The sequence below is a fragment of the Pseudomonas sp. R4-39-08 genome, assembly GCF_003852275.1.
GTDB lineage: Bacteria > Pseudomonadota > Gammaproteobacteria > Pseudomonadales > Pseudomonadaceae > Aquipseudomonas.
In genome coordinates, this window is the sequence record NZ_CP027733.1 from 688,447 (window position 1) to 745,770 (window position 57,324).

The following is a 57,324-nucleotide window of genomic DNA, read 5'->3' on the forward strand; positions in this document are numbered from 1 at the left end:
TCGCTCCTACAGTTACAGTGAGGCGGTTGTTAGAACAGGAAATACCGCTGCGCCATCGGCAGTACTTCAGCCGGTTCACACCACAGCAATACACCATCGGCCTTGACCTGATACGTCTGCGGGTCCACCTCGATATCCGGCAGGTAATCGTTATGGATCAGGTCGCTCTTCTGCACCTCGCGACAGCCCTTGACCACCGCAATCTGCTTTTTCAAACCCAGGGCCTCGGGCAGGCCGGCCTCCTGCGCCGCCTGGCTGATAAAGGTCAGGCTGGTGGCATGCAGTGAGCTGCCGAAGCTGGCGAACATCGGCCGGTAGTGCACCGGCTGCGGTGTCGGAATCGAAGCGTTGGCATCGCCCATCAGGCTGGAGGCAATCGCGCCGCCCTTGAGGATCAGCGTGGGCTTGATCCCGAAGAACGCCGGGCGCCACAGCACCAGATCGGCCCATTTGCCGACTTCGATGGAGCCGACGATATGGCTGATGCCATGGGTGATCGCCGGGTTGATGGTGTACTTGGCGATATAGCGTTTGGCGCGAAAGTTGTCGTTGCCCGGGCCGTCACCCGGCAGGGCGCCGCGCTGTTTTTTCATCTTGTCGGCGGTCTGCCAGGTGCGGGTGATCACTTCGCCGACGCGGCCCATGGCCTGGCTGTCGGAACTGATCATCGAAAACGCACCGAGGTCGTGCAGGATATCTTCGGCGGCAATGGTCTCGCGACGGATGCGGCTTTCGGCGAAGGCCACGTCTTCGGCGATGCTCGGGTCCAGGTGATGGCAGACCATCAGCATGTCCAGGTGTTCGTCGATGGTGTTGCGGGTGAACGGCCGCGTCGGGTTGGTGGAACTGGGCAGCACATTCGGCAAGCCGCAGGCCTTGATGATGTCCGGCGCATGCCCGCCACCGGCACCTTCGGTGTGGTAGGTGTGAATGGTGCGGCCCTTGAGCGCGGCGAGGGTGGTTTCGACGAAGCCGGATTCGTTGAGGGTGTCGCTGTGGATTGCCACCTGCACATCGTATGCATCGGCGACGCTCAGGCAGTTATCGATGCTGGCGGGCGTGGTGCCCCAGTCTTCGTGCAGCTTCAAGCCAATGGCGCCGGCCTTGACCTGTTCGATCAACGGCTCGGGCAGGCTTGCGTTGCCCTTGCCGGTAAAGCCGATGTTCATCGGGAACGAATCACTGGCCTGCAGCATGCGCGCCAGGTGCCAAGGCCCTGAGGTGCAGGTGGTCGCGTTGGTGCCGGTGGCAGGTCCCGTGCCGCCGCCGATCATGGTGGTGACGCCACTGGTCAGCGCCTCTTCGATCTGCTGCGGGCAGATGAAATGCACATGGGAGTCGATACCGCCGGCGGTGAGGATCATGCCTTCGCCGGCGATCACTTCGGTGCTGGCGCCGATGGCCATGGTCACGCCGGGCTGGATGTCGGGGTTGCCGGCTTTGCCAATGGCGTGGATGCGGCCGTTCTTCAGGCCCACATCGGCCTTGACGATGCCCCAGTGGTCGATGATCAGCGCGTTGGTGATCAGGGTGTCGACCACTTCATGGGCGAGCAACTGGCTTTGGCCCTGACCGTCACGGATCACCTTGCCCCCGCCGAATTTCACTTCTTCGCCATACACGGTGAAGTCCTGCTCCACTTCGACGAACAACTCGGTGTCGGCCAGGCGGACCTTGTCGCCAACGGTGGGGCCGTACATGTCGGCGTAGGCTTGTCTGGAAATCTTCATGTGTGTGTCCTCGATCGTTCCCACGCTTTGCGTGGGAATGCATCCTGTGACGCTCTGCGTCACGATGTTAAGAGCGGACGCGGAGCGTCCATGGCGGCATTCCCACGCGGAGCGTGGGAACGATCAGTCGAGGTCGCCCATGATCCGACCGGCAAACCCAAACACCCGGCGCCCACCGCTCAAGTCCACCAGCTCGACCTCCCGACTCTGCCCCGGCTCAAACCGCACCGCCGTGCCCGCCGGAATATTCAAGCGCATGCCGCGGCTCGCGGCGCGGTCGAAGGTCAGCGCATCATTGGTCTCGAAAAAATGATAATGCGAGCCCACCTGAATCGGCCGGTCGCCACTGTTGGCCACGCTCAGGCTGATGGTGCGCCGGCCCACGTTCAGTTCGATCTCGCCAGGCTGGATCTGGAATTCGCCAGGAATCATGCAGGTTGCCCCAGGGTCTTGAAGTAAATGGCGGTCGGGCTGTAGCGCCCGTCCGGGCTTTGGCAGTAGTCGGGCAATTCGCCGACCTTGGTGTAGCGCAGCGACTGGTAGAAGGCCTCGGCGCCGGAGCCGGCTTCGGTGTCGAGGTAGAGCAAGCCGCGCTTGTGCTGGCGTGCGGCGAGTTCCAGGGCATTCATCAATTGCTGCCCCAGGCCGTGGCGCCGCGCACGGCTGTGCACCAGCAGCTTCTGCACCTCGGCACGGTTCAGGCCATTGGCTTTCTGGCACAGCGCCAACTGCACGCTGGCGACCACCTGCTCATCGCGCACCACCACCCACAGCAACAGGCTGGCGTCTTCGATGCCGGCTTGCACACCGGTCAGGTAGGCGCGGGCCTGGGTCTCATCGAAGTCGGCCATGAAGCCCACCGAGGCGCCATGTCGGACCGCGTCCAGCAACAGCTCGATCAAGCCGAGGCGGTAATGGGCAAAGCTTTCAGCATTGACTCGACGCAGTTGCGCAGCGCTCATCGATCTCACTCCTTGGGCGGTTCGGCGCCCGGGTTCAAGGCCAGTTGCATAAAGGTCAGGTCGAGCCAGCGGCCGAACTTGATACCCACGCGTGGCATCTGCCCGGTGATGACGAAACCCAGGCGTTCATGCAGGTGGATCGAGGCCAGATTGCCGCTTTCGATGGCCGCCACCATTACCTGTTTGCCGCAGCTGCGCGCGCGCTCGATCAGGGCCTGCAGCAAGCGCGGGCCGAGGCCCTTGCCGCGCTGGTCGTTGCGCACGTACACCGAGTGCTCGACGCTGTAGCGAAAGCCTTCAAAGGGCCGCCAGTCGCCGAACGAGGCGTAGCCGGTGACTTCGGCGTTTTCCACCGCCACCAGGATCGGATAGCCCTGGGCCTGGCGGGCGCTGAACCACGCCTGGCGGTTAGCCAGGTCGACCGGCTGTTCGTTCCAGATCGCCGTGGTGTTCAACACCGCGTCGTTGTAGATATCGCGGATTGCCGGCAGGTCTTGCTCGGTAGCATCACGAATCATTGCCGCGCCTCACGCAATGGGTTGATGGACAGTGACCAGCTTGGTGCCGTCCGGGAAGGTGGCTTCGACCTGGATGTCCGGGATCATTTCCGGAATGCCTTCCATCACTTGCTCACGGCTGAGCAGGGTCGTGCCGTGGTGCATCAGGTCGGCCACAGTGCGGCCATCGCGGGCGCCTTCCATCAGCGCGGCGGAAATATAGGCGATGGTTTCCGGGTAGTTGAGCTTCACCCCACGCGCCAGGCGGCGTTCGGCTACCAGGCCGGCGGTGAAGATCAGCAGCTTGTCTTTTTCCCGTGGGGTCAAATCCATGGTTCAAGGTCCTTTAAATACATTCTTAAATACAATGCAGATCAAGTGTGGGAGGGGGCTTGCCACCTCCCAAATTTTGATCTTCATGTGCTCCAGATTCTTGGTGCGACTGCTTCGCGGCCAAGCAGCGCCGGGCGCAACAGTTTCCATAATTCAATCAACCATCCCCGCGCCAGCAGCGCTTCGCTGGCCAGGCAGCGCGCAACCAGCAAACCGGGCAGTTGGGTCAAATCGCCGCGCACCGCGTGGGGCAGTGAGCGGCAGTGTCCGAGCAATTGAGCATCGATTTCACCGGTCACCAGCAACGTGGCAAACACCGGTTGCCCATCCAGCCCGATAGGCGAGTCCAGCAGCCCGTCGCCGCCCACAATGCGCTGGCGCTCATGCCAGAGCAACTGGCCGTCGCGGCGGATATCAAGGTGCGATTGAAAGTGGCCGAGGTCGAACCGCTCGCCACTGGCCGGGCGCCCGAGGGCGACCACGTCCCAGTAGAACAACCGCGCATCGCCGTGCAGGTCGATGCGCGTGCTCAGTTCGGCCTGGGCGGCGCTGAATACGATGGTTTCCTGGGGCAGCCATTCCAGGGTCGCGCCGGCCTCCACGCTCAAATTCAACTGCTGAAACGCCGGGCCGCTGGCGCGGTACCACTTGGCCGCGCCGGGGCTGGTCAACTGTGCCCAGGCGCCTTGGGCAACCTGCGCGCTGATGTCGAGGCGATCACCGCCGGCAATGCCGCCGGGCGGGTGCACGATGATGTGCTGGCACACCTCGGGGCCTTCGGCGTACAGGTGTTTTTGCACGCGCAGCGGGCCGAGGTGGCGGCGCAGCACCGGGCGTGTGGTGTCGCCGAAACGCGCATAGCCCAGTTCCAGCTCGGCGCGCCAGCTGGGGGTGAACAGGGCAGGGGTAACGGGCAGGTTCATGGTTTTGTGCTTATCGTTAGGACGCTACAGATTAGATGGTTACCAGCCCGCGTACACCTTCGCTTTGCATATTTTCCCCCCGGCCCTGCTGCACGATTTCGCCACGGGACATCACCAGGTACTGGTCGGCCAGTTCAGCGGCGAAGTCGTAGAACTGCTCCACCAAGAGAATCGCCATGTCACCGCGTGCCGCGAGTTTCTTGATCACCGCGCCGATTTCCTTGATCACCGAGGGCTGTATGCCTTCGGTGGGCTCATCGAGAATCAACAACCGCGGGCGACTCGCCAAGGCGCGGCCGATGGCCAACTGTTGCTGCTGGCCGCCGGACAAATCGCCGCCGCGCCGGTGCTTCATCTGCAGCAACACCGGGAACAGCTCGTAGATAAAGGCCGGCACTTCCTTGGCTTGGGCACCGGGGAAGCGCGAAAGGCCCATCAGCAGGTTTTCTTCCACCGTCAGCCGGCCGAAAATTTCCCGGCCTTGGGGCACGTAGGCAATGCCAGCATGTACGCGCTGATGCGGCTTGAACCCGGTGATCGGCTTGCCCTCCCAGCTCACCGCGCCTTCCTTGGCCGGCAGCAGGCCCATCAGGCACTTGAGCAGGGTGGTCTTGCCCACGCCATTACGCCCGAGCAAGCAGGTGACTTCGCCGATCTGCACGTCAAACGACAGACCGCGCAGGATATGGCTACCGCCGTAGTACTGGTGCAGCTTGTCGACTTGCAGCATTCTCAAACCTCCTGTTGAAAGGACGCGGAGCGTCCAGGGCGGCATTCCCACGCGGAGCGTGGGAACGATCAGCGACCGAGGTAGACCTCGATCACCCGCTCATTTTCCTGCACCTGCTCCAGCGACCCTTCCGCCAGCACGCTGCCCTGATGCAGCACGGTGACGTGGTCGGCGATCGAGCCGACAAAGCCCATGTCATGCTCCACCACCATCAACGAATGCTTGCCCGCCAGGCCCTTGAACAGTTCGGCGGTGAATTCGGTTTCGGCATCGGTCATGCCCGCCACCGGTTCGTCCAGCAGCAACAGTTGCGGGTCCTGCATCAGCAGCATGCCGATCTCCAGGAACTGCTTCTGCCCGTGGGACAGCAACCCGGCCGGGCGCTGTGCCGAGGCCGTGAGGCGGATGGTGTCGAGCACCTCGTCGATGCGGTCTTTTTGCTCGCCGCTCAAGCGCGCGCGCAGGCTGGCCCAGACGGACTTGTCGGTCTTCTGCGCCAGCTCGAGGTTTTCGAACACCGTGAGGGCTTCGAATACCGTGGGTTTCTGGAACTTGCGGCCGATACCCGCCTGGGCGATCTGCACTTCGCTCATGCCGGTCAGGTCCAGGGTTTCGCCGAACCAGGCCTTGCCGTGGCTGGGCCGGGTCTTACCGGTGATCACGTCCATCAGCGTGGTCTTGCCTGCGCCGTTGGGGCCGATGATGCAGCGCAGCTCGCCGACGCCGATGTAGAGGTTGAGGTCGTTCAAGGCCTTGAAGCCATCGAAGCTGACGCTGATGTCTTCCAGGGTCAGGATGGTGCCGTGGCGGGTGTTCAGGCCCTTGCCCGCAGCCTGGCCGATACCGATGGCCTCGCGGCCGCTGCCCGCGTCGAAAATAGGTTCAAGCATGACGTTCCTCATTTCTTCAGCAGGCCGATAACGCCCTTGGGCAGGTACAGGGTGACGAGAATGAACAACGCCCCGAGGAAGAACAGCCAGTATTCCGGAAAGGCCACGGTGAACCAGCTCTTCATGCCATTGACCACGCCGGCGCCGAGCAACGGGCCGATCAAGGTGCCACGCCCGCCGAGCGCCACCCACACGGCGGCTTCGATGGAGTTGGTCGGCGACATTTCGCTGGGGTTGATGATGCCCACTTGCGGCACATACAACGCCCCCGCCAAGCCGCACAACACTGCGCTCAATACCCACACGAACAGCTTGAAGCCGCGCGGGTCATAGCCGCAGAACATCAGACGGTTTTCCGCATCACGCAAGGCGGTGAGCACCCGGCCGAACTTGCTCTGGGCCAGGCGCCAACCGAGGTACAGGCTCGTCACCAGCAGCAGCACCGTGGCCACGAACAACACCGCCCGCGTGCCCGGCTCGGTGATGCCGAAGCCCAGGATGCTGCGGAAATTGGTAAAGCCGTTGTTGCCGCCGAACCCGGTCTCGTTGCGAAAGAACAGCAGCATCCCGGCAAAGGTCAGGGCCTGGGTCATGATCGAGAAATACACGCCTTTGATCCGCGAGCGGAAGGCGAAGAAGCCGAACACCAGGGCCAGCAACCCCGGCGCCAGCACCACCAGGCACAGCGCCCACCAGAAGTGTTGGGTGCCCGCCCAGTACCAGGGCAATTCGGTCCACGACAAGAAGGTCATGAACGCCGGCAACGCATCGCCGGACGCCTGGCGCATCAGGTACATGCCCATCGCATAACCGCCCAGGGCGAAGAACAAACCGTGGCCCAGGGACAACATCCCGGCGTAGCCCCACACCAGGTCGAGCGCCAGGGCGACGATGGCATAGCAGAGGATCTTGCCCACCAGCGTCAAGGTGTAGGCGGAGATATGAAAGGCGTTTTCCGCCGGCAACAGCGACAGCAACGGCAGCGCCAGCAGCACCGCGAGCAGGATCGCGCCGACGGTGATCGTCACCCTGGGGCCGGCTTTCTGTGCGGCCGTAAGCATCAATGGCTGGTTCATCAGTCGATCACCCGTCCTTTCAGTGCGAAGAGTCCTTGCGGGCGTTTCTGGATAAACAGAATGATCAGCGCGAGGATCAGGATCTTGCCGAGCACGGCGCCGATCTGCGGTTCAAGAATCTTGTTGGCGATGCCCAGGCCGAAGGCCGCCGTGACGCTGCCGGCAAGCTGGCCGACACCGCCAAGCACCACCACCAGGAACGAGTCGATGATGTAGCTCTGGCCCAGGTCCGGGCCGACGTTGCCGATCTGGCTCAGGGCGACGCCGCCCAGCCCCGCGATGCCGGACCCCAAGCCAAAGGCGAGCATGTCTACCCGCCCGGTCGGCACACCGCAGCACGCGGCCATGTTGCGGTTCTGGGTGACGGCGCGCACGTTGAGACCCAGGCGCGTCTTGTTCAGCAGCAGCCAGGTCAGCACCACCACGAACAGCGCAAAGGCAATGATCACCAGGCGGTTGTACGGCAGCACCAGGTTGGGCAATACCTGGATGCCCCCGGAGAGCCAGGCGGGGTTGGACACTTCGACGTTCTGTGCGCCGAACACCAACCGCACCAGTTGGATCAGCATCAGGCTGATGCCCCAGGTGGCGAGCAGGGTTTCCAGCGGGCGGCCATACAGGTGACGAATCACCGTACGCTCCAGCGCCATGCCGATGGCGGCGGTGACAAAAAACGCCACCGGCAGCGCGATCAGCGGGTAGAACTCGATGGCCTGGGGCACGTAGCGCTGCATCAGCAACTGCACGACGTAGGTGGAATAGGCGCCGAGCATCAGCATTTCGCCGTGGGCCATATTGATCACCCCCAGCAGGCCGAAGGTGATCGCCAGGCCCAGGGCCGCGAGCAGCAGAATCGAGCCCAGCGACATGCCGCTGAAGGCTTGGCCGAGGATCTCCCCGACCATCAATTTGCGTTTGACCTGGGCCAGGCTGGTCTCGGCGGCGGTATGCACGGTGGCATCGGTTTCGACGCCGGGCGCGAGCAACGTCTCCAGGCGCGTGCGGGCCAGCGGATCGCCCGTGCTGCCGAGCAAGCGCACGGCGGCCAGGCGCACCACCGGGTCGCTGTCGACCAATTGCAGGTTGGCCAGGGCCAGGCTGAGGGCGCTGTGCACTTGCTCATCGGGCTCGGTGGCGAGCCGTTGGTCGAGGAATTTAAGCTGGGCCGGCACCGCGCTTTTTTGCAGGGTGCGCGCCGCATCAAGGCGTACCTTGGGATCGGCCGCGAGCAGTCGCTGGCTGGCCTGTACATTATCGATCAGGCCGCGCAGGCGGTTGTTCAGGCGTACGGTCTTGGTTTCACCGTTGACGGTGAGTTGGCCTTGTTGCAGGGCGTCCACCAGTTCGATGCGCGCCGGGTCTGGCTGGGCGGCCCAGTTCTGGAGGAGCTTGGCTTGCTGCGCCGGGTTGGCGTTGATGAAGTCTTCGGCGTCGCTGGCGTGTGCGGCCAAAGGCAGCCACAGCAGCAAGGCGAGTAAATAGCGATTGAGGGCAGCGGGCATAAACAAGTGTCCTAGTCATGCACGGACAGTGTGGGAGGGAGCAAGCCCCCTCCCACATTTGGCCTGTGGTGGGGCTTTAGTTGCTCTTCACGGCGTAGTCCGGCTTTTTGTCATTGCCGGGGATATACGGGCTCCACGGTTGTGCACGGATCGGCTCGTTGGTCTGCCACACCACCGAGAACTGCCCGTCAGCCTGGATTTCGCCGATCATCACCGGCTTGTGCAAGTGGTGGTTGGTCTTGTCCATGGTCAGGGTGAAGCCGGACGGTGCGGCGAAGGTCTGGCCGGCCAGGGCTTCACGCACTTTGTCGACGTCGGTGGACTTGGCCTTTTCCGCCGCCTGCGCCCACATGTGGATGCCGACGTAGGTGGCTTCCATCGGGTCGTTGGTCACGGCCTTGTCTGCGCCTGGCAGGTTGTGTTTCTTGGCGTAGGCTTTCCAGTCGGCCACGAACTTCTGGTTCACCGGGTTCTCCACCGACTGGAAGTAGTTCCAGGCCGCGAGGTTGCCCACCAGTGGCTTGGTGTCGATGCCGCGCAGCTCTTCTTCACCCACGGAGAACGCCACCACCGGTACGTCGGTCGCCTTCAGGCCCTGGTTGGCCAGTTCCTTGTAGAACGGCACGTTGGAGTCGCCGTTCACGGTGGAAATCACTGCGGTCTTGCCGCCGGCGGAGAACTTCTTGATGTTGGCGACGATGGTCTGGTAATCGCTGTGGCCGAACGGGGTGTAGACCTCTTCGATGTCTTTGTCCGCCACGCCTTTGGAATGCAGGAACGAGCGCAGGATCTTGTTAGTGGTACGCGGGTACACATAGTCGGTGCCCAGCAGGAAGAAGCGCTTGGCGCCGCCGCCTTCTTCGCTCATCAGGTACTCCACCGCCGGGATCGCCTGCTGGTTCGGCGCCGCACCGGTGTAGAACACGTTCGGCGACATTTCTTCGCCTTCGTATTGCACCGGGTAGAACAGCAGGCCATTGAGCTCTTCGAACACCGGCAAGACCGATTTGCGCGACACCGAGGTCCAGCAGCCAAACACCACGGCGACCTTGTCCTGGGTCAGCAACTGACGGCCTTTCTCGGCGAACAGCGGCCAGTTGGACGCGGGGTCGACCACCACCGGCTCGAGCATCTTGCCGTTCACACCGCCCTTGGCGTTGATCTCGTCGATGGTCATCAGCGCCATGTCCTTGAGCGAGGTTTCGGAGATCGCCATGGTCCCGGACAACGAGTGCAGGATGCCGACCTTGATGGTCTCGGCGGCCTGGAGGGTCCAGGTCATGCCCATGGCGGCAATGGATGCCGACAAAGTGAAAGCCTTGATCAAGCTGCGACGCTTCATGGTGCGATCTCCGTAAAACCGATAGTTTTTGTTGGGCAGATACACACGACTTTGCAAGGGCTGTGCCTGCTACGCGAGGCACAGGATTACAGGCGGGTTTGGGAGGCGCCTCGGCACAGTGGCGCACCAGCATGGCGCCACATTCCGTTGCGCAGTGCACGGCAAGCTTCAAAACAGGGCGTTGCGCAATCCACTATTAAGCGGTGACGCTGACCCGTGACAGGAGCAGGCGGTCCAGCACCCACACGACGATCAGCGAAGCGCCCACCAACGGGAAAATGATTGCCAGGCCGAGCATGATCGCCATGGCGGTTTTCCATCTGGGCAAATCATGACGCAGAGGCGGCACACCCAACCCGCCCTGCGGCCGACGCTTCCACCAGATCACCACGCCACTCACCGCGCTGAGCAGGATCATCAGGCAGATCACCAGTACGATCAGCTGGTTGACCCAGCCGAACATCTTGCCTTCGTGCAGCATCACGCCGGTTTCGGTGGCGCGTGCGACGCCGTTGTAATGTGCCCAGCGCACGTCAGCGAGTACCTTGCCGGTGTACTGGTCCACATGCAGCGTGGCGTCGTTGCGTGGGTCGTCGGCGAACACCGCGACAGTGAACACGCCCGTGGCCGTGGTGGGAAAGGTGATGCTGTAGCCGGGCTCGACCTGGCGCGCCGTGGCCAGGTCGACCACCTGTTGCAGGCTGACGGTGGGCGCGGCGGGGCCTGCATGCATGGCGCCGTGATTCATGTGTTCGGCATGATCGCCGGACATCGGCATCGGCGTGTTTTCCATCGCCCAAGGCACGGTCTGCTGGCTGGCGGTATTGAGGCTGCGCGCCTGCTGGTCCGATTGCGGCACGTTGTTCCACATCGCCGCCGGGAACGTGTTCCACAGGTCGGCGTATTGCTTGCCCCAGAACCCCGTCCAGGTCATGCCGCTGAGCAGCATCACCAGCAGGAATGCCGCGCCCCAGAAACCGGCTACGGCGTGCAGGTCGCGCCAGAACAACCGCCCTCGGCTGCCCAGGCGTGGCCATAACACGCCCGCCGATGACTGACCGCGCGGCCACCACAGGTACAGGCCGGACACCACCAGCATCACGCCCCAACCGGCAGCAAGCTCAATCAGGCGGTCACCCGTGGTGCCGATCATCAGCTCGCCATGCAGGGCGCGGGCGATGGCTTGCAGGTTGTTCTTGGCGTCCTGCTCACCGAGGACGGTGCCGCGATACGGGTCGACGAATACAGTGATTTCGCGGCCTTGGTGTTGCATCACGAACTGCGCGCTGCTGGTGGCGTCGGCGGGCGGCAGGTATTTGCTGATCGCGGCCTGAGGGTAAGCGGCCTTGGCCCGTTGCAGTTGCGCGTCGGCGCTGAGTGCCTGCGCGGCGGCGGGCACTTTGAGCAGGTCGCCGTACATCAGGGGATCGAGCTGGGGTTTGAACAGGTAGATGATGCCGGTCAGGGCCAGCAGCACCATGAAGGGGGCGACGAAGAGCCCGGCGTAGAAGTGCCAGCGCCAGGCCAGGTTGTAGAAGGAGATTTTTTGAGTGGTCATCAGGGATGCTCCGCAAAAGCTTGAATTTTTGTCGTTGGTCGGCCGCCATCGGGGGCAAGCCCCCTCCCACACTTGACTGTGTTCACAAGGCTCAATCTGTGAACCCGATCCAATGTGGGAGGGGCGGTGCGACGATTCGACTTGCCCCCGATGCTTTTAGAAGCTCATATCCACCTTGGTCCAGAGGGTGCGCCCCGGCTCCTTGATGGCTTGCGGGTCGCTGGCCGGGTAACCGAACCCGGCGTTGCCGGCCAGGTTCAAATGCTCGGCATAAGCCTTGCCGAACAAATTGTCGACACCGGTACTGACCTTGAAGTTTTTATTGATGCGGTACGCCGCGTTCAGTGAGAACACCCCAAAGCCGCCGCTCTTGTCGAAGTCCTTGCCGACCACATTGCCCTTGTTCGGGTCGATACGGTTTTGCGCCGCGACCACGCGCCACAAGGCCCCGGCGCTCCAATCATCTTCGCTGTAGGTCAGGCCCAGGCGCGCATCCAGCGGCGGCATCTGTGGCAGTGCCTTGCCGTCGCTGCTGTTCTTGCCCCAGGCGTAGGCGAGGCTGGCGTCGGCTTTCCAGTGTTGCGTCAGTGTGTAGGCCGCACCCAGTTCACCGCCCATGATGCGCGCGTCGACATTGCGCGCCTGGGAGGTGGTGCCCATCATGCCGGGCCGGTAGTCGAACAGGATGAAGTCGCGCACCTGGCCGACGTAAGCCGAGGCCCAGGCTTGCAGGTCGGCGGTTTTGTATTGCGCGCCGAAATCCAGCTGGGTGGTCTTCTCGGGCTTTACGCCGTCGAAGGCATTTGCCGAGCCGAGCGCGCCGGTGTTGGGGGAAAACAGCTCCCAGTAATCCGGGAAGCGTTCGGCGTGGCCCACGCCGGCATACAGCGTGGTGGGGGTGTCCGCCAGGTCGTGCTCGTAGCGCACAAAGCCGGACGGCAAGGTATCGGCGCGGGTGTCGCCAGCGGTCGGGTTGGGGCGCGACATCATTCCCGAGCCGGTGCGTTGGCGAAAGTCCTTGGCCGAGGCGCGGTCCAGGCGTGCGCCGGTGATCAGGCGGTCACGGTCGGCGGCGTACCAGGTCAGCTCGCCAAATACGCCGTAGTTGTGGAAGTTGGCGTCCTTGTCGCGCGGCAGGTCCTTGTAGGTGTCGACGCCCATGCTGCTGCGCGCGCGGTGTTCGTTGGTCTGCGCATCCAGGCCGCCGATCAACTGCACATCGGCCCAGCGCCACGTGGCCTTGACCCTTGCGCCGAGGGTGCGGCGGTCGACGTTGGAGGCCATGGGCCCGGCCATCATGCCGGTGCCGGAAGGTACGCGCAGACTGTAGTTGTCCATCACGTGGTCGGCGTAGTTGTAGTAGACCTGGGCCTCAAGCTTATCCAGCACCTCGCCGAGGTTGGACTTCTCGAAGCGCAACCCCAGGCTTTCGCGCAGGAACTGCGACCCGTCCATGCCGCGCCCGGCGTAACGTGCCTCGCCATCGCCACGGCCGGCGGTGAGCTCGAGCAGCGTATCCGCGTCGGGGGTGAAGCCGACGGCGACATCGCCATTCCATTTGTCATAGCGCGACGCGACGGTGTCGTTGTTGCCGTCCTTGTAATCGTCGGCATGGGCCTGGTTGCCGATCACCCGCACATAGCCCAGCGGCCCGCCGGCAGCGGCATCGATGACCTTGTCGAAACGGCCGTTGGAACCGGCCAATACGCTGGCGTTGAGCCGCGTGCCCAGCTCGCCGAAGTGTTCCGGTTCACGCTCGAACAGCACGGTGCCGGCTGACGCACCGGGGCCCCACAGTACGGTTTGCGGACCCTTGATCACGGTGAGCGTGTCGTAGGTTTCCGGCGAGATGTACGAAGTGGGCGCATCCATCCGGCCGGGGCAGGCGCCGAGCATCATGCCGCCGTTGGTGAGGATATTCAGGCGCGAGCCGAACATGCCGCGCAGCACCGGGTCGCCATTGGTGCCGCCGTTGCGTACCAGGGCGAAGCCGGGGATGGTCTTGAGGTAGTCGCCTCCATCACTGGCGGGCACCGGCTGGCGTGGGTCTTTCGGGTTGGTGACAACGGTGAGTGGCGAGCTGGGGGCGATCGCGGTGATCACCGTGGGGCTCAGTTCGTGTTCGTCCGCGTGGGCCTGCGGAGCAAGCAGTGCGCCGCACAGTACGGCAACAGCAGGGGCAACCCCCAAACGGGGGTCGGCAGAAAACCTGGACATGAAAAATTCCATCAATCAATCGTAAACGACACGGCCAGCAGCCTGCGGCTGTCTGTTTAAAGTCGGCCGGTGTGAAGTAGCGCGATGTGGGGCTTACGAGGCGATGGGCGGCGCACGACTGCGGGCGCCGGGGAAGATGCTTTGCCGGGCATGGCCCAGGCGCGGGGCGGGGGGAAGGGCGTTGGCGGGCGGCGGGGCGTCGAGGGCAATGAAGGACACGCCGCCGGGCAGGGCCGGGCAACTGAAGAGCAGGCTGCAATAGCCGCACTTTTCCCAGAGTACGTGGTGCTCGTCGGGGGCCTTGGTGGGCTTGGGCTCGCCATGGCAGCTCGGCATGTCCATCGACATACCGGCGTGATGATCCATCGGCATCGCTTGGGAAATCAGCGGGCCGATAAAGATCATCAGCATGGCGAACAGGCTGATCCAACTGCCACGCATCAAGCGCGGGCGTGGAGACAACCTGGCGCGAGAGGCGCCCATCGACGTCAGCCTATTGGGCGTGCTGGTGCGCGTGGGCGGCCATAGGCGGCGTTTTCTGAACCGATACGTTCACGTCGACCTTGCCGGCCTTTTCAAAGGTCAGGGTCAGCGGGAACTGCTTGCCGTCGGCCAACAGGCTGCGGTCTTTGAGGCCCAGCAGCATGACGTGGTAAGCCATCGGCGCGAAGGTCAGCTCGCCCTTGGCCGGCACGGCGACGCTGGGCACTTGGCGCATCTTCATCAGGTCGCCTTGCATCACATGTTCGTGCAACTCGGCTTTTTCGGCGACGCTGGTTTCGACACCGAGCAGGCGATCCGGGGAAGCGCCGCTGTTATGAATCACGAAGTACGCCGCAACGGTGGGCGCATTCGGCGGTAATTCCTGGGACCAGGGATCGCTGACCAACAGGTCGCCGACCTTGTAGTTCTCGGCATTGGCGGCACTGAACACCGGCAGCAGCAACGCCGCCAGAAGCAGGGAAGATTTGAGCATGGCAGTTCTCCAGAACAGTTCTAAACGCAGTTCACTTGCGAAGAAGATCAGACCGTTGGAGAGGCTCGGGGGTTGAGGCTCGGCCATTGCTGGCGTGGCGTGGGGTTTTGCAGTGCAGGCGCCGGCAGGCTGCGCAGGGCTTCGAACCGTGTGACATACAGCTGCGGCACATGCCCCGGCAACGCCACCCACGATGCCGAACCTGAGCAACACCAGCAATGCTGCATGGTGGAATGATCGTCCTGCTGCGGCGCCGGAATCTCCAGCGTGCCCAGGGCGAGCGTCTTCAGACTGGCGCCGTTGGACGAACAGAAACTGCCCCACATCAACCGCTTGACCGGGTCATCCGCCTGCTGCATCGCACCGGCCAGCGGCATGGCAAACGCATTGAACAGCACTGCAAGGCAGGCGATCCAGGCAATTGCAAAGCGTTGACGGGCCATGGCGGATAATCCGTAGGGTTAAACGATCAGGCGGGTATTTAGCCTGATCGGGGGGATAAGTAAAAAGGGGCGGTGTGGTTTGGTGTCGCAGTGCTGGGTTTGAGGATAGACGGGGAATCGAGGGAGTGCCGATCAACAAGGCCACACAGGCTCAATGTGGGAGGGGGGTTACCCCGATAGCTGAGTGTCAGTCAGCCCATGTATGGCTGACACGTACCCATCGGGGCAAGCCCCCTCCCACATTTGGATTCGATTGTTCCCACGCTCTGCGTGGGAATGCAGCCCAGGACGCTCTGCGTCTGCTCTAGTAATTGTGACGCGGAGCGTCACGGGATGCGTTGCCACGCGGAGCGTGGGAACGATCAAGTCACGTTGGACGTTTGGTATCGCGAATTATGCAATAGGAACTCCGTGGACCTGCATATCGACACCTAAGGCTTTTCTAATCACTGCAAAAATCGCCGCGAGGTTATCCATACTAGGATTGCCACCGGCTGACAGCATCCGGTGCAGGCTTTTACTCGGTTTGGCGGTTTCTTTCGCCAGGCCTTCAAAGCCCACTGTGGCGTTGACCAAATCACGTAGAATCACGCGCGAAATTTCCGGCTCACCATTGAGAAACAGCGTAGCGGCCTCATCAAGGAGCGCTTGGGCAAATTCAGGGTCGCGCTGAGCACGTTCGGCGATGGTGTGTTTGTAGCTGCGGGTAAGCGCCATGTTGGTTACCTCTTTTGTTTCAATTTCTTGCCACGCTGATGCTCATTGATCAGCGAATTTACGACTTTGATATCGCGTTTTTGACTGGACTTGTCGCCACCACCGAACAGGATGATTAATCGGTGGCCTTCTTGTATCAGATAGATTCGCAGGCCTGGTCCCCAATCGATGCGGTATTCGCCTAGCCCATCGAACCACTTGATGTTGCTGGTGTTGCCCGTTTCAAGTCGAACCAAAGCGGTTGAAACTCGAGCTGCCGCTGGGACACTCAAAGATGAAAACCACTCATCGAACGGACTGGATTCGTTAGCGCGTCGGTATTCTTCAATCTCAATCATTAGCCGTCCTGAAGGTAACAAATAGGTTACTGATCAAGCAAGCGAGCGATCCTGACTTATCAAATGAAATTTGCCAACGAGCTGAGTGTTTCTTCAGGCGACAGGAGTTTTTTGTCTACTTGAGCCAATATCGGCCGGCGTCCGTTTCTCAAGTTGTGACGCGGAGCGTCAAGGAGTGCGTTACCACGCGGAGCGTGGGAACGATCAAGAGTGAGACCTGACCAGAAACGTCCGACAACTCTTTGAGGTTTCGATCGTTCCCACGCTCTGCGTGGGAATGCCGCCCAGGACGCTCTGCGTCTGCTCTAGAGGTTGTGACGCGGAGCGTCACGGGATGCGTTGCCACGCGGAGCGTGGGAACGATCAAACAGAAATCTCCGACAACTCTTTGAGGTTGCCGGTAGGAAACTCAATCTCTAGTCTCCGTACACCGCTGCAAACTCAGCGGTCGGGCGTCGCGGCCCGGATTTCTATGGACGCTGAGCGTCATCGTCTGCTTTCAGTTGGCGCTTTTTTATCGTCTACTGTGCAGCGCTATGGCGGCTGCGCGCGGGATACCTTCGGGTATGCCGGGTTTCCTTAGGACCGGTCCGCGAACCTGCGTACAGCTGCCACCCCATCGCGTCGCGGCGATCAATGGCAGCTCCACTTTCCTAAGGAGCTTCACAATGATCAAACCCACCCCCAATCCCCCCATCCGGCTGTTCACCGTAGCCGATGGAGTCAGCACCGAAGACCTGCTGGTCAACCTCAGCGAAACACTCGCCTCGGCCAATGCGCTGAGTTGCGACATTGCCTTTGACCTGGAAGGATCGAAAAGAGAGGAATTGCTGGGCGTCGCGCAGTTGATTGAGCTTGCGCAGTTGTTAGCCGAACGAGCTCATGATGGTGTCGGGCAGGCCATAGTGGCAGGCAACTGACAACTCGGCGTAAATGTGGGGGGGGCTTGCCCCCGATGCAGTGGATCAGCCAATAAGACATTGACTGACACGCCGCAATCGGGGGCGGGCCCCCTCCCACATTGGACCGGTGTTGTTCAGTGAGCGTGAATGGCCTCCAAGGCCGCTGCCACTGTGGTGAATTCCCGATCCACCGCCGCCAACACCGGCCGCTTCAACACCAACACCGGCACCCCCCGTTCCCGCGCCACTTCCAGCTTCGGCTCGGTGGCTGTGCTGCCACTGTTCTTGCTGATCAGCACATCAATCCCGCATCGTTCAAACAACGCGCGTTCTTCTTCGATGAGGAACGGCCCACGCGCGCCAATCACTTCACAGCGATCATTGCCGGGATACACATCCAGCGCGCGCAGCGTCCAGAATTGGTTGGCGGGGATTTCGTCGAGGTGCTGCAACGGTTCGCGACCCAAGGTGAAGAGGGGACGATTGAACGGTTTGAGTGCTTCGATCAGCTCGGCCCAATCACTGATCTCACGCCAATCGTCACCGGCCTGCGGCTGCCATGCCGGTCGGCGCAACGCCCAGCAGGGCACACCGCACAACTGCGCCGCCCGCGCCGCGTTCTGGCTGATCTGCGCCGCATATGGATGGGTCGCGTCGAGGATCAGGCTGATCCCCGCATCCCGAACAAACTGCGCCAGGCCCTCAGCGCCACCGTAACCGCCGACCCGTACCTGGCAGGTGAGATCGGTCGGCACACGTCCCACGCCCGCCAGGCTGTAGATATGCTGCGGCCCTAACGTCCGCGCGATGGCCAGCGCTTCGGTCACGCCGCCCAGCAGCAGAATCCGTTTCATAGCGGCTTGACCACTTCCAGCAAGGTGATCGGCAATGCCTGGCGCCAGGTATCGAACTCTCCCAGCGGCTGGGCCTGGGCCACATGGATGCGCGTCAGTTCGCCGCCGTGCTCGGCGCGCCAGTTCATCAGGGTCATTTCGCTTTGCAGGGTTACGGCGTTGGCGACGAGTCGACCGCCGGGGCGCAGCTGTTGCCAACAGCTGTCGAGCACGCCGTCGCGGGTGACGCCGCCGCCGATGAAGATGGCGTCGGGTGTCGGCAGGCCATGCAGGGCGTCCGGGGCGGTGCCGCGTACCAGGTGCAGGCCGGGCACGCCGAGGGCGTCGCGATTGTGTTCGATCAAGTCTTGGCGGCCTGCGTCGGCTTCAATCGCCAGTGCGCGGCAACTGGGATGAGTGCGCATCCATTCGATACCGATGGAACCGCTGCCCGCGCCCACATCCCACAGCAGCTCGCCAGGCATGGGGGCCAGGCGCGCGAGGGTCATGGCGCGCACATCGCGCTTGGTCAGTTGGCCGTCGTGCTTAAAGGCGCTATCCGGCAGGCCTGCCAGGCGCGACAGGCGTGGCGTGTCGGGCGAGGCCAGGCACTCGATGGCGACCAGGTTCAGATCGGCGGCCGAGTGGTGCTGCCAATCCTCGGCCAGGCCGTCGATACGTCGCTCATTCGCCCCGCCCAAGTGTTCAAACACGCTCAATCGGCTCGGCCCGAACCCGGCCTCGGTCAACACAGCCGCGATCAACGCAGGGCTGCCACCGTCATTACTCAGCACTAACAAGCGCACACCGCTGGCCAGATGCGCGTTGATTGCCGCGACGGGCCGCGCCACCACGGATAACGTCACCACGTCCTGTAACGGCCAGCCCAAACGCGCGGCTGCAAGGGATACCGACGACGGCGCGGGCACAATCAGCAACTCTTGCGCCGCAATCTGTCGCGCCAGACTTGCGCCCACGCCATAGAACATCGGATCGCCACTGGCCAATACGCACACCGGTTCACCGCGCCGCGCCAGTACCGGTTCCAGGGAGAACGGGCTCGGCCACAACTCGCGCTCACCGCGAATGCACACCGGCAACAGGTCCAACTGGCGCTGCGCCCCTATAATCCGCGTGGCGCGCAACAAGGCGTGCCGGGCGTTTCTGCCCAGGCCCTTGAAGCCGTCTTCACCGATGCCTACTACCGTCAGCCAGGGCGACATATCAATTCCTTGAACGACATCCGACGGGCAGGCTTTTCATGCCGTCGGACAAAGCAGGCATAATACCGCGCCTTTACCCGTCAACCGGAAGCCCCGTGAAGCCAACGCCCGCTCTGAATACCTTGCGCCCCTCGGCTTGTCCGGGGTTGTTGCGCATCGTCCAGGCGCTGGACGGCGGTATTTGTCGGATCAAACTGGCCGGTGGCTCGATCACCGCGGCCCAGGCCAACGCCGTGGCGGACGCTGCCCAGGCGTACGCGGGCGGGGTGATCGAGGCGACCAACCGCGCCAACCTGCAGATTCGCGGGATCGGCGCCGAGCCGGAGGCCTTGATCGCGATGTTGCTGGCGGCAGGCCTCGGCCCGAGCAATGCGGGCGGTGATGACGTGCGCAACCTGATGCTCAGCCCCAGCGCCGGCATCGACCCGCAGATGCTGCTCGACACGCGCCCACTGGCCGGGCAGATCCTCGCCACCCTGGAAAACCATCCACGCTTTCATGAGCTGTCGGCCAAATTCGCCGTGCAGCTGGATGGCTTCGAGGCCTTGGCGATGCTCGAACATCATCACGATCTGTGGCTGTCGGCCTTCGAACAGGCGGGTGAAACCCTGCTCGCGTTCGGCCTGGCCGGCTGTCCTGGCCTGAATGCACCGTTGGCCGCTGTGCGCTTGGACCAGGGCCATGCGCTGGTGGTGGCCGTGCTCGACGCCTTTCTCGACCTGGCCACGCCGGAACAAACGCGCATGCGCCAGTTGGTTGTGGATAACTTACTGAGCCGCCTGAGCCTGCCGCTACTGCCTGCGGATGGCTTCAACCGCCCGGCCAGCGGCGCTTCAGGCCATCCGGGCAGTTATCCACAGCGCCAGCAAGGCCGGTTCTATGTCACCGCCGCCGCGCCATTGGGCCGCCTGGATTCGGCGATGCTCAAGGGCGCTGCACAGCTGACCTGCGCGTATGGCGACGGCACCTTGCGGTTCACTCCTTGGCAGGGCGTGCTGCTGCCTAACCTCACACAGCCAGGCGTGGTGACCGAGCAGTTGGCGCAACTGGGCTTTCTCTGCGCAGCCGACCAACCCCTGGCGCGCATGATCGCCTGCACCGGTTCCAGCGGCTGCGGCAAAGGCTTGTCGGATACCAAGGCCGACGCCGTGCAATTGGCCGCCCTGCAACCGGGTCACGACGTTCACCTGTCCGGCTGCCCGCGCTCCTGCGCCGCCGCACACACCGCGCCGGTCACCTTGCTGGCGGTGAGCCCCGGCCACTACGACCTCTATTTTCGCGACGCTGCTCATCCAGGTTTTGGCCGGCTGCACGCGCGCACTCTTTCTATTGACGCGGCGGGCGCCTTGCTGCGCGCTCGCCCACGGAGCAACACCGATGATTGATTACATCCGCGACGGTCAGGAGATCTATCGCAACTCCTTCGCCATTATTCGCGCGGAGGCCAACCTGGCGCGTATCCCGGCGGACCTGGAGAAACTCGCGGTGCGGGTGATTCATGCATGCGGCATGGTCGAGGCCATCGACGGCCTGCAATTTTCCGACGGCGCAGGCAAGGCCGGGCGCGACGCGCTCGCGGCGGGCGCACCGATTTTATGCGATGCGCGGATGGTCTCCGAAGGCGTGACCCGTGCGCGCCTGCCGGCCAACAACAAGGTGATCTGCACCCTGCGTGACGACAGCGTGCCAGAGCTGGCGCGCGAGCTTGGCAACACACGCTCCGCCGCTGCCCTGGAACTCTGGCGCCCGCATTTGGCCGGCAGCGTGGTGGTGATCGGCAACGCGCCGACCGCCTTGTTCTACCTGTTGGAAATGCTCGACGCCGGCGCGCCGAAACCGGCGTTGATCCTGGGTTTTCCGGTGGGTTTTGTTGGTGCCGCCGAATCCAAGGCGATGCTCGCCGCCGATAGCCGTGGCGTGCCGTTCGTGATCATGCAGGGCCGCCTGGGTGGCAGCGCCATGGCCGCCGCCGCCGTCAATGCGCTCGCCACGGAGGTTGAATAATGCCTGCACGCGGACGTCTGATCGGCCTGGGCGTAGGGCCCGGTGACCCGGAACTGATCACCCTCAAGGCGCTGCGCCTGCTGCGCGAATCGCCGGTGGTGGCGTACTTCGTGGCCAAGGGCAAGAAGGGCAATGCCTTCGGCATCATCGAAGACCACCTGGTGCCCCAGCAAACCCTGATGCCGCTGGTGTACCCGGTGACCACCGAGGCGCTGCCGGCGCCGCTGTCCTATGAGCAAGTGATCAGCGATTTCTACGACACGGCCAGTGTCGCTGTGGCCGCGCACCTGGATGCCGGCCGCGATGTGGCGGTGATCTGCGAAGGCGACCCGTTCTTCTACGGCTCTTATATGTACCTGCACGACCGCCTCGCCGAACGCTATGAGGCGCAGGTCATCCCGGGCGTGTGTTCGATGCTGGGCGGTGCTTCGGTATTGGGCGCGCCGCTGGTGTATCGCAATCAGAGCCTGTCGGTGCTCTCTGGCGTGTTGCCCCACGATGACCTCAAGCGCCGACTGGCGGACGCGGATGCGGCGGTGATCATGAAGCTGGGGCGCAACTTTCCCAAGGTGCGCCAGGTATTGGAAGAACTCGGTCTGGCCGCGCGCGCGCTGTATGTGGAGCGAGCCACCATGGCCAATCAGAAAATCGTGCCGCTGGATCAGGTGGAGCCGATGTCGTCGCCGTATTTCTCGTTGATCATCGTACCCGGTGAACGGTGGCAAGGTTGATGAGCCCGGCGATTGTCATTCTGGGCCAGGGCAGCCTGGCGACCGCGCGCAGGATCCAGCAGCTTTACCCGGCTGCGCTGATCCATGGCCTGGACGGTCGGGTTGAGGGTGCAGACCAACGCTACAGCGAATTCGGCGCCACCCTGCGCCAGCTCTACCAGCAGGGCACGCCGCTGATTGCGCTGTGCGCCGCCGGCATCGTGATCCGCACCCTCGCGCCACTCTTGCTCGAAAAAGGCGAGGAGCCGGCCGTGCTGGCCGTCGCCGAAGACGGCAGCGCCGTGGTGCCGCTGCTGGGCGGCCTGGGCGGCGTGAATGTGATGGCGCGGGAGATTGCCGCCGCATTGGGCGTGGCAGCGGCGATCACCACCAGCGGCGAATTGCGGTTCGGCACCTGCCTGCTCAACCCGCCAACGGGCTATGCGTTGGCGGACCTGGAGCTGGGCAAGCGCTTTGTCTCGGACCTGCTGGCCGGTGAAAGCGTGCGCATCGAAGGCGCGGCGCCCTGGCTGGAGCAGGCCAATTTGCCGCAGGACCCGAGGGCACGCCTGGCGATTCATGTGGGCAGTGCCGAGCGTACGCCTGCCGCCAACGAATTGCTGATCTACCCGAAGACGGTCTGCGTCACCTGCAAGCCGGGTGCGCACCTGGCGGCACGTGTGCGCACGGCCTTGCATGAGGCGGGCGTTGCCGTGCAAGCGTTGGCGTGCCTGCTGGCGAGCGACACGCAGATGGCCGAAGCCTCGTTGCATGAGGCGGCGTTGGAGTTGGGTGTGCCGCTGCGCTTTGCCAAGCTTGAGCCGCACGCGGACATCACCCTCAGCGTGGCCGAGCAGCCGGTGGATGTGTCACAGGTAGGCCGCCCGCGTGGCCGTCTCGCCGTGATCGGCCTTGGCCCTGGCGCCGCTGACTTGATGGTGCCGGCCGTCAAGGCCGAGTTGGCGCGCTGCACCGATGTGCTGGGCTACGAAACCTACGTGCGCATGGCCGGGCCGTTCCGTGACGACCAGGTGCAGCACTGCACGGACAACCGCGAAGAAATGCAGCGCGCACGTCACGCCTTCGAGCTGGCCGCCCAAGGGCGCTCGGTGGTGGTGGTGTCGTCCGGCGACCCCGGTGTATTCGCCATGGCCGCTGCGGTGATCGAGGCGTTGCATGAGTCCAGCGACCCCGCCTGGCATCAGGTCGAGCTGCAAATCCTGCCTGGTGTCTCGGCTTCCCTGGCCACCGCTGCCCAGGCGGGCGCGCCGCTGGGGCATGATTTCTGTGTGATGTCGCTGTCGGATAACCTCAAGCCCTGGTCGATCATCGAAAAGCGTCTGGACCTCGCGTCCCAGGCCGACCTGGCGCTGGCGTTCTACAACCCGATTTCCCGTGCGCGTCCGTGGCAACTGGGGCGCGCGCTGGAGATCGTCGCGCAGCACCGCACGCCTGAAACACCGGTGGTACTGGGCCGTGATATCGGTCGCCCCGGCCAGACGCTGCGCGTCACCACGTTGGGCCAGCTCACCCCGGACGAAGTGGATATGCGCACCATGGTGCTGGTCGGCTCGTCCACCACCTGCACCTTTGCGCGTGCCGGCGGCGGGGAATGGGTGTACACACCGCGCTGGTACGGCGGTAAACCCGCCTCCTGAAAACACCTCGGCGGTGGTCCGAAAGCTCCGAATGACTCGAGGATTTTCCTGTAGTCGTCCGGGGCTTTTTCTTTTTTTCACGACGAAACCATGAAGCCCTTCGTGCATGCCGCGCTATTGCTGGACGGCGCGCTTGGCCGAGCCGCGCCAAGGGATGTTTGTCGTCTGGAAAGCCCGCCGGTCAGTGGACTAGTGTGGTTACAAGCCCCGAGTCGGGGTGTACGTGGAGAATTGGAAATGGAGCGACATCACAGAAGGATCAACAGTACCAAAAGGCGCAAGTTGATTGCCGCCTACAAATTGCCGGGTGCGCCAGCTACGCACGCGGCTTCACCGCTGGACACCGAAGATGACTGCAATGCGGCGGTGGTCAACAACGGCGTGATTTCTTTCGCCGAGGGGTTGTCCGGGCTTAACCGCGAGTACATTCGCAAAAGCTACCTGTTGGCCAGCAGCTATGTGAGCGATGTATTGAAGGTTCATCGGGGCACCGAGGCCTGGTACGACGAATTTATCAAGGTCATGGTCAGCCTCGGCTGGTTACCGTTGCGCAGCAGTTTTGAGCGAGTCTCACGGGTCGGCGAGGGGCTGACGGTGCAACTGGCCGCACTGAATATCATCGGCGCGATGCTCGCTTCGATGTCGTTGTCGGGGCCGCTGCTCAGCCTGCTGCCGAAACTGGCCGCGGATGCGCTGGAAGCCTTGAAGCAACAGCCGGCGTCGTTCGATTTGTTCAAGCGCAACTGCAGCGTGCACCAGGGCGGTGACTTTGGCGTGGCGTCCTGCGCGCAAACCAATGGCGAAGTGATGATGGTGCTGGTGACCTACAGCAGCCATGGCGTGAGTAAACAGGTGGGTTTGCCGTTCCTTGAATGGGACAGCTCATCGTTCGAGGCCTTCAGCGGGCAGACCTGCCTGGTGCTGAATACCTCGGTGGTCAACGAAAAGACCCTTCAATTGATGCGTGACAGCGCGGGCGACAAGGTGCAGTCGGCCATTGCCAAATACCGGATCTAGGTCACCAGATAACCGCGCACCCCGGTAAAGATAATTTGCGCGGCCAGGGCACACACGAACAACCCCATCAACCGGCTGACAATCTGCAAGCCCTGGTCGCCGAGAATTCGTTCGATCCGATTGGACAGGTACAGCACCACGCCCACGGTAAGGCTGGCCAGGGCGATGCTGAGGATGGCGGTGAGCTTGTCGTCCCAGTGGGGCTGGCTTACCCCCATCACCAGCAGCGCGCCGATGGTGCCGGGGCCGACCGTCAGCGGGATGGTCAGCGGTACGATGGTCACGTCCTGCTGCACGTTATCGGTCTGCACCGCCGACTTGCCCTGGGCCATGCCCAGGGCGGAGATAAACAGCACGCTGCCGGCACCGATGCGGAAGGCATCCACAGTGATACCGAACACACTGAAAATCACCCGGCCGAACAGGTACAGCAGCACGCTCGATACCAGCGTCGCCAGCGCGACTTTCCACGCCAGGCGCCGCCGCTCCTTGCTGGAATAACCACGGGTCAGGCTGATAAAGCAGGACAGCACAAAGAACGGGCTATAGAGCACCAGCATCTTCAGGTAAACGCTGAACAACACATGGAGCATGAGGGGCGGCTCGCGGGTGGTGGAAGTGTGGAGGAGTCTATCAGGCGCCAGAGATCAAATGTGGGAGGGGGCTGATCGTTCCCACGCGCTGATCGTTCCCACGCTCCGCGTGGGAATGCATCCGGTGACGCTCCGCGTCACGCCAGGCGCAAGACGCGGAGCGTCCCAGGCGGCGTTTCCACGCGGAGCGTGGGAACGATCAGTCAACGATCAGTCAGGAGGGGGCGTGCTCTGGCCGTTGTTGGCGCTGCGCCACCCAGAATTCCACCAGCTCGCGCAACTGCGACAGTTCCACCGGCTTGGCCATATGCCCATCCATCCCGGCCTGGCGCGCACGTTCCTTGTGTTCCGAAAGAATGTGCGCGGTCAGCGCCACCACCGGCGTGCGTACACGTTGGTGGCTGACTTCCCACGCGCGCAGTTGCTGGGTGGCGGAGAAACCATCGAGGATCGGCATTTCACAGTCCATCAATACCAGGTCATAACGCTGGGCTTTCATCGCCTCCAGCGCTTCTTCGCCGTTGCTGGCGGTGTCCGGGTTGAGGTTGAGCTTGCCGAGCATGCCGCGGATCACTTTGGTAGAGATGCTGTTGTCTTCGGCCACCAGGATGCGGAAGTCGCTGGGCACCGTAATCACTGCCGGGGCGGCTGGAGCGGGGCGAGGGTGGGTCACGCCTTTGCTGCGTTGGGCCAGTTCGTCGGCCAGGGTGGTCTTGAGCGTATAGCCGGCCACCGGTTTGGCCAGGATGCGCTTGATCCCGCAGTTGCGCGCGATGATCTTGCTCGGTGCGTTGCTGATGCCCGTGAGCATGATCAGCAGGATATCGTGGTTCAGGCTCGGGTCTTCCTTGATCTTCGCCGCCAGCTGCATGCCGGTCATGCCGGGCATGTTCTGGTCCAGCAGCACCACGTCGAAGTAATCGCGCAGGTGCGCCTTGGTACGCAGCAGGGCCAGGGCCTCTTTGCCGGAAGCCACGGCGCTGACGTTCAGGCCCCAGGCCGAGCATTGCTGCAACAGCACCTTGCGGCAGGTGTCGTTGTCGTCCACCACCAGTACGCGTGCGTCCTTGAGCGGGCCGTCGAGATCGGAGGTCGGATGCTCGAGGCGTTCCGGGTCCAGCGGCAGGGTCAGCCACAGCGTGCTGCCTTGGTGACTGCCGCTCTTGATACCGAACTCGCCGTTCATCAACAGGATCAACTGACGTGCGATAACCAGGCCCAGGTGGCCGCTCAAGCGTGTCGCCGAGAGGAAGTTCTTGCTGTGCAGTTCGCTGTGCAGCAGGGCGTCGCGTTCGGCGGCTTCCATCGGCACGCCGCTGTCTTGTACCGCGATGCGCAGGCGTGGCTGGGTGCTGCGTTCGTCGAGGGCCACGACGATCAGCACTTCGCCCTCGTCGGTTTTGTGCAGGGCGTTTTCCAGCAGGCTCAGCAACGCCTGGCGCAGGCGTGTCGGATCACCGCTGATCACGCGCGGCACCTGGGGCTGGATGAAACTGATCAGCTCGACATTCTGCTGCTCGGCCTTGGCGCGGAAGATGCTCAGGCAGTCGTCGATCAGCGCGTTGAGGTCGAACTGCACATCATCGAGTTCGATCTGTCCCGACTCGAGCTTGGAGATGTCGAGGATTTCGTTGATCAGCGTGAGCAACTCGTTGCCGGCGCTGTGGATGGTCTGCACATAGTCGCGTTGTTTCACCGACAACGGCGTGCCCAGCAGCAACTCAGTCATGCCCAGCACGCCGTTCATGGGGGTGCGGATTTCGTGGCTGATCTTCGCCAGGAATTCGGCCTTGGCGGCAATTTCGGCGTTGCTGGCGGCCAGGTCGCGGCTGAGGCTGAAGCGGGTTTCGACAATGGCGCGCTGGCGCTCGCCGAGGGCCAGGCTCATCAACAGGCCGCTGAGGCAGATAAACGTGAGCAGGGTCACGATCAGGCCTTGCGGCGCCACCAGCGTGAGGCCGAGCAGGGCGGGCAGAATGATCAGCGTGCCGATGTTGAACACCACCATGCCGGCCACGAACAGGCGCGCCGGGCGATAGCCTCTTTGCCAGTGATAGGCCGAGACAAACAGCATGCTCAGGCCGGCCAGCGCGACCAGGGCGTAGGTGATGATATTCAGCGGCAGGGTGTTGACGAACAACAGCAGCAGGCCACACAGCACGATCAACAAGATGTCGGCCATCAACAGTTTGTTCAGCGGGTGTGGGCCCAGGGGCATGAAGAAACGATAGGCAAACATCAGCCCGCAGGGCGCGGTCAGCAGCAGCGCGAGGTAGGCGCCTGGGGTCTGGATCGCATGCCAGTTCGGCAGCCATGGCCCCACCACGTTGAGCAACAGCGCCAGGCTGAGCATCAGCAGCACTTCGCAGGCCGCCAGCCACAGGCTGCTGCGCGAGCGGTGGTAGGCGAAGCGTGTGAGGTTATGCAGGATCAGCATCAGCAGCACGCCGAACAACAGGCCATAGAGCAGCGTCTGGTTCTGGTTGGCGGCGGCCAGTACGGCGGGTTCCAGCGTGATGTAAGGGCGTAGCTCGTGCTCCGACACCAGGCGCAGGTACACCTCGAGCGGGCGCTGGCTCTGCGGCATCGGGAGCATGAAGTCACTGCTCGGCAGCGGGCGCTCGGCCTGGGGCTGGCGCGTGCCGGTGGTCTGCTGTTCCACCAGGGTATCGCCGTCCAACACATACAGGCTCAGGTGCGACAGGTCCGGCGCGAACACCCGCAGCACTTGTTCATGCTTGCCGGGTTGCAGCTTGAAGCGTACCCACAACGCACCGTCTGGCTGCGCGGCGGTAATCCGGTCCAGTTCGATGGGGCTGAATTGATTGGTGTAGCGGGCGGAGCGGATATCGCTCAGTTGCAGGTCGGCCTGCTCATCGAGCAATACTGCCCAACCACTGCCTTGCGCAGCGGCTTGAGCCGGGGCCAGGCAGAGCAAGGTCAGCAGGCTGACTGTAAAAGCTAAGGCGATCCTGAGCCAGCGCAAGGCGAAGTCCCTTCGTAGGTGAATGCACGGGTTAACTATGCGCGGGGGGCATGAGTACGGCAAGGGCCAGAGGCCCTTACCTACCCGAACGGATAGCTACTCAGTTGCTCTCGCCACGTTCACGGGCAATGGCGCGGTAACCGATGTCGGTGCGATAGAAGCAGCCTTTCCAGTCGATTTTCGCGGCCAGTTTGTACGCCTGTTGCTGCGCGGCGTCGACACTGGCGCCCATGGCGGTGGCGCACAGCACGCGGCCACCGGCGGTGACGACCTGGCCGTCCTTCAGCGCAGTGCCAGCATGGAACACCTTGCCTTCCAGAGCTGCCGCCGCCTCCAGGCCCTCGATCACATCGCCCTTGGCGTAATCGGCAGGGTAGCCACCGGCCGCCAGCACGATACCGACGCTCGGGCGTGGGTCCCACTGGGCTTCGACCTTGTCCAGGGCCTGGGCCAGCGCGGCTTCCACCAGCAACACCAGGCTCGACTGCAGGCGCAGCATCACCGGCTGGGTTTCCGGGTCGCCAAAGCGGCAGTTGAACTCGATGACTTTCGGGTTACCGGCTTTGTCGATCATCAGGCCGGCATAGAGGAAGCCGGTGTAGACGTTGCCTTCGTCGGCCATGCCGCGCACGGTCGGCCAGATCACCAGGTCCATGACGCGCTGGTGCACGTCGGCGGTGACCACCGGCGCCGGGGAGTAAGCCCCCATGCCTCCGGTGTTCGGGCCGCTGTCGCCGTTGCCGACGCGCTTGTGGTCCTGGCTGGTGGCCATTGGCAGTACGTTCTTGCCGTCGACCATCACGATGAAGCTGGCTTCTTCGCCGTCGAGGAATTCTTCGATTACCACGCGCGAACCGGCGTCACCAAAGGCATTGCCGGCGAGCATGTCGCGCACGGCGTCCTCGGCTTCCTGCAGGGTCATGGCGACGATCACGCCTTTACCCGCAGCGAGGCCGTCGGCCTTGATCACGATCGGCGCGCCTTTTTCACGCAGGTAAGCCAGGGCCGGCTCGATCTCGGTGAAGTTCTGGTAGTCGGCAGTCGGGATCTTGTGGCGCGCCAGGAAATCCTTGGTGAAAGCTTTCGAACCTTCCAGTTGAGCGGCGCCGGCGGTCGGCCCGAAGCAATCCAGGCCACGGCTGCGAAACAGGTCGACGACGCCGGCCACCAGCGGCACTTCCGGGCCGACGATGGTCAGGGAGACATTGTGCTCGGCGAAATCTGCCAGTTGCTCAAGGGCCAGCACGTCGATAGCGACGTTCTCGCACTTGGCTTCAATGGCGGTACCGGCGTTACCCGGTGCAACGAAAACTTTCTGGACGCGTGGGTCCTGGGCAACTTTCCAGGCCAGGGCGTGTTCACGGCCACCGCTGCCAATGATCAAAACATTCATTTCAAAAACCTCGTTAGCATGATCGTTCCCACGCTCTGCGTGGGAATGCAACACGGGACGCTCCGCGTCCCAAAGCGTGACGCAGAGCGCCACAAGAGGCATTCCCACGCAGAGCGTGGGAACGATCGATCAGTGGCGGAAGTGGCGCATGCCGGTGAACACCATCGCAATGCCAGCTTCGTCGGCAGCAGCGATGACTTCAGCATCACGCATCGAACCGCCCGGTTGGATCACGGCGGTCACACCGGCTTTCGCGGCATTGTCCAGACCATCACGGAACGGGAAGAACGCATCGGAAGCCATCACCGAGCCGGCTACCTGCAAACCGGCGTGTTCGGCCTTGATCGCAGCAATACGTGCCGAGTTCACGCGGCTCATCTGGCCGGCGCCGACACCGATGGTCTGGCGATTCTTGGCGTAGACGATGGCGTTGGACTTAACGTACTTGGCGACTTTCCAGGCGAAGATCAGGTCGTTGATCTCCTGCTCGGTCGGCGCGCGTTTGGTCACGACTTTAAGGTCCTGGCTGCCGATCATACCGATGTCGCGGCTCTGCACCAGCAAACCGCCATTGACACGCTTGTAGTCCCAGGCAGCGGCGCGGTCAGCCGACCATTCGCCGCAGGCCAGCAGACGCACGTTGGCCTTGGCGGCGACGATGGCTCGGGCTTCTTCACTGACGCTTGGCGCAATGATCACTTCGACGAACTGACGCTCGACGATGGCCTTGGCCGTCTCGGCATCCAGTTCACGGTTGAAGGCAATGATGCCGCCGAACGCCGATTCGGTGTCGGTGGCGTAGGCCAGTTCGTACGCCTGGCGGATCCCGCCTTCAGCGTCCGGGCTCACGGCCACGCCGCACGGGTTGGCGTGCTTGACGATCACGCAGGCCGGTTTGACGAAGCTTTTCACGCATTCCAGCGCGGCGTCGGTATCGGCCACGTTGTTGTAGGACAGTTCTTTGCCTTGCAACTGGGTGGCGGTGGCGATGCCCACTTCGGCCGGCTTGGCTTCCACGTAGAACGCCGCGCTCTGGTGCGGGTTCTCGCCGTAGCGCATTTCCTGGGCCTTGATGAACTGGCTGTTGAAGGTGCGTGGGAACTGGCTGCGGCCTTCGGTGCTCAGGACGTCGGCGGCCTGGTTCACGGTGCCCATGTAGTTGGCGATCATGCCGTCGTAGGCGGCGGTGTGTTCGAACGCCTTGAGCATCAGGTCGAAACGCTGGGCGTAGGTCAGGCCACCGGCTTTGAGGCTGTCGAGCACTTGGGTGTAGTCGCTGGCGTTGACCACGATGGCCACGTCTTTGTGGTTCTTGGCGGCCGAGCGAACCATGGTCGGGCCGCCGATATCGATGTTTTCGATGGCGGTCGGCAGGTCGCAGCCTGGCTTGTTGATGGTGGCTTCGAACGGGTAGAGGTTAACCGCCACCAGGTCGATCGGCTTGATGCCGTGCTCGTTCATGATGGCATCGTCGATACCGCGGCGGCCAAGGATGCCGCCGTGGATTTTCGGGTGCAGGGTCTTGACCCGACCGTCCATCATTTCCGCGAAACCGGTGTAGTCCGCGACTTCTACTGCGGCCACGCCGTTGTCCTGCAGCAGTTTGAAGGTCCCGCCCGTGGAGAGGATTTCCACGCCAAGGAGCTGCAAGCTCCGGGCAAATTCGAGGATCCCGGTCTTGTCGGAAACACTGATCAAGGCGCGGCGGATCGGCAGGCGGGTAGTCTGGTCGGTCATCTCAATTTCCATCAAAAGCAAAGGAGTCAGCAAAAAAGGCGACCGTTTTTACGCGGGCGCCTTTCTGGTTTGATTGAATGCTTACAGCAAATCGTATTGCTTGAGCTTTTTGCGCAACGTGCCCCGGTTGAGGCCCAGCAGCTCACTGGCTTTGGTCTGGTTGCCCTTGACGTAGTTCATCACGCTTTCGAGCAGGGGCGCCTCGACTTCGGAGAGCACCAGGTTGTACACGTCCGTGACGGAAGCGCCCTCGAGGTGGGCGAAATAATTGTGCAGCGCCTTCTCGACACTCCCGCGAAGGGTCTGGCCTTCTTCGCTCGGCGTGTTGAGGTGCTGTTTCAAATTGACGTTGTCGCTCACGGGTGCTGTTCCACTCACTAAAGTCTCGGTCATCATCGTCATGCGGCCACCCCTTCTCCATCCCCTGTTCCCAGGCTCTTGTCACGTTCGGCGAAGAACTCACGAACGGTGGCGACCTGTGCCTGCGTTTCATCCAAACGGTTGAACTGAGCGCGAAATTCCCTGGCGCCCGGCAAGGTGGCGAGGTACCAGCCGACATGCTTGCGAGCAATGCGTACGCCCATCACATCCCCATAGAAGGTGTGCAGGGCGGCCAGATGCTCTAGCAGAATACGTTCCACCTCGGTCAGTCCCGGTGCCGGCAACACGTCGCCGGTACGCAGGAAGTGCTCGATCTCGCGGAAAATCCATGGCCGCCCCTGGGCGGCCCGGCCGATCAACACGCCGTCGGCACCGGTTGCGTGCAGCACGCGCCGGGCTTTCTCGGCTGAATCGATATCGCCATTGGCAAATACCGGCATCGACACCGCCTGCTTGATCGCGGCGATGGTGTCGTACTCGGCTTCCCCGGTGTAAAGGTCGGCGCGGGTGCGGCCATGCACCGCCAGCGCTGCAATACCTGCCTGTTCGGCGATCTTCGCCACCGTCAGGCCATTCTTGTTGTCCCGGTCCCAGCCGGTGCGAATCTTCAGGGTCACCGGCACATCGACTGCGGCGACAACGGCCTGCAGGATCTCGGCAACCAACTGCTCATCTTTCAGCAGGGCGGAACCTGCGGCCTTGTTGCAGACCTTCTTGGCCGGGCAGCCCATGTTGATATCAATGATCTGCGCACCCAGCTCCACATTGGCCCGGGCCGCCTCCGCCAGCATCTGCGCATCACCCCCGGCGATCTGCACCGAGCGTGGCTCGGGATCACCTTCGTGGATCATGCGCATCCGCGACTTGCGGGTGTTCCACAAACTCATGTCGCTGGTGACCATTTCAGAGACTACTAGACCCGCGCCCAAACGTTTGCAGAGCTGACGAAAGGGCTGGTCCGTGACGCCCGCCATTGGGGCGAGGATCAAGCCGTTGTGCAATGTATATGGGCCGATGCGTACCGCCGACATAGGACTTCCCTGTTGTGGGGCCGGATCATTAGAGTTCGAAAAAGGGTTGGCATGATACCCGCTCTCGATGACTGGATAAAGGCTGAATTGGATAAAATCTGAACAGTTATTTTTTTATCGCCAGCGGTTTGGTTGACGTCGGCGCAGTCAATAAACCGCCGTCAAACCTCGGTACTGGCGCAGCTTCACTCGGGCGAATGGAAGCTCAGGCTGTAGTTCACCGCTTTGCTGCCGGGGTCAAGGATGTCCAGGGAAATGTGGATCGGTGTCTGCGACGGCATTTCACTGACCCCGGCCAACTCGCCGCTGAGGTACTCGGCGGGCTTGAAGCGCCGACTGGCGATCAGGCCGCCGTTCAAGTCGGCAAAGCGCAGCTCCAGCTGCGGAAAGGGCTGGGAGAAGGTCGCGCGGTTGTAGATGATCGCATCCACCACCAGCGCCCCGGCGAACTCCGGATGGCTGCGCACCACCAGGTTGCTGCTCTTGATGTGGGCGATGTCGACCCGTGATGGCACAGTGCAGCCCAATTTCGGGCACAGTTGCTGGAACCACGGACGGTAGGCGTCCTGGCGGGCCAGTTCGTCGAATTGATAGGCGATGTACTGGCCCGCCAGGCCCGCGGCGGCGAGCAGTACCAGCACGATCCAGGTCAGGCGGCGGCCCAGGCCTGACGGACGCTTCTGCGCATACAGGTGCAGCGGGTCGTCCTCCAGGTCCTGGAACACCTCGTCGACATTGGCCTCGGCACGCGCGCGCTTGCGCCGGGCGTGGGGGCGGTCGTCGGTGGCTTGCGCCGCTGGCGTCAGGGGCGTGAAGGGTGGATCGGGATCGTCGTCCGGGGTCGAGCGCAGTGGCGGTTCGTCGTCGTCGAGATCGTCGCGGTGAAACGACAGGGACGGCTCGGTGCGCTCGCTCGGCTCCGGCTCGGCTTCGGCGGGCAGGACGCGCTCTTGCGGCGGCTCGCTGAACAGGCTGGCGGCCCACTTTTCTTCCTCGGCCTTGACTGTATTGCGGCTGGCGCTGAGGGCATCTTCCTTGTGCCGACGCTCGGCACCGGGCTGGCGGCGGTCCGCGCCGACGGGCTGGGTGTGCTGAATTTCGCGGCGCTCGAGCTTGGCCAGTTCCTCGTCCAGGTCCAGGTTGTCCAGGTCCAGCTCTTGGGCTGTCCACTGTTTCTGGCTGATTGCGCGCGGCGGCTCAGGCGTGGGTTCATCAGCGCCGGACTGTTCAGGTTGCGCTGCCGGCACCTGGGCGCGCTGCTCCAGTAACTGGCGCGCGGCGTTGAACACCTGCAGGCAGGAGCCGCAGCGCACCACGCCACGGGCCACGCTCAATTGAGCGTGGTTGACGCGAAAGCGTGCTTGGCAATGCGGGCACTGGGTGACGAAACTGTCGCTCATGCGGCCATCCGATTCAGACAAGCGCTCATTCTAGCGCCGACGACCGCTGATGCGTACCCAGCCGTCACGGTTGGCGATGGGGTCCAGCTCGAAATCCCTGGCGTAGGCGGCGGCGACCTCTTCACCTTGCTCGGCGAGAATGCCCGACAGTGCCAGGCGCCCGCCAGGCTTGACCAGGCTCGACAACTGCGGCGCCAGCGACACCAACGGCCCGGCGAGGATGTTGGCGACCAGCACATCGGCCTGTACCTGGGGCAAATCCTCAGGCAGATAGAGTGGGAACTTGCCTTCGGGAATGTGGTTGCGCCCGGCGTTATCGCGGGAAGCTTCCAGGGCCTGCACGTCGATATCGGTGCCCACGGCCTGCTTGGCGCCCAGCAGCAGGGCGGCAATGGCCAGGATCCCCGAGCCGCAGCCGAAGTCGAGCACGTTGCAGTCGCTCAGGTCCTGGCCGTCCAGCCATTCCAGGCACAGCGCGGTGGTGGGGTGAGTGCCGGTGCCGAACGCCAGGCCCGGGTCCAGCAGCAGGTTGACGGCATCCGGCTCGGGGGCGGCGTGCCAGCTGGGTACGATCCACAGGCGCTGGCCGAAACGCATGGGCTGGAAGTTGTCCATCCAGCTGCGTTCCCAATCCTGGTCTTCGATCACTTCGCTGTGATGCTCCGGCAGCGGGGTGCCGGTGAGCAATTCCAGATGGGCCAGCACGCTGGCGGCCTCGGTACCGTCTTCGAACAGGGCCAGCAAGTGGGTGTGGGACCACAGCGGGGTGGTGTTGAGTTCCGGTTCGAAGATCGGCTGGTCTTCAGCGTCCATGAAGGTCACCGACACGGCGCCGACTTCGAGGAAAGCGTCTTCGTAGGTTTCGGCTTGTTCTGGGCTGATGGCGAGACGGACTTGCAGCCAAGGCATGGCGGGCACCTTTGAAAAAATGAGTGTGCAGCGGGGATGGGGCTGCGAAAGCGCGCAAGTTTACGCGAGCGAACAGCAGAAGACGACATTACTGACTGAACGCCGACCAAATGTGACGATCGTTCCCACGCTCAGCGTGGGAATGCTGCTCTGGACGCTCCGCGTCCGTGACGCGGAGCGTCACAAGAGGCGTTCCCACGCCGAGCGTGGGAACGATCAATCGGAGTTCCAGAAACAACAAAGCCGCCCGAAGGCGGCTATGTTGGGTGGAGCACTTACTGGTTGGCCAGCTTGTGTTCCAGGTAGTGAATGTTCACACCACCTTCGCAGAAGCCTTCATCACGCACCAGGTCCCGATGCAGCGGGATATTGGTCTTGATGCCGTCGACCACGATTTCGTCCAGGGCGTTGCGCATGCGGGCCATGGCCTCATCGCGGGTAGCGCCCCAGGTGATCAGCTTGCCGATCAGCGAGTCGTAGTTGGACGGAACCTTGTAGCCGCTGTACAGGTGCGAATCCACACGTACGCCGTTGCCGCCGGGCGCGTGGAAATGCTTGACCAGGCCTGGGCTCGGCATAAAGGTTTGCGGGTCTTCGGCGTTGATCCGGCATTCCAGGGAGTGGCCGTGGATCTTCACGTCGTCCTGGGTGAAGGACAGCACGTTGCCGGCGGCGATGCTGAGCATCTCCTTGACGATGTCGATACCGGTGACCATCTCCGACACCGGGTGCTCTACCTGCACGCGAGTGTTCATCTCGATGAAGTAGAAACGGCCGTTCTCGTAGAGGAACTCGAAAGTACCGGCGCCACGGTAGTTGATGTCGATGCACGCCTTGACGCAGCGCGCCAGGACTTCCTGGCGGGCTTTCTCGTCCAGGCCCGGTGCCGGGGCTTCTTCCAGTACCTTCTGGTGACGACGCTGCAGCGAGCAATCGCGGTCGCCCAGGTGGATCGCATGGCCCTGGCCGTCGGACAGTACCTGCACTTCCACGTGACGTGGGTTGGTCAGGTACTTCTCCAGGTAGACCATCGGGTTGCCGAACCAGGCAGCCGCTTCGGAGCGGGTCTGCTTGGCGGCTTCGATCAGTTCTTCTTCCTTGTGCACCACGCGCATGCCGCGACCACCACCGCCACCGGCGGCCTTGATGATCACCGGGTAGCCGACTTCACGGCCAATGCGCAGAGCGGTTTCCTCATCTTCCGGCAGCGGGCCGTCGGAGCCGGGAACGGTAGGCACGCCGGCCGCGATCATGGCGTCCTTGGCCGAGACCTTGTCGCCCATCAGGCGAATGGTTTCGGCTTTCGGGCCGATGAAGGCAAACCCGGATTTTTCCACCTGTTCGGCGAAATCGGCGTTTTCCGCGAGGAAACCGTAGCCTGGGTGAATGCCATCGGCGCCGGTCACTTCGGCGGCAGCGATGATGTTCGAGACTTTCAGGTACGAGTTGGTCGCCAGGGGCGGGCCGATGCAGATGCTCTCGTCCGCCAGTTTCACGTGCATCAATTCGGTATCGGCCGTCGAGTAAACAGCGACGGTCTTGATGCCCTCTTCCTTACAGGCGCGCAGGATACGCAGCGCGATCTCGCCGCGGTTGGCGATCAGGACTTTTTGCAGTTTCTTCGCAGGTTTCAACATCGAAGGCGCTCCGCGGTTCAAACGATGGTGAACAGCGGCTGGTCGTACTCAACCGGCTGACCGTTTTCTACCAGGATGGATTCGATGACGCCGGCTTTTTCAGCCGTGATGTGGTTCATCATCTTCATCGCTTCAACGATGCAGATGGTGTCGCCCACTTTCACGGTCTTGCCCACTTCAACGAAGGCTGGCGAGGTCGGTGCCGGGGTGCGGTAGAAAGTACCGACCATTGGCGACTTGACCACGAAACCGTTCAGCGCAGGGGCTGCTGGCGCCGCAGGCGCGGCGGCGGCTGGAGCGGCTGCAGGTGCGGCAGCGGCCGGAGCCGGCGCTTGCATCTGTGGCGCGTAGAACTGTTGAGCCGGGGTCTTGCTGTGGCGGCTGATCCGTACGGACTCTTCGCCTTCCTTGATTTCCAGCTCGTCGATACCGGATTCTTCCAGCAGTTCGATCAGTTTCTTAACTTTACGGATATCCATGAATCATCAACTCCCAAGGGTCGGTCAGGGGCGTTTAGCCTGTTCTTCAACGTGTTCCAGGGCGGCCTCCAGGGCCAGTCGGTAACCGCTGGCGCCAAGGCCGCAGATCACTCCTACCGCTACATCGGAGAAGTAAGAGTGATGGCGGAAAGCTTCGCGTTTGTGCACGTTCGATAAATGCACTTCGATGAATGGGATGCTCACCGCCAGCAGCGCGTCACGTAATGCAACGCTTGTGTGCGTAAAAGCGGCGGGATTGATCAGAATGAAATCCACGCCTTCGCCACGCGCGGCATGGATGCGATCAATCAATTCATACTCGGCATTGCTTTGCAGGTAGAGCAAATGGTGGCCGGCGACACGGGCCCGCTGTTCCAGATCGAGGTTGATCTGATCCAGGGTCACTGCCCCGTAGACGCCCGGTTCACGGGTGCCGAGCAGGTTCAGGTTGGGTCCGTGAAGAACCAGTAAGGTCGCCATCGGCTGTTCCTTGTTATTGGTGGGGTACGGCAGAACCCGGCGACTATGCCGCAAAGCCTTTGTGACTGTCCAGTTCTATGCAGTAGCCAGCACGATTAGCGAGGATTGCGCGAAATTTGTGACTGTGGCTCAAGATCTGGTCATTGGCAACACTGTTATGAATTCAATGGGGATCCACTGTGGGAGGGGGCTTGCTCCCGATTGCGGTGTGTCAGTTATAAATGCTTCGACTGACCCGCCGCTATCGGGAGCAAGCCCCCTCCCACATTTTGATCTTCACTGGGCGCAAGGTCGGGTCAGACCCGAAAGGCTTTTACAGCCGTATTGAGCTGTCCGCCCAGCACCAGCAGATGCTCGCCCTGGCTGCGTCCCTGGCCGATACGCCGCAGGTTGTCTTCACCCAGTTGGTGAATTCTTTCGCTGTTGTCGCGAATCTCACTCACGGCCCCGCTTTGCTGCGCCGTCACGTCAGCGATGCGTACGGCGGTCGCGGAGATGGTCTGGATCGCCCCGACGATTTCATCCAGCGCGCCATCGGCGGCCTGGGCTTGCTCGGCGGTGGCTTCGGCGTGTTCGACCTGGGCCCGCATGCCTTGTACCGATTGGTGGGCGGCGGTTTGCAGGCCGGCGATCAGGCCCTGGATTTCGGCGGTGGCGCCGGCGGTACGTTGGGCCAGGGAGCGCACTTCATCGGCGACCACGGCAAAACCGCGCCCGGCCTCACCGGCGCGGGCCGCTTCGATCGCCGCGTTGAGCGCCAGCAGGTTGGTCTGCTCGGCGATCGAGCGGATCACCGTGAGTACGCCGCCGATGGTGGCGGACTCTGCGGCGAGTTTCTCGATCATCTGCGCATTTTGCTGCACTTCACCCACCAGGGCATGCAACCCGGCCAGGCTCAAGCCGATTACCCGCTGACCTTGTTCCACGGCGACACCGGCACTGCGACTGGCGCCCGCAGCCTGGCTGGCATCACCCGCCACTTGCTGGATGGTCGCCTCCAGTTCGCCCAGGGAGTCACGAATCTGCGCGGTGTCCCCGGCCTGGCGTTCGGCGCCGTCGTGCAAACCGCTGCTCAGTTCGGCCAGGGTGCGGCTGCTGCCAGCGACTTCTTCGGCATTGCCGCGGATCGTGCCGACGAGGTCCACCAGATAAGCGCGCAGGCGATTCAGCGAGGCTTCGATGTCGCGCAGTTCGCGGTTGGTCCTGCCCAAGGCGATCGGCTGGCTGAAGTTGCCTTCGGCCCAGGTGGACAGCGCCGGGGCGAGGTGGGTCAGCACCCGCGCCAGGCGGCGTTGCAGGGTATCGATCAACAGTGCGATCAGCAGGATCAGGCCAATCATCAGCCCCTGCATCAGGCGCACTTCGCCCTGGATGTTGGCGTGCTGCGCGCGCACCACCGGCTCCAGGCCGGCGATGGCTTGTCGCACGCGGGTGATCTCGATGTGTGTGGCGGCGGCGAGGTCGGTGCGTTGCTGGATCTGTTCGCGGGTGCGCTTGAGTTCGGCGGGGTAGCGGGTCAACAGGCTGTTGAGTTCACGCTTGAGGTCGACGCCGGTGTCCTGGGCTTCGGTTTTTTCAGCGTTTTCCAGGCCCATCAACGCGGAAAAATCGTCGCTGCTGGATTCGGCGCTGGCCTTCACCCCGAGCAAAGGCAGCTGGGCCAACAGGTCGGCCTGGGTACGAATGTTGGCGATTTCACGCTCGACATCATCGGCCAATTCGGCGCGACCGCTGCTCACCAGTTTGTCCCGGGCCAGGGACAGCTTGCCCAGGTGTTGCGAGGCGGCCAGCAGTGGCGGCAGATAGCGCGCCGCGTCCGGGGCATTCACGGCGCTGGCGTACTGGCTCAGTTGCTCCAGGTTCGCCCCCAGCTCGCGTTCGGCCTGCAATAACAGCGCTTGCGGGTCACCGGCCAGTTTACCGGCGGCGAGCAGGTCGGTTTTGCTGAAGGCGTCTAGCTCCGTGAGGCTGGGGCGCAGGTTCTGGGCCAACTCGGGCGGCAGTGAATCGAGCTGCTGCAGCAGGCTTTCCAGGCTCTGGCCGGCGCTGCTCAAGCGCAGGGCATCGCCGCTGGCCAGGTAGTCGTCGATATTGCGTGCGGCCTGGTTCTCGAAGGCCTGGGACAGCCCCAGATAGCGCTCCATCAACAGGTACGGGCGCTCCAGTGCTCGTTGCGACCACCACAGCGTCGCCCCGAGCGCCAGGCACACGGCCACCAATAAAAGGGTATTGAGATTGGTCAGCAGCTTCAGGCGCATGCGTGGTTTCAACCGACAGCAAAAGATAAGTGCCTGAAGTTATTGCGTTTACATTACAAAGTTATGACCGAATCAGTGGATTCCGGTGAAAAGATGGCACTTTGCTTTGATGTGCGAGCGGCTTGCACGCGGTTACGTCCGGCATGCTTGGCGCGGTACAGCGCCTCATCGGCCTGGGCGGCCATCGTCAGGCTGTCGGAACCGTCGCACAGCTCCACCAGCCCGGCGCTGAAGGTGCACCATAAATCCTGGGGTTGGGCCGGGTAGTGGATTTCCGCAAAACGCCCACGAATCTCGTCCAGCACTTTGCAGGCCGAATCGAGGTCGGTGTCGGGCATCACAATGGCGAATTCCTCACCGCCATAGCGGCCGATATAGTCGCTTTTGCGCAAACGCTGCTTGAGAAACAACGCCAGGCTTTTGATCACGCGGTCGCCCATGGGGTGACCGTGGCTGTCGTTGACCCGCTTGAAGTGGTCGATATCGAGCATGGCAAAGCTCAGCGGCTTGTTCTCGCGGCGGGCGCGGAAGCTGCAGTCTTCGAGCAGTTGCAGGATATGCGTGTGGTTGTACAGCCCGGTCAGGCTGTCGCGCACCATCCGCGCTTTCAAATTGCGCGCACGCGCCGCGCGGTTGCGCACGGTGGTGATCAGGTGGCGCGGCTTGATCGGCTTGGTCAGGAAATCGTCACCGCCTTCGCTCATCGCATCCAGCTGTTTGTCCAGATCGTCTTCGGCCGATAGGTAGATGATCGGTACGCTGACATAACGGTCGTTGTGACGAATCACCTTGGCCAGCTCGGTGCCGGTGCAGGCGGGCATGTACATGTCGAGGATGATCAGGTCGGGCTGGAAGTCGGCCAGTTCGGCCATGGCCCGGATCGGCTCGATCAACGTGCGGGTGACGATGCCGGCGCTGTTGAGCAGGCGCTCGGTATGCAACGCCTGGGCGCGGGAGTCGTCAATGATCAGCACTTTATACGGCTCATATTGAGCCACGCAGGTCAGCACTTCGATCTTTTCCAGCAGGCTCGAGGCCTCCAGCGTGCCGGTCAGGAATTCTTCACCGCCGGCGCGCACGGCGGCCAGGCGGGTCGGGGTGTCGGTTTCATGCAGGCTGAAAAACAGCAGCGGCAGCTTTTGCTCCAGGCCTTCCTGGGCTTCGGCAGCCAGTTTCAGGCCCAGGCCGGTGCCGCAGAAATCCACGTCCATCACGATGGCCGACGGCAGGCGCTCGGCCATGGCGGCGCGAAAGGCTGCGACGCTGTCCAGGGACTGGGCGCTCATGCCGAAGAATTCCAACTGCTTGGCCAGGCGCTCGGCGCGGTTATGGTCGGCCAGCATCACGTAGATCGGCTTGCGCATCGGCGGCAGCAGGGTTTGTTCCAGCTGATCGCCCTGGCGCAACCCGGTGCGCGATAAGCGCTGCATCAAGCGATTGAGCTCGGTGATCAATTGGCTGCTCAAGCGCCCGCGGTTTTCATCCACCGCCTTGAGGGACTCGCCAATGTGCTGGGCCAGTTGGCGGTGTTCGGGCTGTTCGAAGCGCTCGGCAAAGCGCTGCAGGCGCAGATTGGCTTCATTGAGCTCGGAGAAATCCGCGTTGGACCATTCGCTACGCTGCAGGCGCTGCCAGATCTCAAGGATTTGACGTGCCTGATGAATTACCCGCTGGGCAAAGTGCTGCTTGAGACGCTCGCGGCTGGGGTCTTCTGACTCGGTCATATCCTGACTACTGTGCGGGTGCATGCTGAGGTCGACTGATGGCTCTATGCTAGCATCTCTTTTCTGACGAATGAGTGTCATACGTCAATTAAGTAGGTGTCTGCGGTATTCATTTTTTGACCTCGTGGTCGCGCTGTGTAAAAAGTGTGCATCCTTTATAGTCCAACCTTCGGTATGCGCCAATTTGGTTTAAAAGCCCGCACCGATGGGCACGATGGGGTAGGGTTGTGGTCGGAATGTTTGACCGCACCCGGACAATTGATGTGCATGAACTCAAGTGATTGAAAGGATATCGCCATGCTGGACTGGAAAAACCGCGAAGGCAGTGCCAAAGGCCCCGCCCCTGAGCCCAAGTCGGCCAATCGCAGCTACGTTCGCAACCTGCTGATGAGCCGCGCCTTGCTCAGCGTGATCTGCTTGTACTTGCTGGTCACCGGTGGCCTGGGTTGGTATTGGAGTCAGGAACCCGCGTTGTTCCCGGTCCAGCAAAACGCCCAGCTGGCCGCCGAGAAGGAAGGCAAGCAGATGGTGATCGGCTATACCACCGTCGAGACCCTGAAAAGTGTGGTCGGCACCCTGCTGAACAAGCCAGGTGGCTACATTTCCAACGACCGTTTCCCGCCAGGCCTGTGGATGGACAACATGCCCAGCTGGGAGTACGGCGTGCTGGTGCAGGTGCGTGACCTGACCCGTGCCCTGCGCAAGGACTTCGCCCGTTCCCAGTCGCAGTCGGCTGAAGACGCTGACCTGGCCAAGGCCGAGCCGCGTTTCAACTTCGACAACAAGAGCTGGGTGCTGCCGTCCAGCGAGTCGGAATACCAGGAAGGCATCAACTCCCTGAACCGCTATGAAGCACGCCTGTCCGACCCGAACCAGAAGGGCGCGCTGTTCTATTCCCGCGCCGACAACCTGAACAACTGGCTGGGCGATGTCGCCACCCGCCTGGGTTCGCTGTCGCAACGCCTGTCGGCCAGCGTGGGCCGGGTCAAGCTGAACACCGCGCTGAAAACCGAAGCGCTGGCGCCGGGTGAAGTGCCGCAGGTCGATGAGGAAGTGGTGGAAACCCCCTGGATGCAGATCGACAACGTGTTCTACGAGGCCCGTGGCCAGGCGTGGGCACTTTCCCACCTGCTGCGCGCCATTGAAGTCGATTTTGCCGACGTGCTGGCCAAGAAAAACGCCACCGTCAGCGTGCGCCAGATCATTCGTGAGCTGGAGGCCTCGCAGGAACCGGTGTGGAGTCCGATGATTCTCAATGGCAGTGGTTTCGGGGTACTGGCGAACCATTCGCTGGTAATGGCCAACTACATTTCCCGGGCCAACGCTGCAGTGATCGACTTGCGTCAGCTCCTCAACCAGGGTTGATGATGGACGCTACTCAAAGGGAGGCCGCCCACCGCGAGGCCTCCGACGCTGAATTGATCTGCTGGGTCGACGAGCAGGACAACCTGCTCGGCCACCTGGTCAGGTCCGACCTTCGCCGGCGTGGCTTGATCGGCCGTTGCACCTTCATATTCCTGTTCAATACCAAGGGTGAGTTGTGCGTCCATCGGCGCACCCTGAGCAAAGCACTGTACCCCGGGTTCTGGGACACGGCTGCGGGCGGGATGGTCGCGGCAGGGGAAACCTATGCCGATTCGGCGGCCCGTGAGCTTGCAGAAGAACTCGGCGTCAGCGGCGTGGAATTGGCCGAACATGACCATTTCTATTTCGAAGACGGCGACAGCAGGCTTTGGTGCACCTCCTACTCTGCGGTATGGGACGGGCCACTGTGCCTGCAGCCCGAAGAAGTCATGGAAGCGCGCTTCCTGCCGATTGAAACGGTGTTGAGCGAGGCGAAACACAAGTCTTACTGCCCGGACGCTCAAGAGGGCCTGCGGCGCTATATGGCGTTGCGTCGCTAAAGTTGCATGAAATGGCGCCATTTGGCCCTTAGCAACTTGGCTTTTTGCCGTTACACTGCGCCACTTTTCATCCCCTAGAGGATTGCCGGTGGCCAAGAAAGCCGCATCCTTCGCCGCCCTGGGTGGCCTGGTATTTTCCACCGACGCAGGTCGACACTGCCCGGACTGTCGTCAGCCCGTGGACTCGTGCACCTGCAAACACACCCTGATTCCCGAAGGCGACGGCATTGCCCGCGTACGCCGCGAGAGCAAAGGCCGTGGCGGCAAGACGGTGACCACCATCACCGGCGTGCCGCTGGCCGAAGAGGCGCTCAAGGAGCTTGCCACCGCGCTGAAAAAGCGCTGCGGCACCGGTGGCGCGTTGAAAGACGGGGTCATCGAAATCCAGGGCGATCACGTCGAACTGCTGTTGGCCGAGTTGATCAAGCTCGGTTACAAGGCCAAGAAGTCCGGCGGCTGAAAGCCTCTTCCCAACCTGTGTCTAAACTCTGTCCTGCAAGCGAGGTCTACCTCCCTCACAGGCAAATCGTCATTTTCATTCTTTAGACTGCGCCAGCCTCCGCTTGAGGTGGCGCCTTCGCCTTCATTTATAGGGGACTTCGATGTCCGTACGACGCACACGCAAAGACGATGGCAGCCAATGGACAGTTGCGGACAGCCGTAGCGTTTATGGGATTCGCCATTGGGGGGCCGGTTATTTCGCGATCAATGAAGCCGGTCGCGTAGAAGTCCGTCCGAACGGTCCGAACAGCACGCCCGTCGATCTGTACGAGCAAGTCGACGCGTTGCGCAAAAGCGGCCTGTCGTTGCCGCTGCTGGTGCGCTTCCCCGATATCCTGCAAGACCGTGTCCGCCAGCTCACCGGTGCCTTCGATTCGAACATTGAGCGCCTGGAATACCAGAGCCAATACACCGCGCTGTATCCGATCAAGGTGAACCAGCAGGAAGCGGTGATCGAGAACATCATCGCCACCCAGAACGTCTCCATCGGCCTGGAAGCCGGCTCCAAGCCTGAGCTGCTGGCCGTATTGGCCCTGGCGCCGAAGGGCGGCACCATCGTCTGCAACGGTTACAAGGACCGTGAGTTCATCCGCCTGGCGCTGATGGGCCAGAAACTCGGCCACAACGTGTTTATCGTGATCGAGAAAGAATCCGAAGTGGGGCTGGTGATCGAAGAGGCTGCCAGCCTCAAGGTCAAGCCGCAGGTTGGTTTGCGTGTGCGCCTGTCGTCGCTGGCTTCGAGCAAGTGGGCTGACACCGGCGGTGAAAAGTCCAAGTTCGGGTTGTCGGCGGCGCAACTGCTGTCGGTGGTCGAGCGTTTCCGCGCGGCCGGCCTTGACCAGGGCATCCGCCTGCTGCACTTCCACATGGGCTCGCAGATTGCCAACCTGGCCGACTACCAGCACGGGTTCAAGGAAGCCATTCGTTACTACGGCGAACTGCGCAACCTCGGCCTGCCGGTGGACCACATCGACGTCGGCGGTGGCCTGGGCGTGGACTACGACGGTACCCACTCGCGTAACGCCAGTTCGATCAACTACGACATGGACGACTACGCCGGCGTGGTGGTGGGCATGCTCAAGGAATTCTGCGACGCGCAGAGCCTGCCGCACCCGCACATCTTCTCCGAAAGCGGCCGTTCCCTGACCGCCCACCACGCCATGCTGGTGGTGCAGGTGACCGACGTCGAGAAACACAACGACGAAATCCCGACCATCGAGAACAAGGAAAGCCTGCCGGAAACCGTGCAATGGCTGGTGGACCTGCTCGGCCCGACCGATATCGAGATGGTCACCGAAACCTACTGGCGCGCCACCCACTACATGAGCGACGTGGCCACCCAGTATGCCGACGGCAAACTGACCCTGGCCGAGAAAGCCCTGGCCGAACAGTGCTACTTCGCCGTGTGCCGCCGCCTGCACAACTCGCTCAAGGCGCGCCAGCGCTCGCACCGCCAGGTGCTGGACGAACTCAACGACAAGTTGGCCGACAAGTACATCTGCAACTTCTCGGTGTTCCAGAGCCTGCCGGACACCTGGGCCATCGGCCAGGTATTGCCGATCCTGCCGCTGCATCGCCTGGACGAAGAGCCGCTGCGCCGCGCCGTGCTGCAAGACCTGACCTGCGACTCCGACGGCAAGATCAAGCAGTACGTCGACGAGCAGAGCATCGAGACCAGCCTGCCGGTGCATGCCCTGAACGAGGGCGAAGACTACCTGCTGGGTATTTTCCTGGTGGGGGCTTACCAGGAAATCCTCGGTGACATGCACAACCTGTTCGGCGACACCGACTCGGTGAACATCTACCAGCGTGAAGACGGTTCGGTGTACAGCGCCGGTATCGAGACCCACGACACCATCGAAGACATGCTGCGCTATGTGCACTTGTCGCCGGAAGAGTTGATGACGCATTACCGTGACAAATGCGCGAGCGCGAAGATCTCCGCGTCGGAGCGCACCCAGTTCCTGGATGCGCTGCGCCTGGGCCTGACCCGTTCTTCGTACCTGTCCTCGTAATAGCAACTGATACAGCTCTAAAAATGTGGGAGGGGGCTTGCCCCCGATAGCAGTGGATCAGTCAGAACATTAGTGGCTGACACACCGCAATCGGGAGCAAGCCCCCTCCCACATTTGGATCGGGTTTCTTCAGCTGGCGCCCAGCCACAGGCCCTGCCGATTCAACCGCCACGCAATCGCCCACAGGGTTAGACTGCGCACCGCCATGAACACCAGGAAGGTTATCCACAACCCGTGGTTGCCCAGCCCCTGCAGTGCCCAGGCGACCGGCAGCACCAAGAGCACCGTCAGCAACATCCCATTGCGCATTTCCCGCGCCCGCGTTGCGCCGATAAACAGCCCATCCAGTAAATAACTCCACACCGCAATCAACGGCAATACCGCGAGGTAGGGCAGGTATATATCGGCGGTTTCGCGCACGCTGGGGATATCGGTCTGCATGGCGATAAACACATGGCCGCCGAAGGTAAAGAGCAATGCGAAGCCCAGGCTGGCGATCAATGACCAGCCACAGGCCACCACCAATGAACGTCTCAACGCCTGGCGATCATGCGCACCGATGGCGTGGCCGCACAGGGCTTCCACCGCGTGGGCCAGGCCGTCCAAAGCGTGAGCGGTCAGCAGCAGGCCGTTGAGCAACAGCGCATTGGCCGCCACGGTGGCATCGCCCAGGCGCGCGCCTTGTACCGTGATCATGAAAAACACCGACTGCAACGCCAGGCTGCGGATAAAGATGTCGCGGTTCACCGCCAGCAGCGGGCGCCAGCTTTCCCACAGTTTCAATGCGCCCCAGGCGATATGCCCGGGGTAGGCGCGCAGGGCTTTTTGCGTGAGGGCCAGGCCGAGCAGGGCGCCGGTCCACTCGGCGATCACCGAGGCGCGGGCCGAACCGACCACGCCCCAGTCCAGGCCGAGTACGAACCACAGGTTCAGCGCGATATTGACCAGGTTGGTGGTCAGCAGAATCGCCAGCGGCGCACGGGCGTTCTGGGTGCCGAGGAACCAGCCGACCAGCGCATAAGTGGCCAGTGCCGCAGGCAAACCGAACAGGCGCGTATGGAAGAATTCACGGGTCAGTTGGTTCAGTTCGGCGGAGGGCTGCATCCACTCCAGGGCCAGGTGGCTCAGCGGAATGCCGACGGTTCCCAGCAACATCGCCAACCCCAGCGCCAGCAACAAACCCTGCAGCAGGATCTGGCGCAAGGCCGCGCCGTCATTACGCCCGGCGGCCTGGGCGGCGAAGCCGGTGGAGCCCATGCGCAGGAAACCCATGGCCCAGGCGAGGAAGGTATACAGGCTGGCCCCGACGGCCACGGCGCCCAGTTGGTGAGCGTGGGGCAGGTGGCCGATGACCATGCTGTCGACCAGGGCTACCAGCGGCACGGAGATATTCGACAGGATCATCGGCGCGGCCAGGGCCCAGACACGGCGATGGGTGGGGCGGTGGCGCCAGTCGGCGAGCAGGGTGGTCATGAAGGCTCCTTCGAAGGTGGCGCATTGTAACCGTCCACCCGCCACACCGCAGAACCAATGTGGGAGGGGGCTTGCTCCCGATGGCGGTGTGTCAGTGGTTGACTCCAGTTCTGACCCACCGCTATCGGGAGCAAGCCCCCTCCCACATTTCGATCCCCGATGGCTGTGGCATCGGGCTTGGATTCAGGCCCGCTCACCCCTCTGTCGGTCAATGTGATCGCCGCCACAGCGGCCTGGCTTGCGCTGATATATAGTTCACCCCCGGTTTCCTCTGACGACGAGTGCCCCATGCTTAACAAAGGATTGTTCCTGGCCTGCGCGCTGGCCCTGCTGAGCGCCTGCGATTCTTCCGATAAACCGTCTGCGCCCTCCGCCCCGGCGGCGAGCGTGGCGCCCAAGCCGGCCAAGGCGGCGGTGGATGTGGCGGCGTTGAAGCAGCGCTACGCCGGGCGCGAGTTGAGCGTGGTGGACGTATCCGAGGTGCAGTTGGATGGGGCCAGCACCTTGTCGGTGAGTTTCTCCATTCCCCTGGACCCGGATCAGAAGTTCGCCGACAAAGTCCATCTGGTGGACAGCAAGTCAGGCAAGGTCGATGGCGCCTGGGAACTCTCGGACAACCTGATGGAATTGCGCCTGCGTCACCTGGAGCCGCAGCGCAAGCTGGTGCTTACGGTGGATCCGGGTATCAAAGCGGTGAATAACAACCTGCTGCCCGCCGAGTACAGCGCCCGCCTGGAAACCCGTGACCTGCAGGCCACCGTCGGCTTTGCCAGCCGCGGCACGTTGTTGCCCACGCGCCTGGCCGAAGGCTTGCCGGTAATCGCGCTGAACGTCGACAAGATTGACGTCGAATTCTTCCGCATCAAGCCCGAGTCCCTGCCGTCGTTCCTGGCGCAGTGGGGGCGCAATACCAGCCTGCAAAGTTACGAGTCGCGCGAATTGCTGCCGATGGCCGATCTGGTCTACGGCGGGCGTTTCGACTTGAACCCGGCGCGCAATACCCGGGAAACCCTGTTGCTGCCGATCGCCGGCCTCAAGCAATTGCAGCAGCCCGGAGTGTACCTGGCGGTGATGCGCGCCTCAGGCACCTACAACTATTCGCAACCGGCCACGTTGTTCACCTTGAGCGATATCGGCCTGTCGGTGCACCGCTACGCCAATCGCCTGGATGTGTTTACCCAGGCGCTGGAAGGTGGCAAGGCGCTGAACGGCGTCGAGCTGGAAATTCTCGATGCCGAAGGCCGTGTGCTCGGCCAGGGCAAGACCGAAGACGGTGGCCACGCCGAGTTGCCGCTGCCGAAAAAAGCCCAGGTGCTGCTGGCCAAACAAGGCGAACAGACCAGCTTATTGCGCCTCGACAGCGCGGCGCTGGACCTGGCCGAGTTCGATATTGCTGGCCAGCCGTCCCATCCGCTGCAGTTTTTTGTGTTCGGTCCGCGTGATTTGTACCGTCCCGGTGAAACCGTGCTGCTCAACGCGCTGTTGCGTGACAAGGACGGCAACGCCGTCAAGCCGCAACCGGTAAGCGTCGAAGTGCGTCGCCCGGATGAGCAGGTCAGCCGCAAGTTCGTGTGGGACGCCGACGCTTCCGGCCTCTATCAATACGCGCTGCAACTGGCCGGCGAAGCGCCGACCGGGCGGTGGCAGTTGGTGTTCGACCTGGGCGATGGCAAACCGCAGTTGTATGAATTCCTCGTCGAAGACTTCCTGCCCGAGCGCCTGGCGCTGGAACTCAAGGGCAGCGACACCGCGCTGAGCCCGGCGGATGACCCGGTCATCCAGGTCAACGGCCGTTATCTGTACGGCGCGCCGGCTTCGGGCAACCGGGTCAGCGGGCAGGTTTATGTGCGCCCGTTGCGTGAGGCGGTCAAAGCCCTGCCGGGCTTCCAGTTCGGTTCGGTCACCGAAGAAGAGCTGAGCCAGGATTTCGAACTGGACGAAAGCACGCTCGACGCCAAGGGCCAGGAAGAACTGACCCTGGAAAGCAAATGGGCCGAGGCCAAGTCGCCGCTGCAACTGATCGTGCAAGCCAGCCTGCAAGAGTCGGGCGGCCGGCCGATCACCCGGCGCCTGGTACAGCCGATCTGGCCGGCCGAGCAGTTGCCGGGCCTGCGCGGGCTGTTTGACGGCACTGAAACCAACGGCGACGGCCCGGCGGAATTTGAAGTCGTGGTGGCTAACCAGGACGGGCAGAAACTCGCCGCGCAGAACCTCAAGGTGCGTCTGGTGCGTGAGCGCCGCGACTACTACTGGAACTACTCCGACAACGATGGCTGGAGCTATCACTACAACGAGAAATTCCTCAACCTCGACGAACAGACCCTCGACATCAAGGCTGGAGATACCGCGAAGGTCAGCTTCCAGGTGGAGTGGGGCCCTTACCGCGTCGAGGTCGAAGACCCGCAGACCGGCTTGATCAGCAGCCTGCGCTTCTGGGCCGGCTATCAGGCCCAGGACAACACCGAAGGCGGCGCCGTGCGCCCCGACCAGGTCAAACTGGCGCTGGATAAACCCGCCTATGGCGATGGCGACACCGCCAATGTCACCGTCACCCCGCCGGCTGCCGGCAAAGGCTACCTGTTGGTGGAGTCTGCCGAGGGGCCGCTGTGGTGGCAGGAAATCGACGTGCCGGCCGAAGGCAAGAGCTTCGCCGTGAAGCTCGACCCGAAATGGTCGCGGCATGATCTGTACGTGAGCGCACTGGTGATCCGCCCTGGCGAGCGCAAAGCCAATATCACCCCCAAACGCGCGGTGGGCCTGCTGCACCTGCCGTTGGATCGTACCCAGCGCAAGCTGGGCCTCACGCTGACCGCGCCGGAAAAAATGCGCCCCAAACAGCCGCTGACGGTGAAGATCGCCGCCAGGAATGCCGACGGCAGTGTGCCCAAGCAGGTGCATGTGCTGGTGGCCGCGGTGGACGTGGGCATTCTCAATATCACCGAATACCCCACACCCGATCCGTACGCCAGCCTGTTCGGCCGCAAGGCCTACGGCGTGGACCAGTTCGACATCTACGGCCAGTTGATCGAAGCCGGGCAGGGCCGCCTGGCCAGCCTGGCGTTCGGTGGCGATGCGGCACTGGCCAAGGGTGGCAAGCGCCCGGACACCAGCGTGACCATCGTCGCCCTGCAAAGCGCGCCGGTCACCCTCAACGAAAAGGGCGAGGGTGAAGTCAGCGTCAATATTCCGGATTTCAACGGTGAACTGCGCCTGATGGCCCAGGCCTGGAGCGATGATCGCTATGGCATGGCCGAAGCCAAGACGGTCATCGCCGCGCCGCTGATCGCCGAGCTGTCGGCGCCGCGCTTCCTGGCCGGGGGTGACCAGACCACCCTGGCGCTGGACCTGTCCAACCTCTCGGGCAAGGCGCAGAAGCTTGACGTGCAACTGAGTGCCGAAGGGCAGTTGGAGTTGGTCAACACTGGCGCGCAAACCGTCGAACTCAAGCAAGGCCAGCGCACCACCCTGCGTATCCCGGTAAAAGCCTGGGGCGGTCTGGGGCAAGGCAAAGTTAAGGTCACGGTCAATGGCCTGGACCTGCCCGGTGAAACCCTGCCGCCGTTCAGCCGTGAATGGACCCTGGGCGTGCGCCCTGCTTACCCGGCGTTGCTCAAGCATTACCGCGCAGTGCTCAAGGACCAGCCGTGGAGCTTGCCGGCAGGCACCCTGGAGCAGTTCGACAGCTCTGGACGCGAGGCGTTGTTGAGCCTGTCCAGCCGGCCGCCGTTGAACCTCGGCGCGCAGATCAGTGCGCTCAAGGCTTACCCCTACGGCTGCCTGGAACAAACCGCCAGCGGTCTGTACCCCTCGCTCTATGCCGACGACGCGCTGCTCAAACGCCTGAGTATCAAGGGCGAGCCGGATGCCGAGCGTAAACGCAAGATCGAGCTGGGCATCGAACGCCTGTTGGGCATGCAGCGCTACAACGGCAGCTTCGGTTTGTGGGGCGCGGACGGCGAGGAAGAATATTGGCTGACCGCCTACGTCACCGACTTCCTGCTGCGCGCCCGCGACCAGGGTTTTGCCGTACCGGCCGAGGCGCTGAAGAAAGCCAGTGAGCGTCTGCTGCGCTACGTGCAGGAGCGCAACCTGATCGAAGTCGACTACAGCGACAACGCCGACCACACCCGTTTCGCCGTGCAGGCCTACGCCGGCATGGTCCTGGCGCGCAGTCAGCAGGCGCCGCTGGGGGCCTTGCGCAGCATCTTCGAACGCCGCAGTGATGCGCGTTCCGGCTTGCCGCTGGTGCAGCTGGCCATCGCCCTGCAGAAAATGGGCGACCAGCCGCGTGCGGACCAGGCGTTGCTCGCGGGCCTGGCGGCGCAGCGCAGCGCCAAGGAATGGTTGGCCGACTACGGCAGCCCATTGCGCGACCAGGCGATGATCCTGGCCTTGCTGGAAGAAAATGACCTGGCCAAGGGCAAGCGCGAGGAACGTTTGTTTACCCTGGCGGACCAGTTGGCGGCCAGCCCGTATCTGTCGACCCAGGAGCGTAACTCACTGTTCCTCGCTGGGCGCCTTGGGCTCGCCCAGCCAGAGGCGAGCTGGCAGGTGTCGCTGACCGGCAGTGGCGCGGTGCGCGAACTGAACAATCAGCAATCGACGCTGCAACTGGATGACAAGCTGCTGTCCAGCGACTTGACCCTGAGTAACCAGGGCGAAACGCCGGTGTATCAGCAACTGACCCTTTCCGGTTATCCACAAGTGCCACCGGCAGCGGGCGGCGAGAATCTGAGCATCCGTCGCGAATACCTGGGCATGAACGGCCAGCCGCTGAACCTGCACAGCCTCAACAGCGGTGATTTGGTGTTGGTGCACTTGGCGGTCAGCGCCAAACAACGGGTGCCGGACGCCCTGGTGGTCGACCTGCTGCCCGCCGGCCTGGAACTGGAAAACCAGAACCTGGCGCAGAGCGCGGCCAGCCTGGAGAACGCCAGCAGTCAGGTGAAGGAGTGGCGCGAATCGATGCAGAACGCCTCGCTCAAGCATCAGGAGTTTCGTGATGACCGTTATGTGGCGGCGATGAACCTGGATGGCTATGGGACGACGCACTTGCTCTATCTGGCGCGGGCTGTAACGCCGGGCACCTACCGCGTGCCGCCGCCGCAGGTGGAGTCGATGTACCGGCCGAACTGGCAGGCGGTGGGCGAAACCCCGGCAGATATGGTGATCAAGGGACGCTGATCGCTGAAGTTGAAATGGGGACTATTGTGGGAGGGGGCTTGCTCCCGATAGCGGTGTTTCAGTCAATGTATCCGGCAACTGACCCACCGCTATCGGGAGCAAGCCCCCTCCCACATGGGATCGGGGACATTCTCGGGCTTAGTGCACAACCCAACTGAGCAGCCACAACCCCAGGATCAACCAGATAATCCCCATGATGATCGACGCACGCATGAACGCCCGCACGGCCGAGTACAGCAGCAACAGCCCGACGATCAGGGTAAGGATGCTGATGATCGAGGTGTCCATGCCCAGGGTGCGTGACAAGCCATCGATAAAGTTGCCGCCGGCGTGGGTCAGGGCTCCGAACAAGCCGCTCAGACCGTCGACGATAAAGCGGATGACGGAGCCGAGCGCCTGGCCCAACCACTCGAAAAAGCTTTCTACCTGCATGTGCGTGTCCTGATAAGAAGGTGGGCGTAACTGTGCCTTTGGTCGTTGTAGCGACAGGCGAGTTCCCTACAAGCATAGAGGTTTGCCCGCTTGAATTTGCGTTTTGTTGCCCGCTGGACACTGGTGAGCCTGTTGTTGGCGATTGCCCTGCTATGGCTGGCCGACCGTATCTGGCCCTTGCCGTTGCCCCAGGACGACCTGGCGCGGGTGGTGTTGGCCGAGGATGGCACGCCGTTGTGGCGCTTTGCCGATGCTAATGGCGTGTGGCGCTATCCAGTGCAAACCAGCGAAGTCTCACCGTATTACCTGGACGCGTTGCTGACCTACGAAGATCGGTGGTTCTATCGGCACCCCGGAGTAAATCCGTTGGCATTGGCGCGGGCGACGTGGCAGAACCTGACCGGCGCACGGGTGGTGTCGGGCGGCAGTACGTTATCGATGCAAGTGGCGCGTTTGCTCGATCCGCATTCGCGCACCTTCCTCGGCAAGTTGCGTCAGCTGTGGCGTACCGCGCAGTTGGAGTGGCACCTGTCCAAGGAGCAGATCCTCAACCTGTACTTGAACCGCGCGCCGTTCGGCGGCACGTTGCAGGGCGTGGCGGCGGCCAGCTGGGCTTATCTGGGTAAATCCCCGGCGCAATTGACCCACGCCGAAGCGGCCCTGCTCGCGGTATTGCCCCAGGCACCGAGCCGCTTGCGCCCGGACCGTCACCCGCAGCGCGCCCAGCAGGCCCGCGATAAAGTGCTGCGCCGGCTCGCCGAGTTCCAGGTATGGCCGCAATCGGCGGTGGATGAGGCGCTGGAAGAACCGCTGCTGCTCGCGCCGCGCCTGGAACCGAGCCTGGCGCCGTTGCTCGCGCGGCGCCTGAACCGTCCCGACAGCCCGCCGCTGATCCGCACCACGGTGGATGCCACGTTGCAGCGCCGTCTGGAAGACCTGCTGTTGGGCTGGCGCGCGCGTTTGCCCGAACACACCTCCGCCGCGATCCTGGTGGTCGAGGAGGAGACCATGGCCGTGCGTGCCTACCTCGGCTCGGTGGATATCAATGACGCCAAGCGCTATGGGCATGTGGACATGATCAGCGCGCTGCGCTCGCCCGGTTCCACCTTGAAGCCCTTCCTCTATGGCATGGCCCTGGACGATGGCTTGATTCATTCCGAGTCCCTGCTGCAGGACGTGCCGCGACGTTACGGCGATTACCGGCCGGGCAATTTCTCCATGGGCTTTACCGGGGCGGTGCCGGCGAGTACGGCGCTGTCCAGTTCGCTGAACCTGCCGGCGGTGCAATTGCTGGAAGCCTACGGGCCGAAACGCTTTGCCGCGCAGATGCGCATCGGCGGCATGCCGTTGGCGTTGCCGGCATTGGCCGAACCGAACCTGGCGTTGATCCTGGGCGGCGCGGGCAGCCGCCTGGAAGACTTGGTCAGCGGCTACAGTGCGTTCGCCCGCGACGGCAAGAGCGCCACCCTGCGCTTGCAGCCGGATGACGCGCTGAGGGAGCGGCCATTATTGTCGCCGGGAGCGGCCTGGATCGTGCGGCGTATCCTCAGCGGCCAGGCGCGCCCCGACCGCGACCCACGGGCCGAACTGGTGCAACGCCCGACGCTGGCCTGGAAAACCGGCACCAGCTATGGCTTTCGCGATGCCTGGGCGATTGGTGTCGGCCCGCGTTACCTGATCGGCGTCTGGATCGGTCGACCAGACGGCACGCCTGTGCCAGGGCAGTTTGGCCTGGCGTCGGCGGCGCCATTGATGTTGCAGGTGCATGACGTGCTGGCCAACCGCGACAGCCAGCGCGGCATCAGCGCACCCGTCAAGCCGGTGCCGGCCAATGTCGGCGTGGCGGCCATCTGTTGGCCGCTGGGCCAGCCGATGAGTCGCAGCGATCCCAATTGCCGTCGCCAGCGCTTTGCCTGGACCCTGGACAACACCACGCCGCCGACCTTGCAGGCGCTGGACCAACCCCTGAGCGTGGGGTTGATGGAAAACCTTTGGGTCAACGCCAAGGGGTTACGCGTGGATGCCCATTGCCCCGGCGCCGAAGCGAAAAATATCGCCCTGTGGCCGGCGCCGCTGGAGCCTTGGTTGCCCAGGGCGGAGCGCCGCGAAGCGCGCATCCCGGCAGCCGATCCGCAGTGCCCGCCGCCGGCACTGGCCGCCGCTTCGCCGTTGTCCATTGTGGGCGTGCGCGAGGGCGATCAACTGCGTCTGCCCGCTGCCAGTCAACAGGCGCTACGCCTGAAAATCTCCGCCCTGGGCGGGAGCGGGCGGCGGTGGTGGTTTCTTAACGGGGCGCCTTTGGGTGACAGTGCCAACCAGGATTTCATCAATGCCAGTTTCGAGCGATTGGGCCGTTATCAACTGAGTGTTCTGGATGAGGCGGGGCAAACTGCCAGGCTTGAGTTCAGTGTGGTTGATTAGGGCCTCATCGGGGGCAAGCCCCCTCCCACACTGGACCGTGTTCACAAAACAAATGTGGGAGGGGGCTTGCCCCCGATAGCGTCCTCAAGCCCACCACCGCTATTCACTTGCCTTCAATCTCCATCCCCCTGAAGCTATACCCATTCAGGAGCCCCCAATGAACCTCGAACACCTCACCGAACGCCTGCACCGCATCCGCGATACCAACGATTGGAAGCAGTTCCACAACCCGAAAAACCTGGCCATGGCCGCCAGTGTGGAAATGGCCGAACTGGTGGAGATCTTCCAATGGCTGAGCGAAGACCAGTCGCGCCAATTGCCCGCCGATAAGCTGGCTCACGCCGGTCAGGAAGTCGGCGACATCGTGCTGTACTTGCTGTTGCTGTGCAGTGAGCTGGGCCTGGACATGAACGAGGTGGTGCGCGCCAAACTGGCCGACAGCGAGCGGCGGTTTGCCCATGAGTGATCGGCATTTCGACCAGTTGGCCACGCGTTTTGCCGAGAAGATCTATGGCGGCGCCAAGGGCGCGATTCGCCTGGCGGTGTTGCAGGCCGATCTTACCGAAGCCTTGCCGGACCGCCCGTTGCGCGTACTGGATATCGGCGCGGGGTTGGGGCATATGTCGCTGTGGTTGGCCGAACGCGGCCATCAGGTGACCCTGGCCGAGCCCGCCGAGCCTATGCTCGAAGGCGCACGCCAGCGCTTCGCCGAGGCCGGGCAGAACGCCACGTTCATCCACGCGCCCTGGCAAGACTTGCTCGGCCAACTCACCGAGCCCTACGACCTGGTGCTGTGCCATGCGGTGCTCGAATGGCTGGCCGAACCCCATGCGATCCTGCCGGTGCTGCACCAGTTGACGCTGCCCGGCGGCTGGCTGTCCCTGGCGTTTTACAACCGCGACGCGCTGATCTACCGCAACCTGCTCAAGGGCCACTTTCGCAAGATGCGCAAGAACGATATGGCCGGCGAAAAGCAGAGCCTCACACCGCAGCAGCCGCTGGACCCGCGGGAATTGGCGGCGCAACTCGAAGGGCTCTGGCAGGTCGAAAGCCAAAGTGGCGTGCGCGTGTTCCACGACTATATGCCGGTGGAATTCCAGGCGCGTGCCGATCTGCAGGATTTGCTGGAGATGGAGCTCGCTCACCGTCGTCACCCAAGCTTTGCCGGACTTGGGCGTTATTTGCACTGGGTGTGCCGTCCGGTTTAAGCGGCCCAGTCTGCGGAGGTCCAAATGCGTCGTCTCGGTTTGCTCCTGTTGTCTCTCGGGTTAGGCGCCTGTTCCAGCCCTAACCCTTATGTGGCCGCTTCGGCGCCGATCCCGCCGGCCCCGGCGCAAGCGGCCACGACCTTCGATGCCAGTGCCTACCCGGCGCCGGTGCGCGACTATGGTGCCTACCGCAATTGGGCCTGGCGTAACGGCCAGTTGCCGGCCGGCACCGCGTGGGCGGATTCAGCCCAGGTGGCCGAAGCGGTCAGCGGCGCACTGGACCAGCGCGGCCTGCGCCCGTTGCACGACAATCGCGCGCCCGACCTGTTGGTCAGCGCCGATGTGCGCCTGGAGAAACGCCTGCGGCAAGTCCAGGATGACTATGGCTACGGCTATGGCGGCTACAACCGCTATGGCAATGGTTACGGCATGTACAACTCGGTGCCGATGGTGCGTACCTATGAAGTGCAGGTCGTGGTGGTGCGGGTCAACCTGTTCGATGCCCGCAGCGGCCAGCCGGTGTGGAGCGCCAGTGCGGAAACGGGCAGCCAGGGCAGCCTGAGCGAGCGTGCGGATGCGCTGCGCCAGGCGGTGCAG

50 protein-coding genes (1 of these 50 only partly in view) are annotated in these 57,324 nt (G+C 62.9%); 15 read left to right on the forward strand and 35 right to left on the reverse strand.

Annotated features, from left to right (window positions below; translation table 11 throughout):
* Positions 1-29: 29 nt before the first annotated feature.
* The 18 genes from ureC to C4J88_RS02965 all read right to left on the reverse strand — a co-directional run bounded on the left by ureC (position 30) and on the right by C4J88_RS02965 (position 16,234).
* Positions 30-1,730: an urease subunit alpha gene (gene ureC, locus C4J88_RS02880; RefSeq protein WP_124365659.1), complete on the reverse strand. Its 1,701-nt coding sequence runs from the start codon at positions 1,728-1,730 to the stop codon at positions 30-32.
* 123 nt (positions 1,731-1,853) lie between these two features.
* Positions 1,854-2,162, reverse strand: coding sequence for an urease subunit beta (locus tag C4J88_RS02885; RefSeq protein ID WP_124361066.1), 309 nt, complete (start codon positions 2,160-2,162; stop codon positions 1,854-1,856).
* The gene (locus tag C4J88_RS02890; RefSeq protein WP_124365660.1) at positions 2,159-2,692 is read right to left on the reverse strand and encodes a GNAT family N-acetyltransferase; all 534 of its coding nucleotides are present in this window, start codon (positions 2,690-2,692) and stop codon (positions 2,159-2,161) included. Before C4J88_RS02890 ends, C4J88_RS02885 begins: the two co-directional genes overlap by 4 nt.
* 5 nt (positions 2,693-2,697) lie before the next feature.
* Positions 2,698-3,210, reverse strand: a complete 513-nt coding sequence (locus C4J88_RS02895; protein ID WP_124365661.1) for a GNAT family N-acetyltransferase — start codon at positions 3,208-3,210, stop codon at positions 2,698-2,700.
* A 9-nt stretch (positions 3,211-3,219) separates the two neighbouring features.
* Complete coding sequence (locus C4J88_RS02900) at positions 3,220-3,522, reverse strand: urease subunit gamma (RefSeq protein ID WP_124406169.1); 303 nt, start codon at positions 3,520-3,522, stop codon at positions 3,220-3,222.
* An 83-nt stretch (positions 3,523-3,605) separates the two neighbouring features.
* Positions 3,606-4,445, reverse strand: coding sequence for an urease accessory protein UreD (locus tag C4J88_RS02905; RefSeq protein ID WP_124406170.1), 840 nt, complete (start codon positions 4,443-4,445; stop codon positions 3,606-3,608).
* A gap of 31 nt (positions 4,446-4,476) precedes the next feature.
* Positions 4,477-5,175: an urea ABC transporter ATP-binding subunit UrtE gene (urtE, locus tag C4J88_RS02910; RefSeq protein WP_124365663.1), complete on the reverse strand. Its 699-nt coding sequence runs from the start codon at positions 5,173-5,175 to the stop codon at positions 4,477-4,479.
* 68 nt (positions 5,176-5,243) lie between these two features.
* Positions 5,244-6,077, reverse strand: coding sequence for an urea ABC transporter ATP-binding protein UrtD (urtD, locus tag C4J88_RS02915; RefSeq protein WP_164484508.1), 834 nt, complete (start codon positions 6,075-6,077; stop codon positions 5,244-5,246).
* Complete coding sequence (urtC, locus tag C4J88_RS02920) at positions 6,074-7,141, reverse strand: urea ABC transporter permease subunit UrtC (RefSeq protein WP_124406171.1); 1,068 nt, start codon at positions 7,139-7,141, stop codon at positions 6,074-6,076. The genes urtD and urtC overlap by 4 nt, the downstream gene beginning before the upstream one ends.
* On the reverse strand, positions 7,141-8,643 hold the full coding sequence (gene urtB / locus C4J88_RS02925) for an urea ABC transporter permease subunit UrtB (protein ID WP_124406172.1): 1,503 nt from the start codon (positions 8,641-8,643) through the stop codon (positions 7,141-7,143). Before urtB ends, urtC begins: the two co-directional genes overlap by 1 nt.
* 76 nt (positions 8,644-8,719) lie before the next feature.
* A complete protein-coding gene (gene urtA, locus C4J88_RS02930; protein ID WP_124365666.1) occupies positions 8,720-9,985 on the reverse strand; it encodes an urea ABC transporter substrate-binding protein in 1,266 nt (421 codons plus the stop codon).
* A 196-nt stretch (positions 9,986-10,181) separates the two neighbouring features.
* Positions 10,182-11,543: a PepSY domain-containing protein gene (locus C4J88_RS02935; RefSeq protein WP_124406173.1), complete on the reverse strand. Its 1,362-nt coding sequence runs from the start codon at positions 11,541-11,543 to the stop codon at positions 10,182-10,184.
* A 156-nt stretch (positions 11,544-11,699) separates the two neighbouring features.
* Complete coding sequence (locus tag C4J88_RS02940) at positions 11,700-13,760, reverse strand: TonB-dependent copper receptor (RefSeq protein ID WP_124406174.1); 2,061 nt, start codon at positions 13,758-13,760, stop codon at positions 11,700-11,702.
* 93 nt (positions 13,761-13,853) lie between these two features.
* Positions 13,854-14,243: a DUF2946 domain-containing protein gene (locus C4J88_RS02945; protein WP_124406175.1), complete on the reverse strand. Its 390-nt coding sequence runs from the start codon at positions 14,241-14,243 to the stop codon at positions 13,854-13,856.
* Between the two features lie 10 nt (positions 14,244-14,253).
* On the reverse strand, positions 14,254-14,736 hold the full coding sequence (locus tag C4J88_RS02950) for a copper chaperone PCu(A)C (RefSeq protein ID WP_124406176.1): 483 nt from the start codon (positions 14,734-14,736) through the stop codon (positions 14,254-14,256).
* Positions 14,737-14,783: 47 nt separating this feature from the next.
* Positions 14,784-15,179 carry a DUF2946 domain-containing protein gene (locus C4J88_RS02955; RefSeq protein WP_124406177.1) on the reverse strand — a complete coding sequence of 132 codons (396 nt, stop codon included), beginning with the start codon at positions 15,177-15,179 and terminating at the stop codon, positions 14,784-14,786.
* A gap of 393 nt (positions 15,180-15,572) precedes the next feature.
* A complete protein-coding gene (locus C4J88_RS02960; RefSeq protein ID WP_124365671.1) occupies positions 15,573-15,896 on the reverse strand; it encodes a DNA-binding protein in 324 nt (107 codons plus the stop codon).
* A gap of 5 nt (positions 15,897-15,901) precedes the next feature.
* Entirely contained in the window at positions 15,902-16,234 is a 333-nt protein-coding gene (locus C4J88_RS02965) for a type II toxin-antitoxin system RelE/ParE family toxin (protein ID WP_124406178.1), read from the reverse strand.
* 668 nt (positions 16,235-16,902) lie between these two features.
* On the opposite strand from C4J88_RS02965, the gene C4J88_RS02980 reads away from it, so the two are divergent.
* Positions 16,903-17,154, forward strand: coding sequence for a DUF6124 family protein (locus tag C4J88_RS02980; RefSeq protein ID WP_124365673.1), 252 nt, complete (start codon positions 16,903-16,905; stop codon positions 17,152-17,154).
* Positions 17,155-17,270: 116 nt separating this feature from the next.
* Here the strand turns inward: C4J88_RS02980 and C4J88_RS02985 are convergent, their stop codons facing one another.
* Together C4J88_RS02985 and cbiE are read right to left on the reverse strand one after the other, a co-directional pair.
* Positions 17,271-17,990, reverse strand: a complete 720-nt coding sequence (locus C4J88_RS02985) for a cobalt-precorrin-6A reductase (RefSeq protein WP_124406179.1) — start codon at positions 17,988-17,990, stop codon at positions 17,271-17,273.
* Positions 17,987-19,192: a precorrin-6y C5,15-methyltransferase (decarboxylating) subunit CbiE gene (cbiE, locus tag C4J88_RS02990; RefSeq protein WP_124406180.1), complete on the reverse strand. Its 1,206-nt coding sequence runs from the start codon at positions 19,190-19,192 to the stop codon at positions 17,987-17,989. The genes C4J88_RS02985 and cbiE overlap by 4 nt, the downstream gene beginning before the upstream one ends.
* 38 nt (positions 19,193-19,230) lie before the next feature.
* Between cbiE and cobG the strand changes: the two genes are divergently transcribed.
* The 5 genes from cobG (at position 19,231) to C4J88_RS03015 (ending at position 24,581) form a co-directional block, all read left to right on the forward strand.
* Positions 19,231-20,577 carry a precorrin-3B synthase gene (gene cobG / locus C4J88_RS02995; protein ID WP_124406181.1) on the forward strand — a complete coding sequence of 449 codons (1,347 nt, stop codon included), beginning with the start codon at positions 19,231-19,233 and terminating at the stop codon, positions 20,575-20,577.
* Positions 20,570-21,196 carry a precorrin-8X methylmutase gene (locus tag C4J88_RS03000; protein WP_124361086.1) on the forward strand — a complete coding sequence of 209 codons (627 nt, stop codon included), beginning with the start codon at positions 20,570-20,572 and terminating at the stop codon, positions 21,194-21,196. Before cobG ends, C4J88_RS03000 begins: the two co-directional genes overlap by 8 nt.
* Positions 21,196-21,927, forward strand: a complete 732-nt coding sequence (locus C4J88_RS03005) for a precorrin-2 C(20)-methyltransferase (protein ID WP_124406182.1) — start codon at positions 21,196-21,198, stop codon at positions 21,925-21,927. The genes C4J88_RS03000 and C4J88_RS03005 overlap by 1 nt, the downstream gene beginning before the upstream one ends.
* A complete protein-coding gene (cobJ, locus tag C4J88_RS03010) occupies positions 21,927-23,564 on the forward strand; it encodes a precorrin-3B C(17)-methyltransferase (RefSeq protein WP_124406183.1) in 1,638 nt (545 codons plus the stop codon). Before C4J88_RS03005 ends, cobJ begins: the two co-directional genes overlap by 1 nt.
* A 237-nt stretch (positions 23,565-23,801) precedes the next feature.
* Complete coding sequence (locus C4J88_RS03015; RefSeq protein WP_124365679.1) at positions 23,802-24,581, forward strand: hypothetical protein; 780 nt, start codon at positions 23,802-23,804, stop codon at positions 24,579-24,581.
* Here the strand turns inward: C4J88_RS03015 and C4J88_RS03020 are convergent.
* From C4J88_RS03020 to C4J88_RS03090, 13 genes are all read right to left on the reverse strand, one after another.
* The gene (locus C4J88_RS03020) at positions 24,578-25,174 is read right to left on the reverse strand and encodes a MarC family protein (RefSeq protein WP_065883442.1); all 597 of its coding nucleotides are present in this window, start codon (positions 25,172-25,174) and stop codon (positions 24,578-24,580) included. The two genes, C4J88_RS03015 and C4J88_RS03020, sit on opposite strands and share 4 nt — an antisense overlap.
* A gap of 214 nt (positions 25,175-25,388) precedes the next feature.
* Positions 25,389-28,160 carry a hybrid sensor histidine kinase/response regulator gene (locus C4J88_RS03025; RefSeq protein WP_124369433.1) on the reverse strand — a complete coding sequence of 924 codons (2,772 nt, stop codon included), beginning with the start codon at positions 28,158-28,160 and terminating at the stop codon, positions 25,389-25,391.
* A 100-nt stretch (positions 28,161-28,260) separates the two neighbouring features.
* Entirely contained in the window at positions 28,261-29,553 is a 1,293-nt protein-coding gene (purD, locus tag C4J88_RS03030) for a phosphoribosylamine--glycine ligase (RefSeq protein ID WP_124406184.1), read from the reverse strand.
* A gap of 129 nt (positions 29,554-29,682) precedes the next feature.
* Entirely contained in the window at positions 29,683-31,290 is a 1,608-nt protein-coding gene (purH, locus tag C4J88_RS03035) for a bifunctional phosphoribosylaminoimidazolecarboxamide formyltransferase/IMP cyclohydrolase (protein ID WP_124406185.1), read from the reverse strand.
* A gap of 81 nt (positions 31,291-31,371) precedes the next feature.
* On the reverse strand, positions 31,372-31,692 hold the full coding sequence (gene fis / locus C4J88_RS03040; protein ID WP_003221275.1) for a DNA-binding transcriptional regulator Fis: 321 nt from the start codon (positions 31,690-31,692) through the stop codon (positions 31,372-31,374).
* The gene (gene dusB, locus C4J88_RS03045; protein ID WP_124406186.1) at positions 31,689-32,702 is read right to left on the reverse strand and encodes a tRNA dihydrouridine synthase DusB; all 1,014 of its coding nucleotides are present in this window, start codon (positions 32,700-32,702) and stop codon (positions 31,689-31,691) included. The genes fis and dusB overlap by 4 nt, the downstream gene beginning before the upstream one ends.
* A gap of 185 nt (positions 32,703-32,887) precedes the next feature.
* Complete coding sequence (locus C4J88_RS03055) at positions 32,888-34,102, reverse strand: DUF3426 domain-containing protein (protein WP_124406187.1); 1,215 nt, start codon at positions 34,100-34,102, stop codon at positions 32,888-32,890.
* A gap of 30 nt (positions 34,103-34,132) precedes the next feature.
* Positions 34,133-35,011, reverse strand: a complete 879-nt coding sequence (gene prmA, locus C4J88_RS03060; protein ID WP_124406188.1) for a 50S ribosomal protein L11 methyltransferase — start codon at positions 35,009-35,011, stop codon at positions 34,133-34,135.
* A gap of 275 nt (positions 35,012-35,286) precedes the next feature.
* Positions 35,287-36,648: an acetyl-CoA carboxylase biotin carboxylase subunit gene (gene accC / locus C4J88_RS03070; protein ID WP_124365687.1), complete on the reverse strand. Its 1,362-nt coding sequence runs from the start codon at positions 36,646-36,648 to the stop codon at positions 35,287-35,289.
* A gap of 17 nt (positions 36,649-36,665) precedes the next feature.
* Positions 36,666-37,127, reverse strand: coding sequence for an acetyl-CoA carboxylase biotin carboxyl carrier protein (gene accB / locus C4J88_RS03075; RefSeq protein WP_012721998.1), 462 nt, complete (start codon positions 37,125-37,127; stop codon positions 36,666-36,668).
* 24 nt (positions 37,128-37,151) lie between these two features.
* Complete coding sequence (gene aroQ / locus C4J88_RS03080; RefSeq protein WP_065951442.1) at positions 37,152-37,607, reverse strand: type II 3-dehydroquinate dehydratase; 456 nt, start codon at positions 37,605-37,607, stop codon at positions 37,152-37,154.
* A gap of 296 nt (positions 37,608-37,903) precedes the next feature.
* Positions 37,904-39,865 (reverse strand): methyl-accepting chemotaxis protein, encoded by a 1,962-nt coding sequence (locus tag C4J88_RS03085; protein WP_124406190.1) that lies wholly within the window; start codon positions 39,863-39,865, stop codon positions 37,904-37,906.
* Positions 39,866-39,918: 53 nt separating this feature from the next.
* Complete coding sequence (locus C4J88_RS03090) at positions 39,919-41,589, reverse strand: PleD family two-component system response regulator (protein ID WP_124406191.1); 1,671 nt, start codon at positions 41,587-41,589, stop codon at positions 39,919-39,921.
* A gap of 297 nt (positions 41,590-41,886) precedes the next feature.
* On the opposite strand from C4J88_RS03090, the gene C4J88_RS03095 reads away from it, so the two are divergent.
* The 4 genes from C4J88_RS03095 to speA all read left to right on the forward strand — a co-directional run bounded on the left by C4J88_RS03095 (position 41,887) and on the right by speA (position 46,009).
* Positions 41,887-42,954: a DUF2333 family protein gene (locus tag C4J88_RS03095; protein WP_124402953.1), complete on the forward strand. Its 1,068-nt coding sequence runs from the start codon at positions 41,887-41,889 to the stop codon at positions 42,952-42,954.
* Positions 42,955-42,956: 2 nt separating this feature from the next.
* Complete coding sequence (locus C4J88_RS03100) at positions 42,957-43,493, forward strand: NUDIX hydrolase (protein WP_124406192.1); 537 nt, start codon at positions 42,957-42,959, stop codon at positions 43,491-43,493.
* 88 nt (positions 43,494-43,581) lie between these two features.
* Positions 43,582-43,953: a translation initiation factor Sui1 gene (locus C4J88_RS03105; RefSeq protein WP_124365690.1), complete on the forward strand. Its 372-nt coding sequence runs from the start codon at positions 43,582-43,584 to the stop codon at positions 43,951-43,953.
* A gap of 142 nt (positions 43,954-44,095) precedes the next feature.
* Positions 44,096-46,009: an arginine decarboxylase gene (speA, locus tag C4J88_RS03110; protein ID WP_124361102.1), complete on the forward strand. Its 1,914-nt coding sequence runs from the start codon at positions 44,096-44,098 to the stop codon at positions 46,007-46,009.
* 129 nt (positions 46,010-46,138) lie between these two features.
* Here speA and C4J88_RS03115 read toward each other — a convergent pair whose 3' ends face one another.
* Positions 46,139-47,482, reverse strand: coding sequence for an MATE family efflux transporter (locus tag C4J88_RS03115; RefSeq protein ID WP_124406193.1), 1,344 nt, complete (start codon positions 47,480-47,482; stop codon positions 46,139-46,141).
* 288 nt (positions 47,483-47,770) lie between these two features.
* Here C4J88_RS03115 and C4J88_RS03120 point away from each other — a divergent pair, with 288 nt between their 5' ends.
* Positions 47,771-52,666: an alpha-2-macroglobulin gene (locus C4J88_RS03120; RefSeq protein ID WP_124406194.1), complete on the forward strand. Its 4,896-nt coding sequence runs from the start codon at positions 47,771-47,773 to the stop codon at positions 52,664-52,666.
* 138 nt (positions 52,667-52,804) lie between these two features.
* Here the strand turns inward: C4J88_RS03120 and C4J88_RS03125 are convergent, their stop codons facing one another.
* Positions 52,805-53,098, reverse strand: coding sequence for a hypothetical protein (locus C4J88_RS03125; protein WP_124365693.1), 294 nt, complete (start codon positions 53,096-53,098; stop codon positions 52,805-52,807).
* 90 nt (positions 53,099-53,188) lie between these two features.
* On the opposite strand from C4J88_RS03125, the gene pbpC reads away from it, so the two are divergent.
* The 4 genes from pbpC to C4J88_RS03145 all read left to right on the forward strand — a co-directional run.
* Complete coding sequence (pbpC, locus tag C4J88_RS03130; protein ID WP_124406195.1) at positions 53,189-55,519, forward strand: peptidoglycan glycosyltransferase PbpC; 2,331 nt, start codon at positions 53,189-53,191, stop codon at positions 55,517-55,519.
* Between the two features lie 157 nt (positions 55,520-55,676).
* Positions 55,677-55,985: a MazG-like family protein gene (locus tag C4J88_RS03135; RefSeq protein WP_124406196.1), complete on the forward strand. Its 309-nt coding sequence runs from the start codon at positions 55,677-55,679 to the stop codon at positions 55,983-55,985.
* Positions 55,978-56,727, forward strand: coding sequence for a methyltransferase (locus C4J88_RS03140; protein WP_124365695.1), 750 nt, complete (start codon positions 55,978-55,980; stop codon positions 56,725-56,727). The genes C4J88_RS03135 and C4J88_RS03140 overlap by 8 nt, the downstream gene beginning before the upstream one ends.
* 24 nt (positions 56,728-56,751) lie before the next feature.
* Positions 56,752-57,324, forward strand: partial view of a DUF4136 domain-containing protein gene (locus C4J88_RS03145; RefSeq protein ID WP_124361108.1) — the 5' portion only. It continues 30 nt past the right edge of the window; 573 of the gene's 603 nt are visible here — the first part of the coding sequence; its start codon is at positions 56,752-56,754; its stop codon lies beyond the right edge, outside the window.

Bases quoted from the DNA above. Each gene is read 5' to 3' on its own strand.
- ureC (WP_124365659.1), bottom strand. From the start codon at position 1,730: ATGAAGATTTCCAGACAAGCCTACGCCGACATGTACGGCCCCACCGTT.
- C4J88_RS02885 (WP_124361066.1), bottom strand. From the start codon at position 2,162: ATGATTCCTGGCGAATTCCAGATCCAGCCTGGCGAGATCGAACTGAAC.
- C4J88_RS02890 (WP_124365660.1), bottom strand. From the start codon at position 2,692: ATGAGCGCTGCGCAACTGCGTCGAGTCAATGCTGAAAGCTTTGCCCAT.
- C4J88_RS02895 (WP_124365661.1), bottom strand. From the start codon at position 3,210: ATGATTCGTGATGCTACCGAGCAAGACCTGCCGGCAATCCGCGATATC.
- C4J88_RS02900 (WP_124406169.1), bottom strand. From the start codon at position 3,522: ATGGATTTGACCCCACGGGAAAAAGACAAGCTGCTGATCTTCACCGCC.
- C4J88_RS02905 (WP_124406170.1), bottom strand. From the start codon at position 4,445: ATGAACCTGCCCGTTACCCCTGCCCTGTTCACCCCCAGCTGGCGCGCC.
- urtE (WP_124365663.1), bottom strand. From the start codon at position 5,175: ATGCTGCAAGTCGACAAGCTGCACCAGTACTACGGCGGTAGCCATATC.
- urtD (WP_164484508.1), bottom strand. From the start codon at position 6,077: ATGAGGAACGTCATGCTTGAACCTATTTTCGACGCGGGCAGCGGCCGC.
- urtC (WP_124406171.1), bottom strand. From the start codon at position 7,141: ATGAACCAGCCATTGATGCTTACGGCCGCACAGAAAGCCGGCCCCAGG.
- urtB (WP_124406172.1), bottom strand. From the start codon at position 8,643: ATGCCCGCTGCCCTCAATCGCTATTTACTCGCCTTGCTGCTGTGGCTG.
- urtA (WP_124365666.1), bottom strand. From the start codon at position 9,985: ATGAAGCGTCGCAGCTTGATCAAGGCTTTCACTTTGTCGGCATCCATT.
- C4J88_RS02935 (WP_124406173.1), bottom strand. From the start codon at position 11,543: ATGACCACTCAAAAAATCTCCTTCTACAACCTGGCCTGGCGCTGGCAC.
- C4J88_RS02940 (WP_124406174.1), bottom strand. From the start codon at position 13,760: ATGTCCAGGTTTTCTGCCGACCCCCGTTTGGGGGTTGCCCCTGCTGTT.
- C4J88_RS02945 (WP_124406175.1), bottom strand. From the start codon at position 14,243: ATGGGCGCCTCTCGCGCCAGGTTGTCTCCACGCCCGCGCTTGATGCGT.
- C4J88_RS02950 (WP_124406176.1), bottom strand. From the start codon at position 14,736: ATGCTCAAATCTTCCCTGCTTCTGGCGGCGTTGCTGCTGCCGGTGTTC.
- C4J88_RS02955 (WP_124406177.1), bottom strand. From the start codon at position 15,179: ATGGCCCGTCAACGCTTTGCAATTGCCTGGATCGCCTGCCTTGCAGTG.
- C4J88_RS02960 (WP_124365671.1), bottom strand. From the start codon at position 15,896: ATGGCGCTTACCCGCAGCTACAAACACACCATCGCCGAACGTGCTCAG.
- C4J88_RS02965 (WP_124406178.1), bottom strand. From the start codon at position 16,234: ATGATTGAGATTGAAGAATACCGACGCGCTAACGAATCCAGTCCGTTC.
- C4J88_RS02980 (WP_124365673.1), top strand. From the start codon at position 16,903: ATGATCAAACCCACCCCCAATCCCCCCATCCGGCTGTTCACCGTAGCC.
- C4J88_RS02985 (WP_124406179.1), bottom strand. From the start codon at position 17,990: ATGAAACGGATTCTGCTGCTGGGCGGCGTGACCGAAGCGCTGGCCATC.
- cbiE (WP_124406180.1), bottom strand. From the start codon at position 19,192: ATGTCGCCCTGGCTGACGGTAGTAGGCATCGGTGAAGACGGCTTCAAG.
- cobG (WP_124406181.1), top strand. From the start codon at position 19,231: ATGCCGTCGGACAAAGCAGGCATAATACCGCGCCTTTACCCGTCAACC.
- C4J88_RS03000 (WP_124361086.1), top strand. From the start codon at position 20,570: ATGATTGATTACATCCGCGACGGTCAGGAGATCTATCGCAACTCCTTC.
- C4J88_RS03005 (WP_124406182.1), top strand. From the start codon at position 21,196: ATGCCTGCACGCGGACGTCTGATCGGCCTGGGCGTAGGGCCCGGTGAC.
- cobJ (WP_124406183.1), top strand. From the start codon at position 21,927: ATGAGCCCGGCGATTGTCATTCTGGGCCAGGGCAGCCTGGCGACCGCG.
- C4J88_RS03015 (WP_124365679.1), top strand. From the start codon at position 23,802: ATGGAGCGACATCACAGAAGGATCAACAGTACCAAAAGGCGCAAGTTG.
- C4J88_RS03020 (WP_065883442.1), bottom strand. From the start codon at position 25,174: ATGCTCCATGTGTTGTTCAGCGTTTACCTGAAGATGCTGGTGCTCTAT.
- purD (WP_124406184.1), bottom strand. From the start codon at position 29,553: ATGAATGTTTTGATCATTGGCAGCGGTGGCCGTGAACACGCCCTGGCC.
- purH (WP_124406185.1), bottom strand. From the start codon at position 31,290: ATGACCGACCAGACTACCCGCCTGCCGATCCGCCGCGCCTTGATCAGT.
- fis (WP_003221275.1), bottom strand. From the start codon at position 31,692: ATGACGATGATGACCGAGACTTTAGTGAGTGGAACAGCACCCGTGAGC.
- dusB (WP_124406186.1), bottom strand. From the start codon at position 32,702: ATGTCGGCGGTACGCATCGGCCCATATACATTGCACAACGGCTTGATC.
- C4J88_RS03055 (WP_124406187.1), bottom strand. From the start codon at position 34,102: ATGAGCGACAGTTTCGTCACCCAGTGCCCGCATTGCCAAGCACGCTTT.
- prmA (WP_124406188.1), bottom strand. From the start codon at position 35,011: ATGCCTTGGCTGCAAGTCCGTCTCGCCATCAGCCCAGAACAAGCCGAA.
- accC (WP_124365687.1), bottom strand. From the start codon at position 36,648: ATGTTGAAACCTGCGAAGAAACTGCAAAAAGTCCTGATCGCCAACCGC.
- accB (WP_012721998.1), bottom strand. From the start codon at position 37,127: ATGGATATCCGTAAAGTTAAGAAACTGATCGAACTGCTGGAAGAATCC.
- aroQ (WP_065951442.1), bottom strand. From the start codon at position 37,607: ATGGCGACCTTACTGGTTCTTCACGGACCCAACCTGAACCTGCTCGGC.
- C4J88_RS03085 (WP_124406190.1), bottom strand. From the start codon at position 39,865: ATGCGCCTGAAGCTGCTGACCAATCTCAATACCCTTTTATTGGTGGCC.
- C4J88_RS03090 (WP_124406191.1), bottom strand. From the start codon at position 41,589: ATGACCGAGTCAGAAGACCCCAGCCGCGAGCGTCTCAAGCAGCACTTT.
- C4J88_RS03095 (WP_124402953.1), top strand. From the start codon at position 41,887: ATGCTGGACTGGAAAAACCGCGAAGGCAGTGCCAAAGGCCCCGCCCCT.
- C4J88_RS03100 (WP_124406192.1), top strand. From the start codon at position 42,957: ATGGACGCTACTCAAAGGGAGGCCGCCCACCGCGAGGCCTCCGACGCT.
- speA (WP_124361102.1), top strand. From the start codon at position 44,096: ATGTCCGTACGACGCACACGCAAAGACGATGGCAGCCAATGGACAGTT.
- C4J88_RS03115 (WP_124406193.1), bottom strand. From the start codon at position 47,482: ATGACCACCCTGCTCGCCGACTGGCGCCACCGCCCCACCCATCGCCGT.
- C4J88_RS03120 (WP_124406194.1), top strand. From the start codon at position 47,771: ATGCTTAACAAAGGATTGTTCCTGGCCTGCGCGCTGGCCCTGCTGAGC.
- C4J88_RS03125 (WP_124365693.1), bottom strand. From the start codon at position 53,098: ATGCAGGTAGAAAGCTTTTTCGAGTGGTTGGGCCAGGCGCTCGGCTCC.
- C4J88_RS03135 (WP_124406196.1), top strand. From the start codon at position 55,677: ATGAACCTCGAACACCTCACCGAACGCCTGCACCGCATCCGCGATACC.
- C4J88_RS03140 (WP_124365695.1), top strand. From the start codon at position 55,978: ATGAGTGATCGGCATTTCGACCAGTTGGCCACGCGTTTTGCCGAGAAG.